The organism is Qipengyuania sp. S6317L1 (assembly GCF_023015615.1).
Classification (GTDB): Bacteria; Pseudomonadota; Alphaproteobacteria; order Sphingomonadales; family Sphingomonadaceae; genus Erythrobacter.
The window spans coordinates 855584-913254 of the sequence record NZ_JALKAJ010000002.1 but is presented as its reverse complement, the minus strand read 5'-3'; the positions used below and the strand labels follow the sequence as shown (position 1 = coordinate 913254).

At 58.3% G+C, this 57671-nt stretch carries 52 protein-coding genes (2 of these 52 running past the window's edge); 25 read left to right on the top strand and 27 right to left on the bottom strand.

The annotated features are described in order from the left end of the window. Positions 1–212: the 3' portion of a GNAT family N-acetyltransferase gene (locus MWU38_RS05695; protein ID WP_247270847.1), read on the top strand. It extends 928 nt beyond the left edge of the window; the window shows 212 of its 1140 coding nt (coding positions 929–1140); the start codon falls outside the window, past its left edge; the stop codon is at positions 210–212. Between the two features lie 11 nt (positions 213–223). On the opposite strand, the gene MWU38_RS05690 is transcribed toward MWU38_RS05695, so the two are convergent. Next, positions 224–550, bottom strand: coding sequence for a hypothetical protein (locus MWU38_RS05690; protein WP_247270846.1), 327 nt, complete (start codon positions 548–550; stop codon positions 224–226). A 311-nt stretch (positions 551–861) separates the two neighbouring features. Between MWU38_RS05690 and dksA the strand changes: the two genes are divergently transcribed. From dksA to MWU38_RS05670, 4 genes are all read left to right on the top strand, one after another. After that, complete coding sequence (gene dksA, locus MWU38_RS05685; RefSeq protein ID WP_247270845.1) at positions 862–1320, top strand: RNA polymerase-binding protein DksA; 459 nt, start codon at positions 862–864, stop codon at positions 1318–1320. A 169-nt stretch (positions 1321–1489) separates the two neighbouring features. Next, a complete protein-coding gene (locus tag MWU38_RS05680) occupies positions 1490–1897 on the top strand; it encodes a PilZ domain-containing protein (RefSeq protein WP_247270844.1) in 408 nt (135 codons plus the stop codon). A 129-nt stretch (positions 1898–2026) separates the two neighbouring features. Further along, a complete protein-coding gene (locus MWU38_RS05675; RefSeq protein ID WP_247270843.1) occupies positions 2027–3412 on the top strand; it encodes an ABC transporter substrate-binding protein in 1386 nt (461 codons plus the stop codon). A 114-nt stretch (positions 3413–3526) separates the two neighbouring features. Further along, on the top strand, positions 3527–3916 hold the full coding sequence (locus MWU38_RS05670; RefSeq protein WP_247271250.1) for a DUF4112 domain-containing protein: 390 nt from the start codon (positions 3527–3529) through the stop codon (positions 3914–3916). A 99-nt stretch (positions 3917–4015) separates the two neighbouring features. Here the strand turns inward: MWU38_RS05670 and MWU38_RS05665 are convergent, their stop codons facing one another. Continuing rightward, on the bottom strand, positions 4016–4624 hold the full coding sequence (locus MWU38_RS05665; protein ID WP_247270842.1) for an HNH endonuclease: 609 nt from the start codon (positions 4622–4624) through the stop codon (positions 4016–4018). Positions 4625–4759: 135 nt separating this feature from the next. Here MWU38_RS05665 and gluQRS point away from each other — a divergent pair, with 135 nt between their 5' ends. From gluQRS to MWU38_RS05645, 4 genes are all read left to right on the top strand, one after another. Then, positions 4760–5602, top strand: a complete 843-nt coding sequence (gene gluQRS, locus MWU38_RS05660) for a tRNA glutamyl-Q(34) synthetase GluQRS (RefSeq protein ID WP_247270841.1) — start codon at positions 4760–4762, stop codon at positions 5600–5602. 24 nt (positions 5603–5626) lie between these two features. Continuing rightward, entirely contained in the window at positions 5627–5869 is a 243-nt protein-coding gene (locus tag MWU38_RS05655) for an HIG1 domain-containing protein (protein WP_247270840.1), read from the top strand. A gap of 13 nt (positions 5870–5882) precedes the next feature. Beyond that, entirely contained in the window at positions 5883–6458 is a 576-nt protein-coding gene (locus MWU38_RS05650) for a cob(I)yrinic acid a,c-diamide adenosyltransferase (RefSeq protein ID WP_247270839.1), read from the top strand. A gap of 73 nt (positions 6459–6531) precedes the next feature. After that, positions 6532–7401, top strand: coding sequence for a 3-hydroxyacyl-CoA dehydrogenase NAD-binding domain-containing protein (locus tag MWU38_RS05645; RefSeq protein ID WP_247270838.1), 870 nt, complete (start codon positions 6532–6534; stop codon positions 7399–7401). A 6-nt stretch (positions 7402–7407) separates the two neighbouring features. Here the strand turns inward: MWU38_RS05645 and MWU38_RS05640 are convergent, their stop codons facing one another. Beyond that, positions 7408–7881 carry a hypothetical protein gene (locus tag MWU38_RS05640; protein ID WP_247270837.1) on the bottom strand — a complete coding sequence of 158 codons (474 nt, stop codon included), beginning with the start codon at positions 7879–7881 and terminating at the stop codon, positions 7408–7410. A gap of 60 nt (positions 7882–7941) precedes the next feature. Further along, a complete protein-coding gene (gene mutS, locus MWU38_RS05635; protein ID WP_247270836.1) occupies positions 7942–10578 on the bottom strand; it encodes a DNA mismatch repair protein MutS in 2637 nt (878 codons plus the stop codon). A gap of 217 nt (positions 10579–10795) precedes the next feature. Here mutS and MWU38_RS05630 point away from each other — a divergent pair, with 217 nt between their 5' ends. Continuing rightward, positions 10796–13057: an NADP-dependent malic enzyme gene (locus tag MWU38_RS05630; protein WP_247270835.1), complete on the top strand. Its 2262-nt coding sequence runs from the start codon at positions 10796–10798 to the stop codon at positions 13055–13057. Here the strand turns inward: MWU38_RS05630 and MWU38_RS05625 are convergent. From MWU38_RS05625 to MWU38_RS05615, 3 genes are all read right to left on the bottom strand, one after another. Beyond that, a complete protein-coding gene (locus tag MWU38_RS05625) occupies positions 13054–14286 on the bottom strand; it encodes a DUF917 domain-containing protein (RefSeq protein WP_247270834.1) in 1233 nt (410 codons plus the stop codon). The genes MWU38_RS05630 and MWU38_RS05625 overlap by 4 nt on opposite strands. 195 nt (positions 14287–14481) lie before the next feature. Further along, complete coding sequence (locus tag MWU38_RS05620; protein ID WP_247270833.1) at positions 14482–15339, bottom strand: DUF1353 domain-containing protein; 858 nt, start codon at positions 15337–15339, stop codon at positions 14482–14484. Positions 15340–15401: 62 nt separating this feature from the next. After that, positions 15402–16103: a tRNA (guanine(46)-N(7))-methyltransferase TrmB gene (locus tag MWU38_RS05615; protein WP_247270832.1), complete on the bottom strand. Its 702-nt coding sequence runs from the start codon at positions 16101–16103 to the stop codon at positions 15402–15404. A gap of 95 nt (positions 16104–16198) precedes the next feature. Here MWU38_RS05615 and MWU38_RS05610 point away from each other — a divergent pair, with 95 nt between their 5' ends. Then, the gene (locus MWU38_RS05610; RefSeq protein WP_247270831.1) at positions 16199–17410 is read left to right on the top strand and encodes a mechanosensitive ion channel domain-containing protein; all 1212 of its coding nucleotides are present in this window, start codon (positions 16199–16201) and stop codon (positions 17408–17410) included. Between the two features lie 92 nt (positions 17411–17502). On the opposite strand, the gene MWU38_RS05605 is transcribed toward MWU38_RS05610, so the two are convergent. After that, complete coding sequence (locus MWU38_RS05605) at positions 17503–18198, bottom strand: response regulator transcription factor CtrA (protein ID WP_247270830.1); 696 nt, start codon at positions 18196–18198, stop codon at positions 17503–17505. A gap of 433 nt (positions 18199–18631) precedes the next feature. Here MWU38_RS05605 and MWU38_RS05600 point away from each other — a divergent pair, with 433 nt between their 5' ends. Then, the gene (locus MWU38_RS05600; RefSeq protein WP_247270829.1) at positions 18632–19675 is read left to right on the top strand and encodes a nuclease-related domain-containing protein; all 1044 of its coding nucleotides are present in this window, start codon (positions 18632–18634) and stop codon (positions 19673–19675) included. Between the two features lie 16 nt (positions 19676–19691). Here MWU38_RS05600 and rpoN read toward each other — a convergent pair whose 3' ends face one another. Both rpoN and lptB read right to left on the bottom strand, forming a co-directional pair. After that, on the bottom strand, positions 19692–21209 hold the full coding sequence (gene rpoN, locus MWU38_RS05595) for an RNA polymerase factor sigma-54 (RefSeq protein WP_247270828.1): 1518 nt from the start codon (positions 21207–21209) through the stop codon (positions 19692–19694). Between the two features lie 12 nt (positions 21210–21221). Next, positions 21222–21950 (bottom strand): LPS export ABC transporter ATP-binding protein, encoded by a 729-nt coding sequence (lptB, locus tag MWU38_RS05590; protein WP_247271249.1) that lies wholly within the window; start codon positions 21948–21950, stop codon positions 21222–21224. Between the two features lie 315 nt (positions 21951–22265). On the opposite strand from lptB, the gene MWU38_RS05585 reads away from it, so the two are divergent. Continuing rightward, positions 22266–22643 (top strand): hypothetical protein, encoded by a 378-nt coding sequence (locus tag MWU38_RS05585; protein WP_247270827.1) that lies wholly within the window; start codon positions 22266–22268, stop codon positions 22641–22643. A gap of 50 nt (positions 22644–22693) precedes the next feature. Here MWU38_RS05585 and ppa read toward each other — a convergent pair whose 3' ends face one another. Continuing rightward, positions 22694–23221, bottom strand: a complete 528-nt coding sequence (gene ppa, locus MWU38_RS05580) for an inorganic diphosphatase (RefSeq protein WP_247270826.1) — start codon at positions 23219–23221, stop codon at positions 22694–22696. 141 nt (positions 23222–23362) lie between these two features. On the opposite strand from ppa, the gene hisS reads away from it, so the two are divergent. The 6 genes from hisS to metK all read left to right on the top strand — a co-directional run bounded on the left by hisS (position 23363) and on the right by metK (position 30462). Further along, complete coding sequence (hisS, locus tag MWU38_RS05575) at positions 23363–24613, top strand: histidine--tRNA ligase (protein WP_247270825.1); 1251 nt, start codon at positions 23363–23365, stop codon at positions 24611–24613. Continuing rightward, positions 24610–25677 (top strand): peptide chain release factor 1, encoded by a 1068-nt coding sequence (gene prfA, locus MWU38_RS05570; RefSeq protein WP_247270824.1) that lies wholly within the window; start codon positions 24610–24612, stop codon positions 25675–25677. Before hisS ends, prfA begins: the two co-directional genes overlap by 4 nt. Then, positions 25674–26498: a peptide chain release factor N(5)-glutamine methyltransferase gene (gene prmC, locus MWU38_RS05565; protein WP_247270823.1), complete on the top strand. Its 825-nt coding sequence runs from the start codon at positions 25674–25676 to the stop codon at positions 26496–26498. Before prfA ends, prmC begins: the two co-directional genes overlap by 4 nt. A gap of 254 nt (positions 26499–26752) precedes the next feature. Continuing rightward, positions 26753–27388 (top strand): DUF4167 domain-containing protein, encoded by a 636-nt coding sequence (locus MWU38_RS05560; RefSeq protein ID WP_247270822.1) that lies wholly within the window; start codon positions 26753–26755, stop codon positions 27386–27388. Between the two features lie 32 nt (positions 27389–27420). Next, a complete protein-coding gene (gene lnt, locus MWU38_RS05555; protein ID WP_247270821.1) occupies positions 27421–29109 on the top strand; it encodes an apolipoprotein N-acyltransferase in 1689 nt (562 codons plus the stop codon). A gap of 105 nt (positions 29110–29214) precedes the next feature. After that, the gene (gene metK / locus MWU38_RS05550; RefSeq protein WP_247270820.1) at positions 29215–30462 is read left to right on the top strand and encodes a methionine adenosyltransferase; all 1248 of its coding nucleotides are present in this window, start codon (positions 29215–29217) and stop codon (positions 30460–30462) included. 14 nt (positions 30463–30476) lie between these two features. Here metK and MWU38_RS05545 read toward each other — a convergent pair whose 3' ends face one another. Genes MWU38_RS05545 through MWU38_RS05530 form a run of 4 tightly spaced genes read right to left on the bottom strand, consistent with a single transcriptional unit; the run spans position 30477 to position 34279 of the window. Next, positions 30477–31643, bottom strand: a complete 1167-nt coding sequence (locus tag MWU38_RS05545) for a CaiB/BaiF CoA-transferase family protein (protein ID WP_247270819.1) — start codon at positions 31641–31643, stop codon at positions 30477–30479. A gap of 7 nt (positions 31644–31650) precedes the next feature. After that, complete coding sequence (locus MWU38_RS05540; protein WP_247270818.1) at positions 31651–32316, bottom strand: CoA transferase subunit B; 666 nt, start codon at positions 32314–32316, stop codon at positions 31651–31653. Beyond that, positions 32313–33539 (bottom strand): hypothetical protein, encoded by a 1227-nt coding sequence (locus MWU38_RS05535; RefSeq protein WP_247270817.1) that lies wholly within the window; start codon positions 33537–33539, stop codon positions 32313–32315. Before MWU38_RS05535 ends, MWU38_RS05540 begins: the two co-directional genes overlap by 4 nt. Before the next feature lie 17 nt (positions 33540–33556). Continuing rightward, positions 33557–34279 carry a CoA transferase subunit A gene (locus tag MWU38_RS05530; RefSeq protein WP_247270816.1) on the bottom strand — a complete coding sequence of 241 codons (723 nt, stop codon included), beginning with the start codon at positions 34277–34279 and terminating at the stop codon, positions 33557–33559. 586 nt (positions 34280–34865) lie between these two features. Between MWU38_RS05530 and MWU38_RS05525 the strand changes: the two genes are divergently transcribed. Beyond that, positions 34866–37178 (top strand): CDC48 family AAA ATPase, encoded by a 2313-nt coding sequence (locus tag MWU38_RS05525; protein WP_247270815.1) that lies wholly within the window; start codon positions 34866–34868, stop codon positions 37176–37178. 6 nt (positions 37179–37184) lie between these two features. Here the strand turns inward: MWU38_RS05525 and MWU38_RS05520 are convergent, their stop codons facing one another. Together MWU38_RS05520 and polA are read right to left on the bottom strand one after the other, a co-directional pair. Beyond that, a complete protein-coding gene (locus tag MWU38_RS05520) occupies positions 37185–37418 on the bottom strand; it encodes a hypothetical protein (protein ID WP_247270814.1) in 234 nt (77 codons plus the stop codon). Then, a complete protein-coding gene (gene polA, locus MWU38_RS05515; protein WP_247270813.1) occupies positions 37415–40270 on the bottom strand; it encodes a DNA polymerase I in 2856 nt (951 codons plus the stop codon). The genes MWU38_RS05520 and polA overlap by 4 nt, the downstream gene beginning before the upstream one ends. A gap of 289 nt (positions 40271–40559) precedes the next feature. On the opposite strand from polA, the gene MWU38_RS05510 reads away from it, so the two are divergent. Next, complete coding sequence (locus MWU38_RS05510; protein WP_247270812.1) at positions 40560–40847, top strand: hypothetical protein; 288 nt, start codon at positions 40560–40562, stop codon at positions 40845–40847. A gap of 92 nt (positions 40848–40939) precedes the next feature. On the opposite strand, the gene MWU38_RS05505 is transcribed toward MWU38_RS05510, so the two are convergent. Further along, on the bottom strand, positions 40940–41977 hold the full coding sequence (locus tag MWU38_RS05505; RefSeq protein ID WP_247270811.1) for a serine hydrolase: 1038 nt from the start codon (positions 41975–41977) through the stop codon (positions 40940–40942). 284 nt (positions 41978–42261) lie between these two features. Between MWU38_RS05505 and MWU38_RS05500 the strand changes: the two genes are divergently transcribed. Further along, positions 42262–44556 (top strand): DUF305 domain-containing protein, encoded by a 2295-nt coding sequence (locus MWU38_RS05500; RefSeq protein ID WP_247270810.1) that lies wholly within the window; start codon positions 42262–42264, stop codon positions 44554–44556. An 80-nt stretch (positions 44557–44636) separates the two neighbouring features. On the opposite strand, the gene MWU38_RS05495 is transcribed toward MWU38_RS05500, so the two are convergent. The 4 genes from MWU38_RS05495 to MWU38_RS05480 all read right to left on the bottom strand — a co-directional run bounded on the left by MWU38_RS05495 (position 44637) and on the right by MWU38_RS05480 (position 50167). After that, the gene (locus tag MWU38_RS05495; protein ID WP_247270809.1) at positions 44637–46475 is read right to left on the bottom strand and encodes a DUF885 domain-containing protein; all 1839 of its coding nucleotides are present in this window, start codon (positions 46473–46475) and stop codon (positions 44637–44639) included. 85 nt (positions 46476–46560) lie between these two features. Then, the gene (locus MWU38_RS05490) at positions 46561–47619 is read right to left on the bottom strand and encodes a BLUF domain-containing protein (protein WP_247270808.1); all 1059 of its coding nucleotides are present in this window, start codon (positions 47617–47619) and stop codon (positions 46561–46563) included. Positions 47620–48157: 538 nt separating this feature from the next. Next, the gene (groL, locus tag MWU38_RS05485) at positions 48158–49810 is read right to left on the bottom strand and encodes a chaperonin GroEL (RefSeq protein ID WP_247270807.1); all 1653 of its coding nucleotides are present in this window, start codon (positions 49808–49810) and stop codon (positions 48158–48160) included. 69 nt (positions 49811–49879) lie between these two features. After that, positions 49880–50167 (bottom strand): co-chaperone GroES, encoded by a 288-nt coding sequence (locus MWU38_RS05480; RefSeq protein WP_247270806.1) that lies wholly within the window; start codon positions 50165–50167, stop codon positions 49880–49882. Positions 50168–50421: 254 nt separating this feature from the next. Between MWU38_RS05480 and MWU38_RS05475 the strand changes: the two genes are divergently transcribed. Further along, positions 50422–51255: a mechanosensitive ion channel domain-containing protein gene (locus MWU38_RS05475; protein WP_247270805.1), complete on the top strand. Its 834-nt coding sequence runs from the start codon at positions 50422–50424 to the stop codon at positions 51253–51255. Positions 51256–51263: 8 nt separating this feature from the next. Here the strand turns inward: MWU38_RS05475 and MWU38_RS05470 are convergent, their stop codons facing one another. After that, positions 51264–52667, bottom strand: coding sequence for an MATE family efflux transporter (locus MWU38_RS05470; protein WP_247271248.1), 1404 nt, complete (start codon positions 52665–52667; stop codon positions 51264–51266). Between the two features lie 214 nt (positions 52668–52881). Here MWU38_RS05470 and MWU38_RS05465 point away from each other — a divergent pair, with 214 nt between their 5' ends. Together MWU38_RS05465 and MWU38_RS05460 are read left to right on the top strand one after the other, a co-directional pair. Continuing rightward, on the top strand, positions 52882–54132 hold the full coding sequence (locus tag MWU38_RS05465; RefSeq protein WP_247270804.1) for a hypothetical protein: 1251 nt from the start codon (positions 52882–52884) through the stop codon (positions 54130–54132). 87 nt (positions 54133–54219) lie between these two features. Beyond that, positions 54220–55581 (top strand): serpin family protein, encoded by a 1362-nt coding sequence (locus MWU38_RS05460; protein ID WP_247270803.1) that lies wholly within the window; start codon positions 54220–54222, stop codon positions 55579–55581. Positions 55582–55666: 85 nt separating this feature from the next. Here MWU38_RS05460 and rplL read toward each other — a convergent pair whose 3' ends face one another. The 4 genes from rplL to MWU38_RS05440 all read right to left on the bottom strand — a co-directional run. After that, positions 55667–56041, bottom strand: a complete 375-nt coding sequence (gene rplL / locus MWU38_RS05455; protein ID WP_247270802.1) for a 50S ribosomal protein L7/L12 — start codon at positions 56039–56041, stop codon at positions 55667–55669. Positions 56042–56110: 69 nt separating this feature from the next. Beyond that, complete coding sequence (gene rplJ, locus MWU38_RS05450; RefSeq protein WP_247270801.1) at positions 56111–56626, bottom strand: 50S ribosomal protein L10; 516 nt, start codon at positions 56624–56626, stop codon at positions 56111–56113. A gap of 291 nt (positions 56627–56917) precedes the next feature. Further along, positions 56918–57202, bottom strand: a complete 285-nt coding sequence (locus MWU38_RS05445; protein ID WP_247270800.1) for a hypothetical protein — start codon at positions 57200–57202, stop codon at positions 56918–56920. A 197-nt stretch (positions 57203–57399) separates the two neighbouring features. Continuing rightward, positions 57400–57671: the 3' portion of a helix-turn-helix domain-containing protein gene (locus MWU38_RS05440; RefSeq protein WP_247270799.1), read on the bottom strand. 82 nt of this gene lie beyond the right edge of the window; only the last 272 of its 354 coding nucleotides appear in the window; the start codon falls outside the window, past its right edge; its stop codon occupies positions 57400–57402.

Sequence of the window (57671 nt, the reverse complement as noted above, 5' to 3'; positions counted from 1 at the left end):
TTGAACAGGGCCTGCCGCGAGTGGAGGCGGGGGCACAGGGCGGGCACAAACTTGCCCGGGGTTATGAGCCGGTGCAGACATTTTCAGCACACTATCTGGTTGATCCGGGCTTCCGCGAAGCGGTTGCCGATTTTCTCGAACGCGAACGCCAAGGTGTTGCTGCGGATCAGGTCTTTCTCGACCGGCGGACACCCTTCAAGAAGGGTGAGTGAACATGCAATAATCAGGCTGCGCGACGTTCTTCGGACAACCAGCGACGTGCGCGGCGCTGTGCCTCGGCGATTTCGCGGGCCGTCATCTCATCTGAGACATCGGCACGGCAAAAGCTCGCGTCTTCGTGCCCTCTGGAAGCAGCAAGATTGAACCACTTGTGTGCTTCTACCAAGTCAGATTCAACGCCGTTCGAGCCTGTCGAATAGGCGACACCAAGATTGAATAAAGCCGCCACATCGCCTGCCATCGCATCAGCAAGATAACCAGCGATGGCCAGATCGATTTCTCCGCTCGTTACCGCGTTGGCATCAATCTCGTTAAGTGCTTTCCATTCCATTTCGTCATTCCCCGTTTTTAACGTCCCAACCCCCGGTTTGAACCATGGCGCCTAGACCTCAACGATCATGGTCAACAATTGGTTAACGCCGCGGGATTTTTGTTAACGGGTGTAAGGCAATGCGTGAGGCCAAAACCAAGGTTTCGGCGAATGCTCGTGTTTCTTACGCAGTGGCGGGGGAATCTGGCTTGCGGCGCAATGACGCCTTCCCTATAGCGCGCGCCTAGCAATGGGCTTGCCGGGCAGCTTTGCGAGTGGAAGCGCGAATTGCCTGGCCGTCTGCAACACGGGTTTTGGGATTAGAGGACCACATGTCAGCGGCGGCATCTGAAGAAATTGAAATCATCGAGAAAGCCAAGCAGATGCTTGGCGAAGATTACGTTCCTAGCGACGATGAAGAATATATGAGTGAGCGACAACAAGCTTACTTTGAAATGCTTTTGCTCGAATGGAAACGCTCAATCCATAGCGCGGCTGGCCAAACGCTTCAGTCGCTAGCCGATGGGCCTATCCGCGAAGCTGACCTTAATGATCGCGCGTCCAGCGAGACCGATTGGGGTATCGAATTGCGGACCCGTGATCGCCAACGCAAGCTGGTGTCCAAAATCGATTCTGCCCTTCGCCGTATCAAAGAGGGCGAATACGGATATTGCGAAGTGACCGGTGACCCGATCGGCCTTAGACGCCTCATCGCCCGTCCGGTGGCAACAATGACGGTCGAGGCTCAGACCGCCCACGAGCGCCGCGAAAAGATTTCGCGCGACGACTGATTAACCTTCATAACTGTTTCATTCTAGGACGTGACCCTCGATCGCTGACGCGATGGTTGCGAATTTTACGACCGGTTAACCGCGCCACTGTAACAGTCCTCGCTAACGCGGTTCCTGGTGTGTCAAGGGAGGAGGCGCCAGGTGTGATTGGCTTCGACAATTCGAAGCTTTGAAGACGATTGGAGATCTTGCGACAATGACCGGTGTCGAGACACGAAGTGTATCGCGTGACAGCCTTTTCCTCTTGGCAAACGTCCGTGTTGAACAAAAAGGCGAGCAAGCCCGCGTGCGCGTCCGCAACCTGTCTGATGGCGGGATGATGGGCGAAGGCGTGGTGCAAATCAGCCGCGGCAACCGTGTAGAAGTTGAACTCCGCAACATCGGCACCGTAATGGGCACAGTTGCCTGGGTTCAAGATCAACGCTTTGGCGTTGCTTTCGATGAAGAAATCAACTCGAACGCAGCGCGTGCACCGTCTGGCAGCAGCGAACAACACACACAATTTTCCGGTCATGTTTCCCACGCACACCGACCTCCGCCGCCTCCGGCAAATTCGGGCAAGTTGCGCAAAATTTAAGTCCGCGTCGAACTGGGCGTTTTTCCAAAGCGCAATCCTTGCTAGGCAGGAGCGGTGATACGCGCCCTTTTAGCCTCTACCATCGCATTTCTCACCGTCGCTTGCGGGCCCGCGGGCGATCAAGGGCCGGTGAACATCGCTGTCATCGGCGATCGCGAGGCGTTGGATGTTTCTGGCATCTGGCTCTCTCCAGGCGATCAGCATCTGCAAGCGGCCTCCAACGAGGGTCTGGTTGCGCTCGATTCCTCGGGTCAGGTCGTGCCTGCAATCGCCGAGCGCTGGATCGTGACCGACGATGGCCTCAGCTACATTTTCCGTCTGCGCAACTCCAATTGGACCAATGGCGAGGCGATCACCGCCAGCGACGTTCGAAGGATGCTGCAAACCCGCTTGCGCGAACTGGAGGGCACCTCGCTTGGCCTCGATCTGGCAAAGGTCGTCGAGGTGCGCGCGATGACGGGCCGGGTGATCGAAGTCAGGTTGTCCGGGCCGATGCCACAATTCTTGCGCCTTCTCGCGCAGCCCGAGCTTGGCTTCGCTTCTGGTAGAAGCGGTGCCGGACCCATGGTGGTCGAGCGCGACGATACCTCGTCGATTGTCGGATTGGCGATGCTTCCGCCAGAGAGCCGGGGGCTTCCGGCTCGCGAGGATTGGGAAGACTTGACCCGCCCTCTCGCCGTGCGAAGCCTGCCCGCTTCGGAAGCGATTGATGCGTTTGCGAACGGGTCGGTGGATCTTGTTCTGAACGGATCCATCACCGATTTTCCGATGATCGAACTTGGCCCCCTCTCCAGAGGCGCGGTGCAGGTCGATCCCGCTATTGGGCTGTTTGGACTGATTGTGCGCAGTGATAGCGGCGTGCTCGCTGATACTCGGCGGCGCGAAGCCTTATCCATGGCGATTGACCGCGAGGCGCTCATCCAACCGTTCGGGCTTGGCGGCTGGGTCTCGTCCACGTGGATCGTGCCGCCCGAATGGTTCTCCAGCGGCACGCTCGCTGCCAATCGCTGGCCTGAGCTCAGCCTTGAAGAACGCCGCGCGGTCGCTCGCCAACGAATTGCAGCGTGGGGCGGCGGTGAGGCGGTCATCCGTGTTGGCCTACCCGATGGGCCCGGGGGCGACCTTATGTTTGATGCGCTTTCCTCCAGCTGGCGCCAAATCGGTGTGACAACACAGCGTGTCGGGATCGGCGAAGGTGGTGACCTTGAATTACGCGACCGGCTGGCACGATATTCCTCACCGCGGTGGTTTTTGAACCAGTTGAATTGCACCATCGCACTGGGACTTTGCTCGGAAGAGGCGGACGCATTGGTGCGCGATTCCCTGGCACTGAAAGACCCCGAATCCAAAGAGCTCCTTTTGATCGAGGCGCACTCCATCCTGACCGATGCCGAGGTCTTTATCCCCTTGGGAGCGCCGGTGCGCTGGTCTCTCGTGCGCGGTTCAGTCGAAGGGTATCAGCCCAACCCCTGGGGCCTTCACCCCTTGTCCGCGCTCGCGGTAAGCCCCAATTAGAGGGGGAAGGAGTGCAAAATGAAAACCCCCGTTGATCGTTCTTCAATCTTGACGCCTGTTCAACCCGAGCAGAGCGATGGGAGCCGGCAAGGCGCAAACTTTCGTGCCGAAACGATGGGCTTTTCGCTCCCTACCGGCAGCGATCCGCAATCGGTCCGCGCCCGGGTGGAGGCGATGGAGGTGCTGCTCGAACGCTCATTCCGCATTCCCGGCGTCAACGTGCCTGTGGGGCTCGATGCGATCATCGGCCTCGTCCCGGTAGTAGGCGACATCATCACCACCGCGCTTGGCGCTTATATCGCATGGGAAGCTCGCAATCTGGGCCTTTCCAAGTTCCAGTTGACCCGTATGGGTGCCAATGTCGCGGTCGACGCTCTTCTGGGCCTCGTGCCGCTCGTCGGGGATGCGGCAGACTTCTTCTATCGCTCAAACACCAAGAACCTGCGCATCCTGAAAAAGCACCTCGACAAAAATCATCCCGAGACCCGTATCCTGGAAGGTTGATCGACGGTCAGCTTCGCTCTGGCCAAGTTTGCGATCAACACCGATCCTGAATCGCTTCAAGTTATAGCTACAGGGCGGCGCGTCGGCGTGGGCGTGGGCCTACGCTTCGAGCTCGATGTCCCAATAGAGCCAGTCGCGCCAGGTTTCGTGCAAATAGTTTGGCGGAAACATCTTGCCCTGCTGTTGCAATTGCCAGCTGGTCGGACGGATCGGGCGCTCTTGAACGGGCATGGCGGCCTGTTTCGGGGTGCGCCCGCCCTTTTGCATGTTGCACGAACCACACGCGGTGATGATGTTCTCCCACGTGGTCTTTCCGCCCAACCGGCGCGGGATCACGTGATCGAAGGTGAGGTTATCCTTCGACCCGCAGTACTGGCACTCGAACTTGTCGCGCAGAAAGACGTTAAAGCGGGTGAAAGCGGGAAACTCGCTCTGCTTTACATATTGCCTCAATGCGATGACGCTGGGGATTTTCATATCGAGGCTGGGCGAGTGAACTTCGCGATCGTAGCTTGCGACAATGTCCACCCGGTCGAGGAACACCGCCTTGATCGCGGTCTGCCACGGCCAAAGGCTCAATGGATAGTAGGACAGCGGTGTGTAATCGGCATTGAGAACGAGCGCAGGGCACGCTGAGAGGTGGCTGCCCGCGTCTTCTTCAGCGCTTCGATACCGCGCCGCTGTTTCGATCAGTTCGGCTTTGAACATGGGTTCACCTGTTCCTCTACTGATTGACACCAAACATGACCTAGCCGGGGTCAGAGTCAAATATGTTACATCAGGGGTATCCACAGGAACAAGCTGCGGATGGCCTGAGATAAAGTCGTGTGGCAAAGGTACGGCATGAACGCTCCCGTCGCTTCAAACCTGCCGGTTGTTACGCGCTTCGCGCCCAGCCCCAACGGGCCGTTGCATCTTGGTCATGCCTATTCTGCGATCGTTGGGCATGATCTGGCGACCAATGCTGGCGGACGTTTCTTGCTGCGAATAGAGGATATTGACGGTGCGCGGTCACGCGGTGAATTGGCCGATGAATATCGCCGCGATCTCGATTGGCTGGGCCTCGAATGGGAAGAGGTGCCAACTCAATCCACCCGGCTTTCGGCGTATCAGGCGGCTTTTGAGCGACTGAAAGCTGCAGGGCTCGTGTATCCGTGCCGATGCACCAGAGCCGATATCCAGGCCGCGGGCGCGAGGATGGGGCCAATGGGCCCGATCTATCCGGGCACGTGCAAGCGCGCGGACATGCGTGAGGACGAGCCTGTGCAATGGCGGCTCGATCTCGATGCGGCTGGCAAAACCGCCGGTCAGCTAGAGTGGCATGACGCATTCGCAGGAGAGCAGACTTGCGATCCGCATCTGCTTGGCGATGTCGTGATCTGGCGCCGCGATGAGCCTGCAAGCTACCATCTGGCGGCGACTGTGGACGATGCCGTTGACGGTGTGAGTATTGTGACGCGGGGGCGCGATCTGTTCGAGGCAACGCACATTCATCGCTTGCTCCAGGCGCTATTGGACTTGCCCACACCCGCCTATCATCACCATGCGCTCGTGCTTGATGAAGATGGGCAGAAACTCTCCAAACAGCGTGGTTCACCGGCGCTCGCGGCGAGGCGCGAGGCGGGCGAAGATGGTCGCGTGCTTGCCGAGCAACTAAGGATGCAAAAATTCGTGCTTGGAACTTGATGGCGTAAGGGCCATTTATTGACCATGAACTATTTCCTAACCGCCGTCCTGGTCATCCTTTGTGCACTTGTGGTGTTCTCACTCGTGCGCGGGATCGTAGCCTTCCTCAAAACAACCAAGATCGACCTTGAATCGGGCGAAGCGGAAACCGTGCCCGAAATGCAGGAACTGCAGAACAAGGCGATGTTTGCGCGGATCAAATATCAGGCCATGGCCATTGCCGTCATCGTTTTGATTGCCGTGATTGCAGGCGCCAGCGGCGATTAGAGAAGCCGCGCACATGGTCAAAATCAACAAGATATATACTCGCACCGGCGATGACGGAACGACAGGCCTTGTCGATGGCTCGCGCCTACCCAAACACGCGGCGCGCATGGAGGCCATTGGCCGTGTTGATGAGGCCAATTCAGCGATTGGTCTGGTTGTTTGCGCTCTCGCGGACGAAAGCCATAAGGCCCTCCTCACTCGCATACAGAATGATCTGTTCGACCTTGGAGCTGACATTGCGACCCCGTCTGAAGACGGCGATTTTACACCAAAAGAAATGGAACTGCGTATTGTCCAGAGCCAGCCTGAATGGCTCGAACATCAGATTGATGCGCTGAACGCTAATCTTGAACCGCTCGACAGCTTTGTCCTTCCCGGCGGCAGCGAGGCCGCCGCGCGTGTGCATGTGGCGCGTGCTTCAACGAGAGCCGCCGAGCGCGCGATGACGGAGCTTGCCGATGAAAGTGCGATCAATTGCCAAGCTCTCGCCTATATCAATCGCCTGTCTGACTTTCTATTCGTGATGGGCCGCGTCCTTAACGAAAATGGCGCCTCGGACGTGAAATGGGTTCCCGGCCAAAACCGGTGACGCGCTAACCGCTAGTCAATTGGCAATAGCTTCGCTAGGAGCCTTTGCTGCACTTGCGAAGGGACCTGCTACCATGCAAAAAATCGCCGTAATCGGAGCCGGACAAATGGGCACCGGCATCGCTCAAACTGTTGCCGCAAACGGTATGCAGGTGATGCTTTCAGACATCGATCTTGCCACCGCTGAAGGAGGCAAGGCCAAGGTCGACAAAGCTGTCGCCAAATTGGTCGGACGCGGCAAGATGGAAGCGGACGCCGCCGAAGCGTTGCTGTCCCGGATCACGCCCGTTGCAGATTACGCACCGATGGCTGAAGCCGATCTTATCATTGAGGCGGCGACCGAACGCGAAGAAATCAAGAACGCCATCTTCGAAGCCGCGGGCAAAGTGTTGGCCGATGGTGCGATATTCGCCTCCAACACCAGCTCTATTCCGATTACACGCATGGCGAACCATTCGCCTGATCCTGCGCGCTTTATTGGGCTTCACTTCTTCAATCCGGTGCCAGTCATGGGCCTTATCGAGGTCATTCCCGGCCTCGCAACGGCAAAAGACACCACCGACCGCGTGACCGAATTTGCGCAGGGCTTGGGCAAGGAAGTGGTGCTGAGCCAGGATGAACCGGGCTTTGTGGTCAATCGCATCCTTCTGCCGATGATCAACGAGGCGGTCTTTGTGCTTGGCCAATCGACCGCTGGCATCGAAGATATCGACAAGGGCTGTCGCCTTGGCCTCAACCACCCGATGGGGCCATTGCAACTGGCCGATTTTGTCGGGCTCGACACCTGCCTCGATATTATCAAAGTGCTCTACAAGACCACACGCGATAGCAAATATCGCCCCGCGCCTTTGCTGGTCAAATATGTCGAAGCAGGGTGGCTGGGCCGCAAGACCGGCCGTGGCTTTTACGACTACACCGGTGAGGCACCTGTTCCCACACGTTGAGTGCGGTTAGCCAGTGGTCTTGAGGCTGCCCCGGCTTTCGCCGCCCGGTGGCACGACCTCTGGTGCGCCCGGTGCCGTGCTAGACGTGATGGTCGGGCCGTTTGAACTGTCCTGCCGACGTCCACCAGCGTTTCTGGTGGGCGCATTGTCCATCGCGCCAAGGTCGGCGAAGGGGTCTGCGGCATCGTGAGCCGAAAAACCCGGTTTTTTGGCAGCGACCGATGGAGCAGGGGCAGCGCCCCATCCTGCGTCACCGCCAGCATCGCCCCATCCGCTTCCGCCTCCATCTGCAAAACCTGCGCCGGCAGGCGGTGCGGCTGGTGCAGCGGCTTCGGGTTCTGCGGCTTCGGCCAGCTCAGGAGCAGGCTGCGCGCCCGGCTTGAACTCGTTGAGCGCAAGGCTCGCGACAAGCGCGATAGCCACAACTCCCCCGGCGAAGCCGAGCGCGATCTTGGGGTTTCCAAAAAGCGAATTAGACATGAGGCGCGATATACCCTCGCGAGGGTTAAGGTTTGGTTTCGGACAACTCTTGACGCAGCGTCAGTCCAGTCCGTTTTTGAGGTCGTACAAAAGGTCGAGCGCCTCGCGCGGAGAGAGCGCATCGAGATCCGCTTCTTTAAGACGCCGTGCAAGCGCCTCTTCGCTGGTTTCAGCAGGCGCGCTCGCCGCCGCAGCGGCAAAGAGCGGTAATTCGCCGAGCCCGGCGGCAAGGCCACCAGTTTCATTGCGCGCCGCTTCGAGCTTTTCGAGCACTTGAGAGGCCCGTGCGATCACGCCTTGGGGAACGCCCGCCAACTTCGCCACCGCAAGCCCGTAAGAGCGGTCCGCAGGGCCTTCGGCAAGCTCGTGGAGGAGAACCAGATCGCCCTTCCATTCGCGGGCGCGCACGTGATGAAGCGAGAGTTGCTCGCAGGTTTCAGCAAGGCGGGAAAGCTCGTGATAGTGCGTTGCGAAGAGGCAGCGGCACTCGATCCTGGAATGCACCGCCTCGACCACGGCCCAAGCCAGCGCGAGCCCGTCGTAGGTTGATGTGCCGCGGCCTACTTCGTCAAGGATGACGAGGCTTTGCGATGTGGCCTGGGAAAGGATGGCAGCGGTTTCGACCATCTCCACCATGAACGTCGAGCGGCCACGGGCGAGATTGTCCGATGCTCCCACCCGGCTGAAAAGGCGGTCGACAAGGCCGATATGGGCCGAGGTTGCGGGAACAAAGCACCCGGCCTGCGCCATCAGGGCGATAAGAGCATTTTGGCGTAGGAAAGTCGATTTACCGCCCATGTTCGGTCCGCCGATGAGCCAGAGGCGATCATCGCCAGACAGTTTGCAATCGTTGGCGACGAAGCGTTCACCCGCCTTGGCAAGCGCGGCTTCGACGACGGGGTGTCGCCCGCCGACGATATTGAGAGCACCGCTTTCGGAAATCTCGGGCCGCGCCCAATCCCCTTCGCTCGCGCGTTCGGCATTCCCAGCAGAGACATCAATGCGGGCAAGCGCCGCAGCGGTCGCGGCAATCGCCTCACGAGCCTGTGCCACCACCCCGGTCAGCTCTCCGAAATGTGCCTCTTCCAAGGCCAGCGCCCGCCCGCCTGCTTCGGACACACGCGAGGCCTCTTCGTGAAGGGTCAGGGAATTGAACCGCACCGCGCCCTTCATCGTCTGGCGATGGGTGAAACCGCTGTCGGGTGCCATCAGGGTATCTGCATGACGGCTGGGCACTTCGATGAAATAACCAAGCACGCCGTTGTGCTTGATCTTGAGCGATGAAATACCGGTTTCCTCGCGGTAGCGTGCCTCCATCGCCGCAATCGCGCGCCGCGCATTGCCCGACATTTGGCGCAATTCGTCAAGACTGGCATCATAGCCTTCGGCGATAAATCCGCCGTTCGAGCGTTCGGTCGGAGGCGATGCAACGAGCGCGCGAGAAAGCTGGTCGATCAGGGCCCCGTGGCCGGTAAGTTCGGGGAGCAAAAGATCGAGTAGGGCAGGCCGGTCCGCTTCGCTCGATAGCCAGTCATGAAGCCTCGCGGCTTCGCCTAGCCCATCGCGCACCTGCCCAAGATCGCGCGGGGAGCCGCGACCAGCGACAATACGCCCTAGCGCCCGTCCAAAGTCAGGAAGCGCGCGCAGGCAATCGCGCAAGTTGGCGCGTTCAATCGGCCGACCCAGCCAGAATTGCACCAGAGCCAAGCGGTCTTCGATGGCCAGTTGATCGAGGAGCGGCGCGGACAAATCCTGCGCCAAAAGACGCGACCCGGCCCCACTTGAACAGCGATCAAGGGTTGCCACGAGGCTCCCTGCGCGCCCGCCACCGGACGTTTCGAGAATTTCGAGGCTGGTGCGGGTTGCCTCATCCATCGCCATACCCAGCGCGCCTGCCCGCGAAGACGGGGGCAAGAGAAACGGCAGTTCGCCCCGCCCAACGTGGGTAAGATAAGCGATAAGCCCGCCTGCTGCTGCGAGCATGGGCCGTGTGAACTCGCCAAAGCCATCAAGCGTGGACACGCCGTGTAGCGCTTTCAACCGCTCGGCTCCCTCGTCGCTTGCGAAAAGGCTGCGCGCCTGTGTCGCAGCGTCTTCCAGCGAATGCTCGAAATCTTCGGGCATCACCACTTCGCTCGGACCGAGGCGGGCTAGCGTGGCGCCAAGCAAGGACGGCTCGCATTCTTCGAGCACCATAGAACCGGTAGAGATATCGCAAGAGGCAAAGCCAAGCGTGCCCCGCACCTCGCACACTGCTACCAGCAGGTTCGCCCGGCGCGGCTCAAGCAGCGCCTCTTCGGTCAGCGTGCCCGCAGTCACGAACCGCACAATATCGCGCGCGACCAACACCTTGGATGAGGGTTTGCCCTCGCGTTTGGCTCGCGCTTTCGCTTCGTCCGGCGTCTCTACCTGCTCGGCAATCGCCACCCGCTGCCCGGCCTTGATCAACCTTGCGAGGTATCCTTCTGCCGAGTGCACCGGCACACCGCACATCGCGACAGGCTCCCCGCCGTGTTCACCGCGCGATGTGAGCGCAATGTCGAGAATATCGGCGGCGATTTTCGCATCGTCGAAAAACAGCTCGAAAAAATCGCCCATGCGATAGAACAGAAGCGAGCCTTCGGCCTCGCGCTTGAGCGCGAGATATTGCTCCATCATCGGAGTGGGTTTGCCAGAGGACTTGCTTGAGGCGGCCATTGGACAAGGCCTAACCAGCGCGCGCGCGATTCGGAAAGGGCGGGCGGCGCACTTATCCGCCCCAATGATCCGGGCCTGTGATCCGCCCGTCGATCAACTCGTATGCTACCAATGTGAGATTGGGCACTATTCAACCGTGTAGAGCCAAGCTAAGGCCGGGCCTCAGACGGTGCAATTGACAGACCAAGTTTACTGGCGAAATTTGAGGGGGCCAACCATGTCAGACGAACCCAAGGGCGGATTTACTGCCCGCGAAGCGCTCTTTTATCACGAGACAATCCGCCCAGGTAAGCTGGAGATCGTCGCGACCAAGCCGATGACCTCGCAGCGCGATCTGTCGCTTGCCTACTCGCCAGGCGTGGCTGTCCCGGTCGAGGCGATTGCAGCTGATCCATCGCTTGCCGCGCGCTACACCGCGAAAGCGAACCTTGTTGCAGTGATCTCGAACGGTTCGGCAATCCTTGGTCTTGGCAATCTGGGCGCGCTTGCATCGAAGCCTGTGATGGAAGGCAAGGCGGTCTTGTTCAAACGTTTTGCCGACGTGGACTCGATCGACATCGAACTTGCGACCGAAGACCCAGAGGCTTTCATCGAGGCGGTCGCCCTGATGGAGCCTAGCTTTGGCGGCATCAACCTTGAAGACATCAAGGCGCCAGAATGCTTCATCATCGAAGCTGCTCTGCGCGAGCGTATGAACATTCCGATCATGCACGATGATCAGCACGGGACCGCGATTATTACTGCGGCTGGCCTGCTCAACGCATGTTACCTCACCGACCGCAAGATCGAAGACGTCAAAGTCGTCGTCAACGGCGCGGGCGCGGCTGCGATTGCGTGCACCGCTCTCATCAAGGCGATGGGCGTAAAGCACGACAATGTCATCATGTGCGACCGCTCAGGTCCGATTACGCCGGGCCGCGACAATGTTGACCAGTGGAAGAGCGCGCACGCAGTGGCGACCGATGCGACTACGCTGGAAGAGGCGCTTAAAGGCGCGGACATTTTCCTCGGGCTCTCGGCTGCGGGCGCGCTCAAGCCTGAGTGGGTCACCGAGATGGCGGACAAGCCGATCATCTTTGCAATGGCGAACCCGACGCCTGAAATCATGCCCGATGAAGCGAAAGCCGTGCGCCCCGATGCGATTATTGCAACCGGGCGCAGCGATTTCCCTAACCAGGTCAACAACGTATTGGGTTTCCCCTTCATCTTCCGCGGCGCGCTCGACGTTCAGGCGACCACGATTAACGAAGAGATGAAGGTTGCAGCGGCCACCGCGATTGCCGAACTTGCGCGCCAGCAAGTGCCAGAAGAAGTCGCAAGCGCTTACGGTAAAAACCAGAAGTTCGGGACCGATTACATCATCCCTGCGCCCTTCGACCCGCGCCTTATAGAGGTTGTGTCCTCGGCAGTAGCCAAGGCTGCGATGGATTCAGGCGTGGCACAGGCCCGCATCGAGGATTTTGACGAGTACAAGCACGCGCTCAAATCGCGGCTTAACCCGACCACATCGGTCCTCACCGGCGTTTACAATGAGGCGAAAGCCAATCCCAAACGGATGGTCTTTGCCGAGGCCGAGGAAGAAGTGGTGCTGCGCGCTGCGATCCAGTTCCGCGACTTTGGTTATGGCACTCCGATCCTTGTGGGCCGCACCAAGGCGGTGCTCGACAAGCTCCACCAGTTGTCGGTTTCTGACCCGCAAAGCTTCGAGATCCAGAATTCGGCCGACAGCGAGCACGTGCCCGCGATGGTCGACTATCTCTATGATCGCCTTCAGCGCCGCGGTTATACCGAGCGCGATGTGCGCCGCATGGTTAACCAGGAGCGCAACGTCTTTGCCGCGCTTCTGGTCGCTCTTGGGCATGCGGACGGCATGATTTCAGGCCTTACTCGCACCTATGCGCAAACCATGCGCGAGGTGAACCTTGTGATCGATAAGAAGGCGGGCGCTTTGCCGTTTGGCATCCACATGATGATCGGCAAGAACCACACCACATTCCTTGCCGACACCACCATCAACGAACGTCCAAGCGCAAGCGAGCTTGCCTATATCGCGCGCGAAACCGCAGCCGTTGCCCGCCGCATGGGGCACGAACCGCGTGTCGCGTTCCTGTCTTATTCGACATTTGGCAATCCGTCGGGTCAATGGCTTGGCGATATTCGTAAAGCTGTGGCGCTTCTCGATGAAGAAGGCTGCGACTTTGAGTATGAGGGCGAGATGGCACCGGACGCAGCGCTCAATCCGGCAGTGATGAAGCTTTATCCCTTCAGCCGCCTGTCGGGTCCTGCAAATGTGTTGATCATGCCGGGACTGCAATCGGCCAATCTGTCCGCCAAACTCCTGCGCGAGCTTGGCTCCAACACGACAGTCGGCCCGATGCTGTTGGGCATGGAAAAGCCGGTCCAGATCGCGCCTATGACCGCGATTGCGCCCGATGTGCTGACCCTGGCCGTTCTCACCGCTGCGGGGATCGTGGTCTAGGCCTCGGCGAGGCGTTCCTCGATTGGAACGTAGTCAACGTCATAGCCGAAATAGCGCGGCGAAAAGACTTTCAGCCCCGCCTCGCTGCGCCAGAGCGGGTCGCTCCTGAAACCAAGGACCGCGACTTCTTGACCCTCGGTATAATCGGGGTTGCCGACGCCTTCAGCGCTTTTGATATCAATCACACTGATGAGGTCGGGACAGGTGGCGATGACAGTGCCATTGCGGCGGGCTAAAAGATGTTCGTTTTTGACAGACGTTTCAAAGCTTTGTCCGGCAAAGGTGCCATTTCCGGCAAGAGTTACTGTACCCTGCAAAAAGCCCGCTTCATCGCGCCATTCAGTATTTGAGACACGTCCGGTAAACAGCATATAGCCATCACCTGCTGCGCGGGCTGCCTCAATGGGATCTGAGCCGCTCGCTTTTGCCTCGCGCACAGCTTTGCCGATTGCCATTGCAAGGCTCAGGCTATCTTGCACCAATGTCCCGGCCTTTTTCGCTTGAGCACCTGAAATGGGGCTGTCAGCGACACCGCACTCTCGGCTGACGACGGCGATGCTGCGCAATATGTCTTCCGCCCGTGTTGGGTCGCCGAGTGTCTCCACCACCATTTCATCACCAAACGGCGTGGCTGTTCCAATCGGCGTGAGCGGTATGCCAGCGACTTTTACAGAGTGCTGATTGATTTCAGGTACAGCGCGCCCGACAGTGTCGGCATCGAGCGCAGGAACGCCAAGACGCGCGGCAATGGATAAACCTTCAGCAAGACTAAGCGGGCCAATCTCGCCCAAAATGACGCCCGCAAATTTCTGGCCGAGATGCCGCTCGAGCGTCTCGAAGGCGGCTTGGACTGGTGCCTCGACGCGGTTGTCGATTGCTTCAAGCCGCTGCTGCATTGCAGGGTCAGTGCTTGCGAGTGATGCCAGACCGTAAGGGCACGCGACCCGGTCTGTGTCGGCCAATGAAGAGACGGGAAGGGCCGTGAACTTATATCCGGCATTGAGATCGGCCGCGATTAGCTTACGCGCCTCGGTGAGACTGCCGCCTCCTCCTGTCCCAAGATAAGAACTTCCAACCAGAGCATCATCGAGATCGGTTTTGCTAAGAGTGCGCGCATCAGGATTGGAGCTGCGTCCTTCTTCAGCGATGCCTGCTGCATGTTCACTGCACGCGGCCAGCGCGCCGGCTGTGATAGCAAGCCCGCCCAAGAATTGTCTGCGCGATGTCATAATGTGCTCCAAGCCAATTTCGACAATCGTGCAGGCTGCCCGGTGAGAATGCAACGGCGCGTGTGTTCGCCCCTGGCGCTATTTCCGCCTAAATTGGAAGTACCACACTTCGTGTCCCAAGACGTTGCGCCCGATGTGCTGACGCTGGCGGTGCTGGCGAGCGCGGGGATTGTGGCTTAGCGAAGGCCAACATTTTTACATTTGTTGCAGCTGTATCGTGGCTTCGATCTCACCGAGGGTGGCGCTGTTGGAGAGTACGGCTGGGTCGTCAACCGGAAGCGCGGTCATTCGCTCATATTTTAGCAGTTCGTCTTGAGGTAGCAGCAACTGTTCTTGCGGGGTCAGAATACCTTGGGCTTTCACAACTTCACTGGCTTCGTTCAGGGCGACCTGCTGATCGAAAGTTGTCGGTGGTGTGTAAGATCTGATGTCAAAAGCGGCGGGCCCTGAGGCCTCCACGCTTTTTTGTACGTCATCTAGGATCGCGCGTTCCCAGGCCGCCTCTCTTGATCGCGCAATGGTCTGCGCCGCGCGAGTCTCGGGTGCGTCGATATCAGTCAGGGCCATTAGCCTTCGTCGAACTCGATTTGGCCAGCCCCAAAAGCCTGTCCAAATATACTCGTCATTCCAACGAGGCCCTGCGAGAAACACTGAGCTGTACTTCACTTCAGCGTCCATCGACGACACTCCGTTCGCCAACATCGCATACTTGAAGACCAGATGCGTTGCTTCCCAGGTCCTTGCCTTAGTGTCGCAATAACGATCGTGAATAATTGCCGCTTTGTTGTAGTCGCCGCTCCAGGGCCCGCCCGCGAAGCTCCACAAACTCTTGGGAATAGAAGCGCCGTTACTGACGTATCCAGCAGGTACAGTCCAAAGCATCCCATTGGGATCGCGGTAAGAAAAGCTCTCCATGAGACGCATATTCTGCCCGCCTGCAGGCAGAAGAAGCGGTCCAGCAGAAAAACTATTTCTACTCTGAGCCAGAATTGATGTTGGAGAAACAAATAAAGCGGCTGTTACAGCCGACTTGAGTAGATCTCTTCTTTTCATACTGCCCCTCTGTATTCAGCTGGTCTAAAGTAACGAGGGGGTGCGAAAAGTCCAGTACTCGCTCACTTTCGCCTAAACCGGAAATACCAAACCTCATGCCCGAACACATTGCGCGCCTTGGTTTCATAGCGGGTCTCACACCAACCAGAGGGACGGTTCTGCCAGGTTTTTGGCGCCTCGACGACCCATTCGAATTCATCGGTAAAGCGCTGCATCACCATTAGCGCGTGGCGCACATAGACCGGGTGATCGGTGCCGAAGCGAAATTCACCGCCGGGTTTCAGCTTGTCCGCGATCATTTGCACCGGCCCATCGTTCATCATCCGGCGTTTGGCGTGCTTGTTCTTGGGCCATGGGTCGGGGTGGAGCAGGTACACCATGAAAAGCGATGCGTCAGGAACCCTGCCAAGCACTTCGAGCGCGTCACCTGCGTGAAGGCGCACATTCGAAAGCTTGCCGTCATCCACATGGGTCAGCGCCTGCGCAACCCCGTTGATGAACGGCTCTGCGCCAATAAACCCATGATTGGGAAGGAGATCAGCCCGGTAGGCAAGATGCTCTCCCCCGCCAAAACCGATCTCGAAATGCATCTGGCAGTCTTCGCCAAACAGGCGTTCAGCAGTCACTGGCCCGTCTGCGGGCACAGCAATTTGCGGCAGGAGATTGTCCACCAGGCCCTGTTGCCTGGCACTCAGGGGCTTGCCAATGCTCCGGCCGTACAGCCTGCTTAAAGTGGTTGGATCACCTTCTTTATATGCGCTCATGCGAGGCTCGCTAGTCGGGGGAGGGGGGATTTGTCCAGCCATTAGAAGCCGCAACGCCTTGAGGCCTTGTGCGGTCTTCCTATATCGCTTTGCTTATGGAACAACTTTTGGCCCTTTTCGCCTCCCAACCCATTTGGGTGCAATCCATAATCGGAGCAGCCGCGCTTCTGATCGCCTCGCTGGCGGTCAACTTTATCCTCAAAGACGTAATCTTGCGGATCGTGGCTCCTTACCTCGATAAACAAAGCGATACGATCGATACCTCTGCCACCTGGTTTGCAACGGTGGCACCGCTCCTGGTGGTATCCAACGGGATTGGCCTTGTGCCGGGCCTGCCGGAATGGGCGGTGGAACTGATTTCCGATGTTAGTCAGTCGATCATAGTCCTCTCCATTGCCATGGGGATCGTCAAGGCGCTGACCTATTTGAACGAGGTGTACGAGCGCCGCCCGCAAGCCAAGAACCGGCCGATCAAGGGTTATTTGCAGGTCGTCAAGATACTGGTCTTGTGCGGGGCGGCGATCATATTGATTTCCATCCTGATCAACGAAAGCCCACTGCTTTTGTTGAGCGGTCTTGGCGCGATCACGGCGGTCCTTCTGCTGGTCTTCAAGGACACCATCCTCAGCCTCGTCGCCTCTGTCCAATTGAGCACCAACGACATGCTGCGCGTAGGCGATTGGATCACCATGACCAGCATGGGCGCCGATGGCACCGTGGTCGATATCTCGTTGCACACGGTGAAGGTGCAGAATTTCGACATGACCATCGTGTCGATTCCCACGCACCGTTTGGTCTCCGATAGCTACCAGAATTGGCGCGGCATGGCCGAAAGCGGTGGCCGGCGGATCAAGCGCGCTCTGAATATCGACCAGAATTCCGTGCGCTTCCTGAGTGATGACGAAGTCCTCGACCTCAAGAAATTCAAGATGCTCAAGAGCTATCTCGCGGACAAGCGAGAGGAAATCGCGGATTGGAACGCGAAGGAGCTGGGCGGCGAGGACGCACCCGTGAATGCTCGCCGGCTGACCAATCTGGGGACATTGCGCGCATATGTGGACGCCTATTTGCGCTGGCACCCGCGCATCAGCAATGACTTCACGCTGATGGTCCGCCAGCTTGCTCCTGGCCCGCAGGGCGTTTCGCTTGAGCTTTATTGCTTTACCGACACAACCGCTTGGGAAGTTTATGAAGGCATTCAGGCCGACATCTTCGATCATCTGATCGCGATCGTGCCCGAATTCGACCTGAGCCTGTTTCAGGAGCCTTCGGGGAGCGATTACGCAAAGCTTCTCGATCAGCGCTGATTAATCGAGCCTACCTTTGTAGGAAAGCAAAACGCCCGGCGACCTTATGGCTACCGGGCGTTTCGCGCTGAAGTTCGTGTTCGAGGAGCCGTTTACGCGGCTTCGGCGTCCTCTTGCGGATCGCGCAGCACATAGCCGCGGCCCCAGACTGTCTCGATGTAGTTTTCACCGCCGCAGGCATGGCTCAATTTCTTGCGCAGCTTGCAGATGAAAACGTCGATGATCTTAAGCTCAGGCTCGTCCATGCCGCCGTAAAGGTGGTTAAGGAACATTTCCTTGGTGAGGGTCGTGCCCTTGCGAAGCGAGAGAAGCTCGAGCATCGCATATTCTTTGCCGGTGAGGTGCACACGGGCGCTGTCGACTTCGACGGTTTTTGCGTCCAAGTTAACGGCAAGCTTGCCGGTGCGGATGATCGACTGGCTGTGGCCTTTCGAGCGGCGCACAACAGCGTGAATACGTGCCACCAACTCTTCGCGGTGGAAGGGCTTGGTCACATAATCGTCGGCGCCAAAGCCGAAGCTCCGGATCTTGCTGTCCATCTCGGCAATGCCGGAGAGGATAAGAACCGGCGTTTGCACCTTGGCAACGCGCAGTTTCTTCAAGACGTCGTAACCGTGCATATCAGGCAGGTTGAGGTCCAGCAGGATGATGTCGTAATCATACAGCTTGCCCAGATCGAGGCCTTCTTCGCCCAAATCAGTTGAATAGACATTGAAGCCTTCGGTCGTCAGCATAAGCTCGATGGCTTTTGCCGTTGTCGGCTCGTCTTCAATCAACAACACTCGCATTTCTGGTCCCCTAGTTGCCCCAACTCGTGGAGGGAGATTTGCTCGGTAACGTCTCGCTAAGAGATGTTGCCCTCTATTAACCACACAAGTTCTGAACGGAAAAGGTTAATTATGCGTAAACCGAGCAATTCCGGCGAGTCGCGTGGTTTCTACTTAGTGCCTCAATAGGGGTTTGACCGCGGCGTTTGAGACACTTGAGACACTGTCCAGGGGGCGAAAACCCGCTCAGGCAAAATGGGGTTAAGGCCAAAGCGCGCCAGCGTTAGGATTAACGAAGAAAGGGTTACCATCTGAAAGCTCGCATAGCCTTGGGGGTGGGTTGAAGGAAAACTTCCAGTGTTTGAATCTATCAGCAAATAATGATCGAGTGACGCGCAATACTAGCTCTTAACTCTTGCAGGCTACTTCGGAGGTCTGAAGAGGAGAGTGTATCTTGATTCTTAAGCAATCCGACGAACGTTCAGGCGATTTTCTTCAACTCACACGATTGGTGAATCGCTGTGACGAAGTACAAAAACGTCGCCTTGACAAAGAATATGCAAAGCTAAGCTCGGGCAAAAAAGGCGAGCAGGATGCGGCATATTTCATGAACCGTGAATTTGGCGAAACCAATAGGACGGGCCTCCTCCACGACCTTCGTATCGGGGTCAATGATGACTATGCGCAGATTGATCATCTCGTCATCCACCGTTTGCAGGGGCGTGTGTGGCTTTGCGAAACGAAGAATTATGGTGGGAGATTGCAATGCAATGAGCACGGTGAGTGGACCGTTTGGTATGGCAAGAAACCGCAGCCCGTTGCTTCACCAATAAGCCAAGCGCGCCGTCAAGCGATCGTCCTTCGCCGCTGGTTCGACCTCAATAATTATGGCTATCTCGAAGTTTTGCCGATGGTCTTACTCGCGCCAACTGCCAGCGTTGATCGGCGAAGTATGCCCAACGATGTGACGGTTGTGAAATCCGACCAGTTTGGTGAGTGGTTCCAGCGCCAAGGAGACGAGTTGGGTGCAATGACCGCTTTGAAAATGGCTGCGGGTGCATTTTGGGAAAAACGGGATGAGGCATGGTTGCGGGAGTTGGGCGACAAACTCTGCCGTGCGCATACGCCCATAGTTTTCGATTGGGAGAAACGTTTGGGATTGGAGCCGAAAAAGCCTTCCACACAAGAACAGCAGCGTGGCTCAAATGTTCGCGTGCTGCTTAAAGCGAAGCAGGAAGCGAGCCGATTAGAGCCTGATCTTTCAATTATCGCAACTCCGCACGGCGAAATCACATTTATCGCACTCGGTGAAACTGAGGTTGCCATTCGGAACCCTCCGGTAAAGCCTTTGATCGATGCGGTGCGCGGCACGGTGAAAGGGCGAGGTCGTTGGCAGCCACGCTTCAAAAACTGGATCGTCAAGATTGAGGAATTCGCTGAAGTCCGCCGAGAAATTGAGGACAGGTTAGAAGAAGCTAAGAGCGAACGCCGCGCCTAGGCTGGTAGATTTGGTCTCAAATCCCCGCCAACTTCTTCGCCCGCCTGCGCTCTGCACTCGACCCCACCCCAATCGCCTCGCGGTATTTGGCGACCGTGCGCCGGGCGAGGCCGAAGCCTTCTTCGTTTAGCAGGTCTGCGAGTTTCTGGTCGGAGAGCACCTTCTTGGGGTCCTCGGCATCGGTGAGCGCTTTGATGCGCGCCTTGATCGCTTCGGATGATGCGCCTTCGCCGTCTGAGGAGGAAACGCCGCTGGTGAAGAAGTATTTGAGCTCGAACGTGCCGCGCTCGCACCACAGATATTTGTTGCTCGTCACGCGGCTGACCGTGCTTTCGTGCATGTCAATCTGCTCGGCGACTTCGCGCAAAGTGAGCGGGCGCAGTTCGGATACGCCGCGGCGGAAGAAACCATCCTGCTGCTTCACGATTTCGGCGGCGGTCTTAAGGATCGTCTTCTGCCTCTGGTCGAGCGCGCGGATCAGCCAGTGTGCATCGGCCAGCTTCTCTTTCAGCCAACCTTGCGTTTCGGCATCCGCGCTTTTGCTATCACCGCCAAGTTCCACATAATAGTCGCGGTTGACGACAAGGCGCGGCAGCGTGTCTTCGTTCAATTGAATATCCCAGCCGCCATCGTCTTTGGAGGCGAGCAGCACATCGGGCACCACCGCCTCGCTGGTCGAGGAGGCGAAGGCGAGGCCGGGCTTGGGGTCGTACTGGCGAAGCTCGCGCAACATATCGGCGAAGTCTTCATCATCGACGCGGCACAGCCGCTTGAGCCGCGCTATCTCACCCTTACCCAAAAAGTCGAGATTGGCGAGCAAGGTCGCCATTGCGGGATCATAGCGGTCGGCCTCCTTTGCTTGCAGCGCGAGGCATTCGCCAAGATCGCGTGCGCCGACGCCGGTGGGGTCGCACATCTGGACCACCTCAAGCGCGTCCTCGGCACAATCCATATCGACGCCCAGATCATAGGCGACATCGCGCAAGGGCGTGGTGAGATAACCCGCATCATCCAGCAACCCGGCGATATGACGGGCGACAAATTCCTCTTGCGGGTTACATGAAAGCCCGCCGATTTGCGCATCGAGATGTTCTGCAAGGGTGAGCTCTGCAGCCTTGGTGGCCTCTAGCCCCGGCAGATCGTCGATCCCGCCGCCCGAACCGCTGGCCGACCCCCATTCGGCGTCGCCAGAAGATCCGGCGCGCCCCGCCATATCGGCATCGCCCGTGTCGCGGTCACGGTCGAGCGCGCTTGCATCAATATCGAGGGGGGCTTCGCTCTCGCCCTGGCCCTGCGCCATCAATTGATCGCTGGTGATTTCCTCGCGCGGAATGTCGTCCGCCTCGCCAGAGGGCCCGTCCTTGTCGGCCGAGACCGCGCCGCTTTCGAGCAAAGGATTGCTCTCCAGCGCATCGCCAATGAATGTCTCGATCTCAAGGTTTGAGGCCGCGAGCAGCTTGATCGCCTGCTGCAGCTGGGGTGTCATCACCAGCTGCTGTGATTGGCGTAAGTCGAGGCGGGGGCCTAATGCCATGGGGAGCGCAGATCAGAGCGTAAAGCTCTCCCCGAGGTAGAGCCGCTTCACGTTTTCATCCGCGACCAAGGCTTGCGGCGTGCCTGCAAACAGGACTTGTCCGCCATAGATGATGCAGGCGCGGTCCACGATATCGAGCGTCTCGCGCACATTGTGGTCGGTGATAAGAACGCCGATCCCGCGCCGTTTCAGATCCTTCACAAGATCGCGAATATCGCTGATTGAAAGGGGGTCGATCCCGGCAAAGGGTTCGTCCAGCAGCATGATCGAAGGTTTCGCCGCGAGCGCGCGGGCAATTTCGCAGCGGCGACGTTCGCCGCCCGAAAGCGCCATCGCCGGGCTTTCGCGAAGGCGTGTGAGGCCAAATTCGTCGAGAAGACGTTCGAGTTCCTGCGCCCTTGTCTCGGCATCTGGCTCGACCATCTCGAGGACGCAATTAATGTTCTGTTCGACCGTCATCCCGCGGAAAATGCTGGTCTCCTGCGGAAGATAGCCGAGCCCCAGGATCGCCCGCCTGTACATCGGCAGTTTGGTGACATCTTCGCCGTCCATCAGGATGCGGCCCGAATCGGGCTTCACCAATCCCATGATCGAATAAAAGCAGGTGGTCTTGCCCGCGCCGTTCGGCCCCAGCAGACCAAGAACCTCGCCCTTGGCAACGGTCAGCGAAATGTCGGTGAGAACCGCGCGCTTGTCATAGCTCTTTGCAATCGAAACGACTTCGAGCCCGCCGTCGGGCATGGGCGCATTGGCATCAATAATGCTCTCGTCCGAGGCGTCCGGCCCATGTGAGCTTTCATCAAATGTAGCTGTGTCACTCATATGATTCTCGCTTAGCATTGTCCTCGCCCATGCGAAAAGGGCCATGCGATATTTTGGCAAGATTTTTGCTAGGACGCCCTTCTTTTCGCATGGATGCTACGAAAAAACCCTTAAATTCGGCGCTTTGCGCGGCCATTTGCGAGCGAATATTTGGCTTTGGTTACTGCGCTTGCAAGACTCGGCACTCTTTGAGATACTGTTTCCAGAGAGAGAAAGCCGTTGGGGAGCGCGCAAATGAGAGAGCTGTCACAGCACCGCCACATCGCCGAAGATCAAACCGTCGAGGTCAAGGACTGGCGCAAACGCATGAGCGATCATGTCGCCTGGGCGCTTCTGGTCTATACCGGATTGCAGATTTTCATGACCGTCAAGGCGTTGAGCGCCGGGATGTCGTCGATCCTTCCCTATATGGCTCTCATCATTCTTGTCGCCGCGATTATCCCTGCCTGCCGCTGGTTTGAGCGGCGCTGGACCGTTATGTCGGACGAAGAGGCGACTGACCCTGCTTTTGCTGGCGCGTTTCGCCGCGACACCGTCATGCTTTGGGCAATCGCGATCGGCCTGCCGCTGGTGCTGACCGGCCTTTGTAAAGTGATCTTCGCGATCGTCTGAAACAACCGCGAAAGACCATCACCAATTTTGAAATTGCGCTTGCTGTCTGCTTACTTGGCAGCGCGTTCGATCGCCTCGAGCACGATCTGGCGCGCTTCGGCGGCATTGCCCCATTTACCGATCCGCACCCATTTCTCGGCCTCAAGGTCTTTGTAGTGGGTGAAGAAGTGCTCGATCTGCTGCATGATGATCGAAGGCAGATCTTTCGTTTCGCCTACATCTGAATAGTAGGGGAAGGTCGTGTCGACCGGCACACACACGAGCTTTTCATCGCCGCCGTGTTCATCTTCAAGATTGAGAACGCCGATCGGCCGCGATTTCACGACGCAGCCCGGAATGAAGGGAGAGCGCGCGATCACGAGCGCGTCCAGAGGGTCGCCGTCGGGTGACAAAGTGTGCGGCACAAATCCGTAATTGGCAGGATAGCGCATGGGCGTGTGGAGAATACGGTCCACGAAAAGCGCGCCACTGGCCTTGTCGAACTCGTACTTTACCGGTTCGCCGCCGGTCGGCACTTCGATGATGACATTGAGGTCTTCTGGAGGATTATCCCCGGTCGGGATCATGTCGATACGCATTGAGAGGTTCCTGATGATTGCTGCAGGCGATACGCCCGCTCTGTTCGCCAAGCGCCTCTAGCGACCTGCAAGGCATTGCGAAAGCCCTTCCTTAGTCGTAATCGCGCGGCACAGTTTGCACGTCTGAGACATACAAGAGTTATGAGCAAGAACACTCCCAAGGCCATTCGCGGCACGCAGGACATCTTTGGACCCGAGGCAGAGGCCTTCGCTTTCGTGGTCGAAACCTTCGAGCGGGTGCGCAAGCTCTATCGGTTCCGCCGCGCTGAAATGCCGGTGTTTGAAAAGACCGAGGTGTTCAGCCGCGCGATTGGCGAGACGACCGATGTGGTTTCGAAAGAAATGTATTCTTTCGAGGATCGCGGCGGAGATTCGCTGACGCTGCGCCCTGAGTTTACCGCCGGGATTGCGCGGGCCTATCTTACCAATGGCTGGCAGCAGCACGCGCCTATGAAGCTGGCGACGCACGGCGCCCTGTTCCGGTACGAACGCCCGCAAAAAGGGCGCTATCGCCAGTTCCACCAGATTGATGCCGAAATTTTGGGCGCGGGCGAGCCGCAGGCCGATGTTGAGCTGCTTGCAATGGCAGACCAGCTTTTGAAAGAGTTGGGAATTGAGGGTGTGACCCTGCATCTCAACACGCTTGGCGATGCGGCGAGCCGCGATGCGTGGCGCAGCGGTTTGATCGAGTATTTCGGCAAGGTGCGCGGCGAATTGTCCGAGGACAGCCAGGAGCGTCTTGAGAAGAACCCGCTGCGTATTCTCGACAGCAAAGACCCGCGCGACCGTGCATTTGTTGCCGATGCGCCCAAGATTGACGAGTATCTGTCCGATGACGCGCTGGCCTTCTTCGAAAGCGTGACTGGCGGCCTTGATGCAAGCGGAGTGAAATGGAAACGCGCAGAGAGCCTCGTGCGCGGTCTCGACTATTACAGGCACACTGCGTTCGAGTTTATCCCGGATGAAGGTTCGGCGGCAGCGGGCGCCCTGGGATCGCAATCGACCGTGCTTGGTGGCGGGCGTTATGATGGCTTGATGGAAAGCCTCGGCGGGCCCGCGACACCTGCGGTCGGCTGGGCGGCCGGGATTGAGCGGTTGGCGATGCTCGTCGGTGAACGGGATATCGACAAGCCAGACGTGGTCGTTGTGGTCGAAGACGATAAAATGACGGCTGCAGGACAAAAAGCGGTCAGCGCGATTCGATCTGTTGGCCTTTCCGCAGAATTCATAGCCAGTGGCGGCAAAAAGAAACGTTTCGACAAAGCGGTGAAAGTTGGCAGCCATGTAATTCTGGCTATGAGTGATGGTGAACGACGTCTTCGCTATCAGTCCGAAGGTGAGGACAAGGAACGTATTTCCTCGGCACTATGGTCTCTGGATCTTGACCTATGACCATCCCCAAAGAACGCCTTGATCAGATTGGCCACCGCTTCGCCGAACTCGAAGCGCGTATGGCGAGCGGAACGCTTGAAGGTGACGAATTTGTTCAGGCCAGCCGCGACTATGCTGAGCTTGAACCTGTCGCCAAGATCGCCGCCGAAGTGACGAGCCTGCGCGACGAAATCACCGGACTTGAGGAGATGCTTCAGGACCCTGAGATGAAGGATATGGCTCAAGAAGAGCTCGCCGCGATCAACGAAAAGTTGCCCGAAAAGGAACGCGCTCTCGCTATCGCTCTGCTCCCGCGCGACCGGGCCGACAGCAAGCCCGCCATGCTCGAAATCCGTGCTGGCACGGGCGGCGATGAGGCGGCGCTTTTCGCGGGCGACCTTTTCCGGATGTATGAGAAATTTGCGGGCGAGCAGGGCTGGAGGGTCGAACCCGTTTCCATGAGCGCTTCGGAAGTGGGCGGTTTCAAGGAAATCGTCGCCAACATCACAGGGCAAGGCGTGTTCGCCAAGCTCAAGTTCGAAAGCGGCGTTCACCGCGTGCAGCGCGTCCCCGTCACTGAAAGCGGCGGGCGTATTCATACCTCGGCTGCGACCGTGGCGGTGCTGCCAGAACCCGATGAGGTTGATGTGCAAATCGATCCGGGCGACCTCAAAATCGACACCTATCGCGCATCTGGCGCCGGCGGTCAGCACGTTAACACCACCGATTCAGCAATTCGTATCACCCACGAGCCAACCGGCCTTGTGGTGACCTGTCAGGACGGACGCAGCCAGCACAAGAACCGCGAAAAGGCGATGCAGGTGCTGCGCGCAAGGCTTTATGAAAAGACCCGCGATGAGGCCCAGGGCGCAGAGGCCGAAGCGCGCAAGGCCATGGTGGGGTCGGGTGACCGCTCCGAGCGCATTCGCACCTATAATTTCCCGCAAGGCCGCGTCACCGATCACCGCATCGGACTGACCTTGCACAAGCTTGAAGAAGTGCTCGCTGGCACTGGGCTCAATGAATTGGTGCAAGCGCTGATTTCTGAGGACGAGGCCAAACGGCTGGCCGCGCTCGCCGAGTGAGTGTCGCAGAGGCCATCCGCGCCGCCACTACGAAGCTCAAAGTGACCAGCGATACAGCGCGTCTCGATGCAGAGCTGCTGATGGCACATGCGCTTGGTGTGAGCCGCTCAGATATGCTCTTGCGGCATATGCCGGACACTGCTCCGGCCACATATAATGACCTCATCTCCCGTCGCGCGGCGCGAGAACCCGTGGCGCATATCACAGGGCACCAGGAATTTTACGGGCGCGAATTTGCCGTGACGTCCGATACGCTGATCCCGCGCGGAGATAGCGAGGTGCTGATTGATACTGCCCTTGAACATGCGGCCAAGGCGATGCGCGTCCTCGATCTCGGGACAGGGACGGGCGCTCTGCTGATCACCGTGCTGCTGGAACTCGAGGGTGCGAGCGGCCTTGCAACAGATCAATCACAAGAAGCTCTGAAGGTGGCCGAGGGGAATGCCCGGATGCTGGACCTTGATAAGACCCGCGCCCGGTTTGAGTATCGCGATTGGACCAAAGAGGGCTGGGCCGAGGGTTTGGGTCAATTCGATCTGGTCTTGTGCAATCCGCCCTATGTCGAAGACGCTGCCGCGCTCGACCCCGATGTGCGCGAATTCGAGCCTGCATCGGCGCTTTTTGCAGGACCAGACGGGCTCGACGACTATCGCATTCTGATCCCGCAATTGCGCGCACTAATGACCGTCGGCGCTATCGCGATCCTTGAAATCGGCCACACTCAGGCTGGGGTTGTTACCCGGATCGCGCAAGGCCACAGTTTCAATGTGCGCCTGCGCAAGGACCTTGCGGGCCGCCCCCGGTGCTTGATGCTTAGTTGACGAAAAAGTCATCAGGGCTTGGCAAAAGCAATAAGGCTCGCTAGCTATCGAGTCGGAACACCATTTCGCGCCCTGATGCGAAAGGCTGGTCCAAGCTCCAAATTCCTTGATGAACGACCCAAGCGGGGGCTCCCCATAGGTCAGGCAAAATAGGATTTGAGAAGGCCGCATGGGCGGCGCGTTAGACGAAAGGTCTGCTGACCACGGATGCAGGGTTTAGGCACGCATCCGGGTCGTAAACAGGAAGATTTTCCTTGAATAACAATCGTAATAATCGTCGCCGTGGTAACCGTGGTAACCGTGGCAACCAAGGTGGCAACAACCAGAACCGCATCGACAGCCGCGCGCGGGGCAATGCGCCCCAGCTGCTCGACAAGTATAAGAAGCTTGCTCAAGACGCGCAGCACAATGGCGACAGGGTTCAGGCGGAATATTATCTCCAGTTTGCCGATCACTATTTCCGCGTGATTGCCGACAACAAGGCGCGTCAAGATGAAGCTCGTTCAAAACGCAATGACGAGCGCGGCGGCAATAATGACGATACCGATGACGAGGATGGCGATAACCGCCGCCGGAATAATCGCCGCAGCCGCTCGCGCCGCGATGATCAAGATAACGATTCTGGCGACAACGCCTCAAACGATCAGGGCGAAGCCGGCAGCGAAGGCGAACAGGCAGGCGCTGATGAAGAAAACGCAAAGCCGAAACGCCGTGCCCGTAAGCCAAAGGCGGACAAGGGTGATGGCGATGAGGCGCCGAAAAAGCGGACCCGTCGCAAGAAGGCGGATGATACGGACGCAGACACAAGCGCTCAGCTCGATAGCTCTGTCCTGCCACCGGCGATCAGCGCTGCATCCGATGATGACAGCGACCTCGAAGCGGTCGGCTAGGCAGCTTTCCTGAGGCTGAGGGGATTGCGGGAATGAGCGAAGCGGCGCTGGACCCGTTTGAGGGCAGGCTGGCTTCGCTTTGGAGCCGTATCACTGCATTCGCTGCGAAATGGCCCGGGCTGACCTCGGCTTTTCTCGGGATGGTGGCCGCGCTTGGCTATCCCCCAGTTCACGGCTGGTGGGTTGCGCTTCCCGCGCTTGCGTTTTGGATTGCGCATTTGCGCAAGGCTAGCGGATGGCGCGGCGCTTTATGGATTGGTTGGACCTTTGGCTGGGCGCATCTGACGCTCGCCAACAATTGGATTGCCACCGCCTTTACCTATCAAGCGGAAATGCCCGAGATGCTGGGCTGGGTCGCGGTGCCGCTCTTGTGCATCTACCTCGCGGTTTATCCGGCGCTGGCTGCGTTGGTCGCGCATCTGCTGGCGCGGCGGAGTGGGGTGCTGGCGTTTGGTGCTGTGCTTTCGAGCGCATGGATTGTGACCGAGTGGCTGAGAAGCTGGGTGTTCACCGGCTATCCGTGGCCGCCCTTGGGGCTAATGCTTTTGGGCGGATGGGATTGGCCTGGTATCGCCATGTTATTGCCCATGCTGGGCACATATGCGCTCTCTGGTTTGGCTATAGTAATCGCTGGCTTACTGCTGAGCGCTTTTTGGTCTCGGCGATGGGGCCCTAGCGCACTGCTTGCCAGTTCTATCGTGATTGTAATGGCTTTCAGCCCGACCTCGTTTGAGCGAACATTTGTCGAGCGTAGCACTTTCCCGATCCCCGACCCTTCCAAATACACAGACATCAATTACACCCTCGTCCAACCGCTGATCTTGCAAGAAGAAATCAACGACGGCTCCAAATTCGAAGAGCAATTCCAACGCATCGCCCGCCTAACGACCAAGAATTCTGACCAGTCGCGCCTTGTCCTGTGGCCCGAAAGCGCGGTGCCGGATTATCTCGAGGACGGCTATCCCCAGCGCTACTACACAAGGATGACGGCAGGCGCGGACCCTGTATTTGCGCGCGAGCGGATCGGCACCGTAATTGGCCCTCAATCGACCTTGCTGACAGGCGTCGTAAACCTCAACATTGGCCTTGGCGAAGACGGCATCCCCCGCGCGCTTTCGGCCCGCAATTCGGTGCTCGCTATGAACGGTGAGGGGAAGATTACCCATCACTACGGCAAAGAGCATCTGGTGCCCTATGGCGAATATCTGCCGATGGAAGACATTCTTGGCGCTATTGGCCTGTCGCGGCTAACCTCTGGCACGATCCCCTATATCCCTGGCCCCGGCCCTCAGACACTCGACCTTGGTGAGCATGGCAAGGCAGGTATCCAAATCTGTTACGAGATCGTCTTCTCTGGCCAGGTGGTCGATGAGGACAACCGTCCCGATTATCTCTTCAACCCTTCGAACGATGGCTGGTTTGGCAGTTGGGGGCCGCCGCAGCATTTGGCACAGGCCCGTATGCGCGCTATTGAAGAGGGGCTCCCGGTCCTTCGCTCCACCACCACTGGGATCAGTGCGGTGATCGATGCCAATGGCAACGTGATTCAGCACATCGCAAGCGGCGAGGCGGACGCGATTCATGGCCAAATCCCCTCGGCGAAACCGCCAACGCTTTTCTCAAAATTGGGCAATGCGCTTCCCCTGATGTGGGCCGCACTGCTCGCAGCACTGGGGCTCGGCGTGCCGAGATTGCTTGCCTTGCGCAGCGCGCGCAGCTAGGGATTCAAGAAGATCACATAAAGACTTCCTTATATCTGCATAAGGGCGTTACGCATGTGTCTCCCATAGTCCCTTGGACCACCCGCTCTGGAAGGCCCTCACACAATGCGCAGCAATTATCTCTTCACCTCTGAAAGCGTTTCCGAAGGCCACCCCGACAAGGTTTCGGATCAGATTTCGGACGCCATTGTCGACCTCATGCTGTCCAAAGACCCCGAAGCGCGTGTTGCTTGCGAAACGATGACCACGACCCAGCGCGTGATCCTATCTGGCGAAATCCGCTGCAAGGCGATGTATGACAGCGAGAATGCGGCATGGGCGTTCAATGGCGGCTGGGCACCCGGCGCGAAGGACGAGATCGAACGCGCTGTTCGCTCAACCGTGCGCGATATCGGTTACGAGCAAGAGGGGTTTCACTGGAAGACACTGGCCTTTGAAAACCACCTCCACGGTCAATCGGCACATATCGCTCAAGGCGTGGATTCGGGTGCAGATGGCTCTGGCAAAGACGAAGGTGCAGGCGATCAAGGCATCATGTTCGGCTTTGCGTGCGATGAGACTCCCGACTTCATGCCGGCAACGCTCGATTACAGCCACAAGATTTTGGAGCGGCTTGCAAATGACCGGCACTCAGGCACTGCGCCTTTCCTTGAGCCTGACGCGAAGAGCCAGGTCACGCTGCGCTATGAGAACGGCAAGCCTGTAGCCTGCACCGCGATTGTCGTCAGCACTCAGCACGCCGAAGGTTATGACGAAGGCGAAAAAGAGGCCGAGCTTCATGCCTATGTCAAGGGCGTCGTTGCCGATATTTTGCCTGAGGGTTTCATCTCGAACGAGACGATCTGGCACATCAACCCGACGGGCAGCTTTGTTATCGGTGGACCTGATGGTGATGCAGGACTGACGGGGCGCAAGATTATCGTCGATACCTATGGCGGCGCGGCCCCTCACGGGGGCGGTGCGTTCAGCGGTAAGGATCCGACCAAGGTTGACCGCAGCGCAGCTTACATCACCCGTTACCTTGCAAAGAACGTCGTGGCCGCAGGGCTCGCCACGCGCTGCACCATTCAGATCGCTTATGCGATTGGCGTGTCGGAGCCATTGTCGCTGTATGTCGATACGCATGGGACCGCGGCACAGGGCGTTACTGATGCGAGGCTCGAAGACGCGATCCAATCCATCGACAAGCTTGGCGGGCTCACCCCGCGTTCGATCCGCACCCATTTGGGGTTGAACAAGCCGATCTACCGGATCAGCGCAGCCTATGGCCATTTTGGCCGCACAGCGGATGGTGACACATTCCCATGGGAACGCACCGATCTGGTCGACGATCTGAAAGCTGCGCTCGTTTAACCAACCCCGCGACCTCAGTTGCCAGCTTCGGGGGTGTGCTCACCCAGCATGGGGGACGGGTGGTCGAGCGCCAATTGCGCATCGGAAAAGGTGAAGGGAGAGCGCACGCCCGGCATCCCGCCGAGATCAACACGCATACCTCGCGCGATCACCTGTGGGTCGGCGAATACTTCGTCCAACTGGTTGATCGGGCCTGCGGGAATGCCGTGGCTGGCGCAAGCCTCAAGCAAAGCCTCCTTGGTCCAGGTGGCCGTCGCCTTTGCAATCTCGTCATCGAGTGCGGCTGCGTTCTCGACCCTTCCGCCATTGGTTCCAAACCGCGGGTCTTCGGCCAGATCCTCACGGCCCAGCATGGCAACAATTCGCGTAAACAGGCGGTCATTGGCTGGCGCAAGTATCACATGGCCGTCGCTCACCGGAAAGACGCCATAGGGCGCCACTTGCGCATGAGTGTTGCCCATACGCGGCGGGTTCTGCCCCGTGTTGAAGTGATAGGTTGCCTGGTTCGCCAAAAGCGCGACTGAACAATCGAGCAGGCTTATATCGACGTGCTGCCCGCGCCCGGTTCTGTGGCGCTGCAATAGCGCAGCTTGAATTCCGTTCGCGGCATAGACACCGGTGGAAAGGTCGCTGATCGAAATGCCCATTTTGACAGGCTCGCGCGCTGGCTCTCCAGTCAATGACATGAAGCCGCTCATCCCCTGAATCACGAAGTCATAGCCGGCCTCGTGGGCGCGGGGACCGGTCTGGCCAAAGCCTGTGATCGAACAATAAACGAGGCGTTCGTTCAATGCGCCAAGCGAGGTGTAATCGAGACCGAACTTGGCAAGGCCTCCGGTCTTGAAATTCTCGATCAGAACATCGGCGCCCTTGGCAAGTTCGCGCACCCGCTCAAGGTCGCTTGCATCCCCGAAGTCCGCGACGATCGAGCGCTTTCCGCGATTGGCCGCATGGTAGTATGCCGCCTCGCGCCGCGCCTTACCATCGGGTCCTTCACGCTCGACCCAGGGCGGGCCCCAGGCTCTGGTGCCGTCGCCCTCCGGGCTTTCAACCTTGATAACATCGGCACCTAGGTCAGCGAGGATTTGCCCTGCCCACGGGCCAGCAAGCACACGCGCAAGTTCGAGCACTTTCAGCCCGGCAAGAGGCGCATCGGGATTGCGGGGCGCTTTCAGCCACATAGGAGCATCAGGCCGTTTTGAGCGCCACTTCGTAGAATGCGCTGGTGCTGGCCGCAATATCCTCTTCGCTTACCCCTGGGGCCAGTTCGATGAGACGGAATGATTCTTCCTTCGAAGGCCTTTGAAAAACGCCAAGGTTGGTGATGATCATATCGACCACACCAGCACCTGTTAGCGGAAGGCTGCATTCGGGGATGAATTTGGGTGAGCCGTCTTTTGCGGTGTGGTCCATCACCACGATTATCTTTTTGACGCCTGCGACAAGATCCATCGCACCGCCCATGCCCTTGATCATTTTGCCCGGGATCATCCAGTTCGCAATGTCGCCGTTCTGGGCCACTTCCATCGCGCCCAGCACGGTGAGGTCGATATGACCCCCGCGGATCATGGAGAAGCTTGTCGCACTATCGAAATAGGCGCTGTGCGGCAGTTCACTGATTGTCTGTTTGCCTGCGTTGATGAGGTCGGGGTCGACTTCGTCTTCGTAAGGGAACGGACCGATTCCCAGCATACCGTTTTCGCTCTGAAGCGTGACCAGCATGCCTTCGGGGATGTGGTTCGCGACCAGTGTGGGGATGCCAATGCCAAGATTGACGTAATAGCCATCTTCGAGCTCTTGTGCGGCGCGCGCGGCCATTTGGTCTCTGGTCCAGCCCGTCGGTGCTTGTGTCATTGTTCACTTCCTGCAGAGATGAGGGGTTGCGGGATCAAGAACCAGCCATCGCCAATCAATGGTTCGAGGCTTTGCGCATCGGCGGGGTTCTTGAGGTAATCGTAAAGCTCGTCAAAATCAGAGCGGGTGTCGCCGGCAATCGCAATAAGGCAACTGATCTGCGATAGCTCTTCGCGCAGGGTCTGTTTGCGGTCATCTTCCCCCCGCAAGAGCAACACGCGGTCCTCATTGTTGAGGTCGAGGCCTGAATATCTCAGCGCGCGGGTGATCGCATCAATCTGGTCGATGGTGTTCGCCGAAATCCAGGCGACCGAGATGCCGTTCAATCGGAGCTGATTTAGCCCGCGCGCAAGGCCCGATGGGGGGCGCGAGGCGGTCTTTGAATCGAACAGGCCGCCTTCAGGATCGAGGTCAATCAGAACCGTGGGGGCAATGCCGTTGCATTCGGCGCGCTCGGGCGTGAGGGCGATCCGGTCCAGCAGCATTGCGCTTTCCGGTGTCTCATCAGCGCTGATCTGCCGCGAATTGGCGTAGGACAAAAGCTGGTTGATGCCCGTAAGGGCGTTGCGCGACTGGCCCGAAATCGACGCCGGAGGCTGGGTGGGTGGAATTGCTGCCGCCGCCTCTTCCAATGGTTCGCGCGCCGAAGGAATGGGCGCGGGCAGCGACGATGCGCTAGAGGCAAGCTCGGCAGGCGGCGTGTTTGCTTGCGGCGCCGAGCTGGAAAGCGCGGGCGAGGAAGGGCCGACAGGTGATGCAGCCAGATCGGTCTGGATCGGGTCTGGTAACTGCGTCACAGCCGATGGGCTCTCAGATGGAGCCGGACTTGAACGGACTATCGCAACCGTTGGCGGCGGGGTGGCGGATGTGATGGGCTGAGCCGGAGGGAGATTGGGGCCGGCCAAATCGGGCGCGCGGCCAAACCGTCCTTGATCTTCCGGCGTTTCGGGCAAAGCAGGCGCGCGCGCGGACGGGGCGGGGTCATTGGACGGTGCTGGAGCCAGATCGGCATCCATGGGCTCTTGAGTCGCAGCATTTGAGGCGACCTCGACCACCGGGTTCACGATTGGCGCGGCTTCAGGCCCTGCAACGCTTGAAGCGTCTTCGCGCGAAATCTGTCGCTCTCCGATAAGGCCGCCAGCCGCGATCGGGATGGCCGCGGCAACGCATCCTTGCAAGGTAATTGCCGCCCCTGCGAGCAATGCAAGGCGTGTGCTGTTCAATTTGCCCCTCATGCGTTTTATGCGTCCTCTCTTGTGCGAACCGTGCGGAACTCGATCTTTTTATCGTAAGGCGCGCCCAACACTATCCGGTTTACAAAGACACCGGGCAAATGGATCTCGTCGGCCTCCAATGCGCCCGAGGGCACGATTTCCTCGACTTCGGCCACGCACACCTTGCCGCATGTGGCGGCCGGTTGGTTGAAGTTGCGAGCGGTTTTGCGGAAAATGAGGTTGCCCGTCTCATCCGCTTTCCACGCCTTGATAACCGACAGGTCGGCGAAAATTCCGCGTTCAAGGATGTAAGTCGACATGACGCCATCCTGATCGGGAAATTCGGCGTGCTCCTTGCCCTTGGCCACTTCTGTGCCGACGCCTGTCTTGGTGTAGAAGCCGGGAATTCCCGCGCCGCCTGCGCGCATGCGTTCAGCGAGCGTGCCTTGAGGACAGAATTCAACCTCAAGCTCACCTGCGAGATACTGGCGCTCAAACTCTTTGTTTTCGCCAACGTAGGATGAGATCATCTTCTTGACCTGGCGGGTGCGCAAGAGCTTGCCGATCCCTTCATTGTCGATCCCGGCATTGTTGCTGGCAAAGGTAAGGCCAGTGACGCCACTTTCCTGAATTGCATCCAGGAGGCGTTCGGGAATGCCGCACAGACCAAAGCCGCCCGCAGCGATCAAAATGTCATTTTTCAGCACGCCATCAAGTGCGGCTGCAGCAGAAGGATAGATCTTTGACATAGAGGTAAGCCTGTCGGTTCGAGTGTTTGTCGAGTGTTGTGGCGCGTTGATCGGGACGCGCCCAATGCACTTATATGGTCTTGTGCTGCTGCTGGCTACTCGCTCGCGCAATTGCTGCCACCAACTTTGCCGTGTCCAAATTCCGCCATTCGGCAACTGAAATCCGCAAAATGCACATAAGATAGGCAAAAGATCATAAAATGGGCAGGCAAAAGTGCGTAAAATCACATCACTGTAACAGTTTCCTGTCCGGACGTTGCGCTTCATGCAACAAAGGATGAACCTTTCGCACTTGCACAAAAAGTGTTCCCAATGCAGTAAGTGGTCATGCCTTTCAGGCATCCTCTCCCAAACTTTCAAGCCCGGCCTTTGTGCCGGGCTTTTTTTCTGTTTGCTGCGATTTTCCGCTCGCATTTTACCGTCTCGCCGTCGAGGCTGTGCCTTGCACAATGATCGGTTTGAGGTCTGATCCTTTGGCGAACTGGCAAAGTGTGGTTTGCAATCAAGGGGAGCGCGTCCTAGCTAAATCAGAGCATTGCAATTCACCCGCGCACTCATCCGCGCACGTTGCTCAAGGACCCGCTTCATGGCTGACGCCGACACTGACACTGCTCAATCCCGCACGGCTGTGCGCTTGCAAGTTGCCCCAGCGCGGCAGGAAGAATCAGGCCAGGGGGTGGCCCGAATGCCGCGCTCGGCCTTTCAAAAGCTCGGAATTACCGAAGGCGACGTGGTCGAAATCACCGGCAAGCGGTCAACGGCGGCGATTGCGCTGCCCGCCTATCAGGAAGACGAAACGCTTGATGTGATCCGCTTGGATGGCTTGCAACGCGGCAATGCCGAAGCGGGTTCTGGTGAGCATGTGGATATCGTGGTTGGCAAGTCGCGCCCTGCAACGCGCGTTGTCTTTGCCCCGGCCCAGCGCGACATGCGGCTTCAGGGTCCTACCCAGGCTTTGAAGCGCAACTTTTTCAAAAAGCCGTTGGTGACAGGCGATCTTGTTGCAACCACCGGACAGCAGCCGGTGCAGAACATGCCATCGGACGTGCGCCAATTGCTGCGTGCGCCCGCCTATGCGCTCACACAGATCCGCTTGTGCGTTCATGCGACCAACCCAAAAGGTGTCGTCCATATTGACGAAAACACCGAAGTTGAGCTTCGCACCGAATTCGAAGAACCGCGCGATGCACGCGCTGTGGTCAATTATGACGATGTTGGCGGAATGGAAGAGACCATTCAGGCGCTGCGTGAAATGGTTGAATTGCCGCTGCGCTATCCTGAGCTTTTCACCCGTCTTGGCGTCGATCCGCCCAAAGGCGTCCTGCTCCATGGCCCTCCCGGCACAGGCAAAACGCGCCTTGCACAGGCGGTTGCCAGTGAAAGCGATGCAGAGTTTTTCATTATCAACGGGCCGGAGATCATGGGCTCGGGCTATGGCGAGAGCGAAAAGCGTCTGCGTGAAGTTTTCGAAGAAGCTTCGCGCGCATCGCCTGCGATCATTTTCATCGACGAGATCGATTCGATCGCACCCAAGCGCACGCAGGTGCCGGGCGAAGCGGAAAAGCGGCTTGTTGCGCAAATGCTCACCCTGATGGACGGGCTGGAATCGCGCGCGAATATCGTTGTGATCGCAGCGACCAATCGCCCCGATGCCATCGACGAAGCGCTTCGGCGTCCGGGCCGCTTTGACCGCGAAATTGTGGTGGGCGTTCCTGACCCGACCGGCCGCCGTGAGATTCTTGCGATCCACACCCGCGGGATGCCATTGGAAGATAAGGTCGATCTCTCGGAGCTCGCGCGCATGACGCACGGTTTTGTCGGCGCTGATCTTGCTGCTCTGGCGCGGGAAGCGGCGATTGATGCTGTCAGGCGGATCATGCCGCGCCTCGATCTTGATGCGCGCGAGATTCCTGCCGATGTGCTCGAAGACCTCTGCGTGACCCGCAATGATTTCCTGAACGCCCTCAAGCGCATCCAGCCTTCCGCCATGCGCGAAGTGATGGTGCAAATGCCCAACGTCAGCTGGGACGATATTGGCGGCGTGGGCGATGCGGTCGACAAGCTGAAAGAGGGGATCGAGATGCCCCTTAAAAACGCTGAAGGGTTCCGCCGTCTGGGCATCCGTCCGGCCAAGGGTTTTCTTCTCTATGGCCCTCCCGGCACTGGCAAGACCTTGCTGGCCAAGGCTGTTGCCAAGGAATCGGAAGCCAATTTTATCTCGCTCAAATCCTCCGATTTGCTCAGCAAATGGTACGGTGAGAGCGAGCAGCAAATTGCCAAGTTGTTTGCACGTGCAAGGGCGGTTGCGCCTTGCGTGCTGTTCATCGACGAGATCGACAGCCTCGTGCCCGCGCGCGGTTCAGGGCAGGGCGAGCCGCAAGTCACAGGCCGCGTGGTCAACACCGTGCTGGCCGAAATGGATGGTCTCGAAGAGTTGCAATCGGTCATCGTCATCGGTGCCACCAACCGCCCGACCTTAATGGACCCGGCACTCCTTCGCCCGGGCCGCTTTGACGAGCTTGTCTATGTCGGAACCCCCGATCTTGAGGGCCGCCGCCATATCCTTGGCATCCATACCGAGAACATGCCGCTTGCCAGCAATGTGGACCTTGGTGAGGTCGCGGCCAAAACCGACCGCTTTACCGGTGCGGACCTCGAAGATGTGGTGCGCCGCGCAGGGCTTGGCGCTTTGCGGCGTATGGGCGGCGAGGTTTCTGCGGTCGAGATGCAGGACTTTGAAGATGCTCTGGAAGACAGCCGTGCAACCGTCACTCCGCGAATGGAAGCGGAGTACCGGGCGATGCGCGGCGAGTTGAAGAAGCGCGCAGTGGAAGCCAATCCTATCGGCTTCCTTGCGCCGGAGCATCTGCAATCGACGCGTGGCGAGAAACACGGGTAAGCGTGGTCAAGTCCGCTTGGCGATGAGCCAGCATATGATTGCAAACACGGCCAATGAGACAGCCGCTGCACCGGCAACGGTCAGCGTCTGCTCATGCATGACCACGCCGGATGTTTCATCGAAATATCGACCCTCGGCATTGTAGGGCAAGGACCGCCGCACAAGCCATATGCTGGCGCTGGCGCAGGTTGCGAGGAACAGCAGGATAGAGGACGCCCGAAGGGCGGGGCCAAGCTTCAATGCGCCGCGTCCCAGCTTGCTCCTGTGCCAATGTCGATGGCCAGCGGGACGTCGAGAGAGACCGCAGGGAGCGCTGCCTCCGCCATCACACGCTCGATGATCGGCGAGGCTTCGGCCACATCTCCCTCGGGCAGCTCGAACACCAATTCATCGTGCACTTGCAGGAGCATCCGGACATCGCTCAGCCCTACATCGCGAAGGGCAGGCAGCATCCTTGCCATGGCGCGCTTGATAATGTCGGCGCTGGTCCCCTGAATAGGCGCATTGATTGCCGCGCGTTCTGATCCCTGACGCTCGGCCTGATTCTTGGACTTGATTCGGGGAAACCAGGTTTTGCGGCCAAAGAGCGTCTCGGAATAACCACGCTCGCCCACGCTGGTGAGCGTTTCAGAGATGTAGCGCTGGATGCCGGGGAAGCGTTGGAAATAGGTGTCGATCATGTCCTGCGCTTCGTCTGGTTCAACCTCAAGGCGGCCAGCGAGGCCCCAGCGCGAGATGCCATAGAGGATGGCGAAGTTGATCGTCTTGGCGCGGGCGCGAGTGTCTCTGGTGACTTCGCCAAACATCTCGGTCGCGGTGCGCGAGTGGATGTCTTCGCCATTTGCAAATGCCTCTTTCAGCGTTTCGACATCGGCCATATGCGCAGCCAGCCGCAGCTCGATCTGGCTGTAGTCGGCCGCAAGCAGCACATTGCCGTCTTCGGGCACGAACGCCTCGCGAATTTGCCGTCCAATCGGCGTGCGGATGGGGATGTTTTGCAGGTTCGGATCGGTTGAGGACAGCCGCCCGGTCTGCGCGCCCACAAGGCTGTAGCTTGTGTGCACACGGCCGGTATTCGGGTTGATTTGGGCCTGGAGCGCATCGGTGTAGGTCGATTTCAGTTTCGACAAATGCCGCCATTCGAGCACCTTCTTGGTGATCTTGGCGGCTTCGGGGTTGGCGCTCAGTTTTTCAAGGGTAGCCTGATCGGTCGAGTACTGCCCGCTCTTGCCTTTCTTGCCACCTTTAAAGCCCATTTTGTCGAACAGGATTTCGCCCAATTGCTTCGGGCTGCCGACTGAAAATTCTTCGCCGGCCGCCTCGTGGATCTCCTTTTCGAGGCTAGCGGTTTCTGTGGCGAATTCTTCGGACAGTTTGGCAAGCCGTGCGCGATCGACCTTGATGCCTTCGCGTTCCATCCCGGCGACCACCGGTATCAGAGGACGGTCAACGCGTTCGTAAATGCCCGTTCCGCCCTCTTCGGATAGGCGCGGCTTTAGCATGCGATAAATGCGCAAGGTAACGTCGGCGTCCTCGGCGGCATATTCGGTCGCACGGTCCAAGGGTACTTCGCCAAAGGGGATAGCCTTTTTGCCCGTCCCGCAAACCTCTTTAAACGAAAGCGGGGTGTGCCCAAGGTGGCGTTCGGAAAGCTCGTCCATGCCGTGCCCGCCTCCAATGCCCTCGCCTCGGCCAGCATCGAGGTCGAAGCTCATCACCATTGTGTCTTCGATGGGTGCAACGCTGATCCCGGAGCGTTCAAGAACGTTCAGATCGTACTTGCCGTTTTGGAAGACTTTGAGAACAGAGGTCTCTTCGAGCATGGGCTTGAGCGCTGCGAGCGCATCGCCCATCGGCACTTGCTCGGGTTTTTCGGCGAACATATCGTCGCCGCCCCCCTCACTCGTATAATGCGCGAGCGGGATGTAGCAGGCATCATTAGGGCCAAGCGCGAGGCTCACACCCACGAGATCGGCCTGCATCGCATCCAATGACGATGTCTCGGTATCGACCGCAACAAGCCGCGCGGCCGTGGCCCGGCGGACCCATTCTTCAAGCCGCTCCAGTGTCTGCACCGTTTCATAGGCGCTGCGGTCGACCTTTGGCATTTCGGGAAGCGGCTGACGGTTGCCTTCGGCTGTCCCCTTGTCGCCGCCCTTGTCCGCTTTGGCAGGGTTTAGGTTATTCGTGCGCTCTGGCGAGCCTGAGCCTGCTCCGAGTCGTTTGAGGAGCGAATTGAAGCCGTGCGTTTGAAGAAACTCGGCTAGTGGCTCTTCGGGAATTTTGGTGAGCGCCATGTCCTCGAGCGCCACGGGTAGGTCGCAATCTTCCTTGAGCGTAACCAGGACGCGCGACATTTCTGCATCCTCGCGACCCTCGATCAGGCGTTCTTTCAGCTTGGACTTTTTCATATCCGGCGCTTGGTCAAGCGCGGCCGTGAGCGAACCATGCTCAGCAATAAGCTTGGAAGCGGTCTTTGGCCCTACGCCGTAAATGCCGGGAATATTGTCGACGCTGTCCCCCATAAGCGCCAGCACATCGCCAACGAGATCGGGCTTCACACCGAATTTCTCCTCGACCTCATCAACATAGATGCGCTGCGACTTCATCGTGTCGAGCATGTCGATGCGCGCGCCGTTTTCCTCGCCCACCAATTGCATCAGATCCTTGTCGGAAGAAACGATGGTGACGTCCCAGCCCTGGCGCTGAGCCTCGCGGGCGTAGGAGGCGATCAGGTCGTCTGCCTCCAGCCCTTGCTCCTCGATGCACGGCAAGCTGAAGGCGCGCGTCGCATCGCGGATCAACGGGAATTGGGGGCGAAGATCCTCGGGCGGCTCTGGACGGTTGGCCTTGTATTCAGGGTAGATATCGTTGCGAAAGCTCTTCGAATCCTTGTCGAGGATCACCGCCATATGGGTCGGACCGTCGGCAGCATCCAGATCGTCGGCCAGCTTCCAGAGCATGGTGGTGTAGCCATAGACCGCACCCACGGGCGTCCCTTCCGGGTTCGTGAGCGGGGGCAAGCGGTGATAGGCGCGAAAAATATAGGCCGAACCATCGACGAGATAGAGATGCTTTTGCTTGTCTGACATAGGTCATCGCTAGCACCCTGTGCAGCTTCGCGTAAGAGCGCATCGACGCTTTAGCCCCACTCGCAATGCCGGTATTCTGGAGCGAATTTGCGCGTCTCTGGCCGCGTCCAATTGTGGCGGAAAAAAGGCGAAAATGGGGCGTGTTGCCACATTTTACTTGTTTTGCCACATTTGCGCCACTATTTAGGAGCCCGAGCCGAGTGGGGTCGAGAGACGGGATCACTTGGCTTCGGCGCTCACCCATCGCGGGAAAGTGCCTGATTTATTCGCTGAATAAGGAATTACTACTATGCGTAAGTTCGTTCTTGCCGCTGCTGTTGCAACTTCTGCTCTTGGCCTTGCTGCTTGCGGTGAAACCGCAGACGCAGTTGGCGAAACCGGTGACGCAATGGCTGCAGACGCAGCTTCGATCGCTGACGACGCAACTGCTGCAGCCGAAGAAGGCGCTGCTGCTGTTGAAGGCGCTGCTGACGAAGCTGGTGCTGAAATGGCTGAAGGCGCTGCTGACGTTGAAGCTGCTGCTGACGAAGCTGCTGCTAACGCAGAAGCAATGGTTGATGGTGAAGACGGCGAGTAATCGCCCGAACCGACCAGCGTTTTTGCTAGTCAATAAAGAGGCGGCACCCCAGTGGGGCGCCGCCTTTTTTGTGTTCGCGACGGGAAAAGGCGTTAACCGCCGCCAAGTCGCGGCGCGCTCACCCAATTGCGGTTATCGCGAGCCTTCGCATTGAACCCATCGTACAGCGCCCTTGCAATCGCCGCGATCCGCGCTTCTCGGTCACGCCGTGCGCCTTGCCCGGTCACGTAAATCGCAACCGCAACCGCCCGCCCATCGGGGCTTTCTATAATGCCCACGTCAGAAGAGGTGTTGTTGAGTGAGCCGGTCTTGTGGCTCACCTTTGCCTCACCCGGCATATTGGCAACAATGCGGCGTTTGCCCGTCACTGTGCGGCTCATCGCACCAAGCAGGATGCGGCGGCTTTCTTCGTTCAGATATTCGCCGCGGTAAAGCCCGCCCAACAGGCGCACCATCGCTTTGGGAGTGGCAGCGTCGCGTTCGTCTATCCAGTTGGCCGGATCATATTCGCCATCGTCGCGCACCAGCGTTGCGATGTCGCGGTCAATAGAAAAGTCAGTGATACCCTGACGCCGCATCCAGTCGTTGACTGCCGGTGGGCCGCCCACTGCTGCCAGCAAAGCGTCGGTCGCCGGGTTGCTCGAGCGGGTGATCATGATCTCGATAAGATCAATCGCCGCCATGTAATTGCCCTTGCGCACAGGCGCTGCAGGCGAGGAAAACTTCGCAGAGCGCACCGGGATGAGAAGCGGAAATTCTGATGTCAGCGAATATCGCCCTTGCTCGACCATTTCGAGATAGGTGGCGGCTACCGCGATCTTGCTGGTCGAGGCCATTGGGAAAAGTTGATCGCCCAAAACGGTGATCTGTTCGCCGGTTGCAAGGTCCCAGGCGGCAACGCCGATGCGCCCTTGGCTGCCATCGGCCAGCTGCGCAATGCGTTGTTCGAAACCGCTGGCGTAGATCGCCTCGAAGGTCGAGGGCTCGCGCGCCTGTGTGCCAAAGGCATCGTCAAAACTCGCCTGCAGTTGGTTTTCCTCTGCGAAGGCAGGAGCGGAAAAGACAGCAAGGAGCGCCGCGAAAGGCGCTGCTTTGCGAGCGAGCGAGGAGAGAAGGGGATGGAGAGCCATTAAGCGCAAATACTCCGAACAAGGTTAGCGTGGGCTTAAGCGCAAATTCTAGGGCTCTACACAGCGTCGCTGCAAGAAAATTGGCGCGCCCCTGCGCCGAAGTGTGCCGCGCACGCGACCGATTCGCCGATGATAAACTGCGCTTTGCACTAATTATAATGCGGCGGTCCCTTCGATTGTTCCCTTGTTGCGTATCGATGGCAAGTATCGGCTATGGCCTTGACTGGCACGTGCATTCGGGCAGGAATGGCGTCAATTCACAAAACATGAGGACATGAATGATCATGCAACGCAAACTAGCTTTGGGGTCTCGCAGCCTGATTACCGGCCTTCTTTTGACCGGCTCCAGCATCGCTATGGCGCAAAGCGCGCCCATCATCCTGCCCGGCGCGCCCGGACAGGCGAGCACCACGTTGAGCGCCGAAGAAGCGAGCGAGATTGCAAAGTCGAGTTACACCGATGCCGACGTTGCCTTCATGCAAGGCATGATTCTTCACCACCAGCAGGCCGTCGAGATGTCCGAACTGGTCGAAGAACGGACCAATAACGAAGAAGTTGTCACCATCGCTGGCAAGATCTTGTCGAGCCAGGCCGATGAGATCGAATTCATGAACGGCTGGCTGTCGGATCGCGGCGAGCACACTGTGATGGCCGGCATGGATCATTCGGGTATGGATCATTCGGGCCACGCACACCACGGTCACCACGCGATGGACCATTCGCAGATGGCTGGCATGGCGACACCTGAGCAGATGGCCGAGCTTGCCACGCTAGAGGGCGCGGCTTTTGACAAGATGTTCCTTACCCTGATGATTGCCCACCACGAGGGCGCGATCACAATGGTCGAGGATCTGCTTGAGCAACCGGGCAGTGCATCTGACCCTGTCCTGTTCCAGTTTGTCGGTGATATCGAAGCCGATCAGAGCAGTGAAATTGATCGCATGGATACTCTGCTTGCAGGGCTCTCAGCGGATCCGCGTTCAGGTCTCGCTGTTGGCTTTGCCGATGCGGGCGAAGCGATCATGAACCTTCGCAAGGTGGTGTCGCTGCCAAAGCCAGCGGGTTTCTTTAACCCGGACAACCCGGCCGATCTTCGTCCCGCTCTTCCCTCCGATGAAGACGAAGATGCACCGACACAGGCAGGCTCGGATGCAGAAGACGATGCCGAAGAGGCAGTGGCCGTGCCCGAAGAAGATGGCGAAAGCCTGACGCAATTTGCCGAGCGTTCGCCGCTGCTTGATTTTGCCAATACCGATATGGCGTTCTTCGACGACATCATGGTCGCTGGTAACTATCACGGTTTCAACATCTACAAGCTTGGCGAAGATGGTGCGCCGACTCTTATGTCTTCGGTCGTGTGTCCGGGGGGGCAGGGTGACGTATCGGTCGCAGGCAATTTGCTTATCATGAGTGTGGAACAGACGCGCGGCCGGGTCGATTGCGGCCTGCAAGGTGTCGAGGGTGAGGTCAGCGAAGAGCGTTTCCGCGGACTTCGCATTTTCGATATCTCCGACCTTTCTGCGGTCCGCCAAGTGGGTCAGGTGCAAACCTGTCGGGGCAGCCACACCCACTCGATCGTGAGCGCGGATGAAGAAAAGCTGATCGTTTACAACTCGGGCACCTCAGTGGTGCGCGAGACTGAAGAACTTGAACGCTGCGTTCCCAATCGCTCCGATACGCGCACCGCGCTGTTCAGCATTGATGTGATCGAAATTCCGGTCGCCAACCCGGCCGCGGCCCGCATTACCAGTTCCCCGCGCGTTTTTGCCGACAACGCGACAGGCGAAATCGCCGGTCTCTGGAATGGCGGCAAGTCGAGCGATGATGCGCAAGACACCCGAGAAACCAATCAGTGCCACGACATCACCGTGTTCCCGTCGCTGAAAATCGCGGCAGGCGCGTGCTCGGGTAACGGGATCATCATGGATATCTCCGATCCATACAATCCGGTGCGCACCGATAGTGCGTTCGACAAAGGGTTTGCCTATTGGCACTCGGCCACCTTCAACAATGACGGCACCAAGGTAATCTTTACCGACGAGTGGGGCGGTGGTGGCCGTCCGCGCTGTAAGGCATCGGACCCGATGACCTGGGGTGCGAACGCGATCTATGACATTGTCGATGGCAAGCTTGAATTCCGCAGCCATTACAAGATGCCCGGACCGCAAAGCGACACTGAAAACTGCGTTGCGCACAACGGCTCGATCATCCCTGTCCCAGGCCGGGATCTCTTCGTCCAGAGCTGGTATCAGGGCGGCATCAGCGTGATGGACTTCACCGACAGCGCGAACCCCCAGGAGATCGCCTTCTTTGATCGTGGGCCCATCGATGATGAGCAGCTTGTGGTCGGCGGTTACTGGTCATCTTACTGGTACAATGGCCGCATTTACGCGACCGAAATCACGCGCGGGCTCGATGTATTTGCGCTTGAGCCATCAGACTATCTGACTGCTGAAGAAATCGCCGCAGCCGAAGCTGCAAGCTATGCCAACACCCGCTTCAACCCGCAAACCCAAACGCAGGTGACGTGGGATGAGGACGCGATCGAGGCAGCCGCAAACAGTCGTAAAGGCGGCTAGGAACGAACCTGGTCTGAACGAAAAAGGGCGCGCGGGGTTAAAACCCTGCGCGCCCTTTTTGTATCGGCATTGCAACCCCGTCAGGCGTCTTTCACGCTTTGGATCCATTGGTCCACGCGGGTTTCAAGAATTGACAGCGGCACCGAGCCGCCACCCAGAATCGTATCGTGGAAGCCGCGAATGTCGAACTTGTCGCCAAGCTCTTCTTCCGCCTTCGCGCGCAGTTCCTGAATACGGATCATGCCGATCTTGTAGGATGTCGCTTGCCCCGGCAGCACGTAGTAACGCTGCACTTCGCTGCGGACCGCAGCTTCGGGATTGGGCGAATTTTCGAGCGCGTATTGCACTGCTTCTTCCTCGCTCCAGCCCTTTGCGTGAATGCCGGTGTCCACCACAAGACGGATTGCACGCCATATCTCGCTGGAGAGGCGGCCGAAGTCGGAATAGGGGTCCTGATACCCGCCCATCTCCTTGGCCAGAAGCTCGGTATAGAGCGCCCATCCTTCACCGTAGGCAGAGATAAACCCGCCTTGCGACTGGAACTTTGGCACGCCTTCCAATTCCTGAGCGATGGAAAGCTGCATGTGGTGGCCTGGATTGCCTTCGTGATAGGCGATCGATTCCAGCTCCGGGATGGGCATGGCGGTCATGTCGGACAGGTGGGCATAATAAATGCCCGGACGCGAACCATCGGGCGTGCCGGCCCGATAGTGCTGTGCAGCGCCGTCCTGTTCGCGGAATGGTTCAACCCGGCGCACTTCCAGCGGAGCCTTGGGAAGTGTGCCGAAAAACTCAGGCAGACGCTCGGTCAGCGCATCGATATGCGCCTTTGCCTGGGCGATGTATTGCCGGGCGCCCTCATCGTTGTCGGGGTAGAAGAACTGCGGGTCGGTCCGCGTGAATTCAAAGAATTCCTGAAGCGTTCCTTCGAAGCCAACCTCCTTCATGATTTCGCGCATTTCAGATTGAATACGCTCAACCTCATCGAGCCCGATCTGGTGAACCTCGTCGGCGGTGAGGTCGGTCGTGGTCATTTCCCTGAGCGATGCGGCATAAAACGCCTCACCATTGGGAAGGGCGGTGACCCCGACGGTTTCCTCGCTCGTATTGGGGCGATCTTCCTCGAACCATGCGACCGTGCGCGCATAAGCGGGCGCAAAGTTTTCCGTCAGCGCAACCCGAGCTTCTTCACGCAGTTCCTCGGCGCGTTCTTCGGTGATCTTGTCATCCTCTACCAAGGTGGTGAGATGGCGCTCGACGCCCTGCCACATAGCCGATGGCTCACCATCGTCGAAGGGAGCGCCTGAGGTGAGGTTGTTCGATTCCAGAATAACCGCATCATAGGCAAAGCGCGGTGCGCGGGTTCCCGCAGCCGCATTCGCCTGTGTACGGGCGAGCAATTGATCCATTGCCGTGCCGATCCCGCCGATACGCGCGATGAAGGCTTCCATATCGCTTTCATTCTCGACCGTGTGCTGGGTCAAGAGGAAGGTGGGAAGGCTCGATTGCGCAGACCCCATCTGGTGAAGGATATAGGCTTGCTCGCGAAACTCCCACGAACGTTCCGCCTGTTCGAGGCGATACATCCACATGTCGTAGGACAGCTTGGCTGCGTCGGTGAGCTCGTCATAATCAAAGCTCGCTTCCATCTGCGCGGTCGCATCACGCATCCACTCAAGCTGTGCAGCCTGCGCGTCTTCGCTGAAATCGTCGATCTTGTCGTAATCGGTCTTGCGACCAAGTCCGGTTTGCGTGATCGGCGAGAACGCGAGCTGTTCTTCGAATTTTTCGTCGAACCATGTGTTCAGGCATTCGGTTTGGGCGGTCTCGCCGCATTCAACCGTTTCAACAGGCGTCAGCGCATCGCAACCGGCGAGCGCGACCGAGGCGAGCAGCAAAGCTGCAAATTTCGTTCTCATGGGATTTCCCTTGTTTGTCACTGTGCCTGTTCATGGCGCACGAAGATACACAAGGGAAGAGGGAGACTAGTCGTGTGCGATCAAATCATTTGTCATCGGACATCCTGCGCGCATACGCCACCAGCTCTGTAATCCTGAGGCGGGTTCCTGCTAATGTCTGACGCGAAAGGTCTGCGCCCACGTGCTCTGCTGTGGCAGACGCTTCTGCGAACAACCGTCCCCCAACCGACACCACCAGAGATTGATCAGGCATAGTCATGCGCGAATGTTTCACGGTTTCGCGAAGGCGCGCAATGCGACCTTGCCTCGTGATCGCATCGGATAAGCCGATATCGACCGCATCGGGCTTTTGCGCATCAATCTGATTGGCGAGCGCTTCATCGCTGCTGGGATAGGCCATCTCCACCGACCAGCCTGCGTCGCTGAATTGATCGGCAAGAAGCGTGGTGCCCAGTATATGGGTTTCGCCCGGCGCCGCAGCCAACAGGATCGAGTATTTCTTGGAACGCAGCTGCTCGATGTCGTCACTATAACGCACCGCATGTCCGGCCATTTGCAAGATGCCCAGACCCAACGTGAGGTCGAATTCCGTGCAGTCATCGGCGAGCCAGGCATCCCCCATGGCGCGCGCGGCGGGCTCAATCAGTTGCCGGACGACTTCGTCTCCATGCCAGCCAGAGCTCGCAAGACGTGCAAAGAGTTCGCCGAGGCCCGCCTCGTTGGCATCAAACGCATCGCGCACAACGCGCTGAACATATTGGCCCAGCGGGTGACGGCGACGAAGCCTTTCCCATAAGGAACGCGGCGCGTGTTCGCGTTTGCGATAAAGCAGAAGGTCCCAATCCGAAAACAGCCGGGCATGGGCATAATGCTCGCTCAAAAGCTCGATGTTCTGATGACGCTCATCTTGCTGGATCGAGGCCCATACCGCAGAAAGCCCCAAGGGTGGTCCCTCCAGGGTTTGCAGGAAGCGGCCGTCTTCATAAAGCAGCATACCCGTGACGCCCACGCTTTGATTGCGCAGCCGTGCCTGGGCGACAAGCGCGTTCAACTCGCTGTCTGAAGGGGGTTCTGAGGCTAGGCTTTGGTAGGTAAGGCAGCCGAATAGATCGGCATGATCAGCGCCTTCTTGATGCCCCTGCATTGCTCCACCCTCCGTTAACGGACGAGGGAATGGCGTAGCATCGGCATGCAGGACCGCATTAAAGGGTCTGTGCGATGCCTAGTTATACTGCGCCATCTCTCTCCCGCAGATCCCATTTTTCGCGGAAAGTTCTCTTCTCTTCCCGTCTGTTCTTTTTCAGACACCTGACCCGCCAAATCCATGCAGCCGGCCATGTGTCCTTGCCAATGCGACGCAACCTCCAGCTGCGGATCATTGGCGCTCGTGCGGGGGGTGCTCGCGCACTGGAACCGCACTACCATGTCCGAAGCGGGTGTCGACGCGAGGGTCGGACGACTCTGCCTCGTCACAGTGAGTGTATGATCCATCAGACACTTGGTAGCGTCAAGTGCATTGTATGCATCAAAGATAGGGTATGCTGTCCGGCTCGGGTCCTAGATTAACCGTGGTAAATCAGAGGCTTGAACCTATCTGATCGCGCCCGCCATACAAAAGCCCCGCCGAACCAAAGTCCGACGGGGCCCTGTTAAAAGACTGTAAGGTTGGAGTGACGGTTGGCTTAGAAGCCCATGCCGCCGCCCATGCCGCCCATGCCGCCCATATCGGGCATTGCAGGAGCCGAACCCTTGTCTTCCGGAGCGTCGGTGATCGCCGCTTCGGTGGTGATGAGAAGGCCGGCAACCGATGCTGCGTCTTGAAGCGCGGTGCGAACAACCTTGGTCGGGTCGATCACGCCAGCTTCGACGAGGTTCTCATAGGTGTCGGTCGCCGCGTTGAAGCCCTGGTTCTCATTGTCTTCACGAAGCAGGTTGCCGGAAACAACCGCGCCGTCGTGTCCAGCGTTCTCAGCGATTTGACGGACAGGCGCCATGATTGCACGGCGAACGATGTCGATGCCGCGGGTCTGGTCGTCGTTGTCGCCTTTGAGGCCTTCAAGCGCCTTGGTTGCGTAAAGAAGCGCAGTACCGCCACCAGGGACGATGCCTTCTTCAACGGCTGCACGCGTTGCGTGAAGCGCGTCATCAACGCGGTCCTTGCGCTCTTTCACTTCGACTTCCGAAGCGCCGCCAACCTTGATCACGGCCACGCCGCCTGCGAGTTTCGCGAGACGCTCTTGCAGCTTCTCACGGTCATAGTCGCTGGTCGTGGCTTCGATTTGCGCACGGATTTCGCCCACGCGGGCTTTGATGTCGCCTTCTGAACCTGCGCCGTCGACAATGGTCGTGTTGTCCTTGTCGATGGTGACGCGCTTGGCTTCGCCGAGCATGTCGAGAGTGACTTTATCGAGGGTGATGCCGAGCTCTTCGCTGACCAGTTCGCCTTTGGTAAGGATCGAGATGTCTTGCAGCATTGCCTTGCGACGATCGCCAAAGCCAGGAGCCTTGACCGCAGCCACTTTCAGGCCGCCGCGCAGTTTGTTGACCACGAGTGTCGCGAGCGCTTCGCCTTCGATGTCTTCTGCGATGATGAGAAGCGGACGACCCGACTGCATCGCAGCTTCGAGCACTGGCAGCATGGCTTGAAGGCTGGAGAGCTTGCCTTCGTTGATGAGGATGTACGGGTTGTCGAGTTCAACCGTCATCTTGTCCGGATTGGTGATGAAGTATGGCGAAAGGTATCCACGGTCGAACTGCATACCTTCGACGACGTCGAGTTCAAATTCGAGGCCTTTGGCTTCTTCGACGGTGATTACACCTTCTTTGCCGACCTTCTCCATGGCTTCAGCGATCTTCTCGCCGACTTCTTTATCGCCATTGGCAGAGATGATGCCGACCTGTGCGATTTCAGCAGAGCCAGCAACGTCTTTCGAACGGCTCTTGAGGTTTTCGACGACCTTCGCAGTCGCAGTGTCGATACCGCGCTTCAGGTCCATCGGGTTCATGCCAGCAGCAACAGCGGTCATGCCTTCGCGAGCAATCGCTTGGCCAAGAACGGTTGCAGTGGTGGTGCCGTCACCAGCAAGGTCATTGGTCTTCGACGCAACTTCCTTGAGCATTTGTGCGCCCATGTTTTCGAACTTGTCGGCAAGCTCGATTTCCTTGGCAACCGATACACCGTCCTTGGTGATGCGTGGTGCGCCAAAGCTTTTGTCGATGACAACGTTACGGCCTTTCGGGCCGAGCGTGACTTTAACAGCGTTTGCGAGCGTATCTACACCGCGAAGAATGCCTTCGCGTGCTTCGCGGCCGAACTTTACGTCCTTTGCAGCCATGATAGTTTCTCCTGAGAAATCTTAGAAATTGGGGAAGCGTAAAACGAGCTTCGACTAAACCCTTTGGGTTCAGCCGATGATGCCCATGATGTCGCTTTCCTTCATGATGAGGAGGTCTTCACCGTCGATCTTGACTTCGGTGCCGCCCCATTTGCCGAACAGAACGCGGTCGCCTGCCTTTACGTCGAGAGCGACGCGGTTGCCTGCGTCATCGCGCACGCCTTCGCCAACGGAGACGACTTCGCCTTCGGATGGCTTTTCCTGCGCGCTGTCTGGGATAATGATGCCGCCTGCGGTCTTCGTGTCGGCTTCGATGCGACGGACCAGAACGCGGTCGTGAAGTGGACGAAATGCCATTGTAATGACCTTTCTTGTCTTGGGTTGATAAACGTCATTGGCACTCTCCTCCCGAGAGTGCCAGCGCGAGCGGAAATGGTTGTCGCCTCAGCAAGAGTCAACAGGTCCTGTGAGAAAAAATTACATCGATGAATTGTGCATCCCGGATGGAACCGTTGCGGTGCTTGAATTGTAGATAGGCTTAAGCCAACGAGCACCAAATGTGCGAGTGATCAAACGCCTGTGCGCAACAGCCTTCCAAATGAGACTTCTCTATGAACATCAACCCTGAAATCGCCACCCTAACCTATGCTGAGCAGGGCCTCATCTGGCTGCGCATGAACATCATGGACATTGCTGGCGGGATCGCTGTTCTGGTGATTGGTCTTACCATCGGCAGCCTGATATCACGCTGGGTGCTCAAGGGCCTGACCCACTCATCCAAGCTGGACATCTCAGTCGCGCGGATCATCGCGAAGACGGTCAAATACGCGATCTGGGCGATTGTCCTTTTGACAGTCCTGGCGCAATTCGGGGTCGAGACGACCAGCATTATTGCAGCCCTTGGTGGTGCAGCGCTTGCTATAGGTCTGGCGCTTCAGGGAACCCTTTCCAACGTCGCATCAGGCGTCATGATCATGACACAGCGCCCTTTCCGCGTGGGCGAGGCGATTATGGTCGGAGGTATCGCTGCCAAGGTTGAAGAGATCGGCCTGTTTACAACCAAGCTCAAGCAGTTCGACGGGCTGTTCGTGATGATGCCGAACAATGAAATCTGGAACCAGCCGATCACCAATTACACGCGCAATCCGCAGCGCCGTTTCGAGCTGATCGTGGGGATTGGCTATGACGACTCAATGAAAGAGGCGCGCCAGGCCCTGCTTGATCTGGCTGCTGCTGATGAGCGCGTTCTGGACGATCCGGAACCGGCTGCTTTCGTCGCATCGCTTGACGACAGTTCGGTTGGTATCGGCCTTCGCGTGTGGTGCAACACAGACGATTATCTCGCGCTCACATGGGACCTTACCGAAGCAGCGAAAGCGAAGTTCGACGAGAAGGGCATCAGCATCCCGTTCCCGCAACGGGTAGTGACGACGATGGCCGCTTAAGAGAGTGTTTAAAGCGGTTTTCTGACAAGTCCCAAGCGCTCGCGCGCCATCCAGCGCCACAAAAGGAAAACCGCAGCGCAAGCCAGCCCTGTTGCAAGTCCGATCCAAACACCCACGCCTTGAAGAGGGGTGAAAAAGCCAAGCCCGATGGAAAGCCCTATACCCGGCACCCAGTAGCTGAAAATCGCGATCCACATTGGCACGCGCGTATCCTGGAGCCCGCGCAATGCACCCGCTGCGACGGCTTGAACACCGTCCACCAATTGGAATGCGGCAGCCATCACGAGATATTGCAGTGCAAATCCGACGAGCGCCGCGTTCTTCGCGGCATAGGGATCCACGTAAATCGAAAGCAGGGTGTAAGGCGCGATCACCATCGCGCTGGCGGTGCAGGCCATAAATCCGGTTGAGATCGCAAGCGCCACCCACCCTGCGCGCATGACGCCCAACGGGTCTCGCGCGCCATAAAAATAGCCAACGCGGATGGTGACCGCCTGGCCAATGCCAAAGGGCACCTGAAAGGCGAGCGCTGCCAATTGCAGAGCGACCGTATGACCGGCCAGTTCGCTCGCGCCAAACCGCCCCATCAGGAACGCGGCCGCGCCGAAAATGCCGGCCTCGGCGGTAACGGTGAGGCCAATTGGGGTTCCAACCCTGACTATCTGCCAGAAGCGATCCCAATCGGGCGACCACAATCTGCCGAACACATGATAGCGATGAAGCTTTGGATCGAGCCTGATCGCAAGAATATAGGCACCAAGCACCACCAGTGAGGTGACGATTGTCGCAATGCCTGCACCCATCAGTCCCAGCTGCGGCGCGCCAAAATTACCGAAGATCAGCGTGTAATTGGCAAACGCATTCACAAAAATACCAAGGCCGGTGATCGCGGTTGCAAGGATGGGCCTGCCAAGGGCAGATACGAAATAACGCAGGGCCCCTGCCGCGAGCATCGGGATGAGAGAAAAGATAATGATGTAATTGTAGTCGCGTGCCATGGAAATGATGCCGGTTTGCTGACCGGTGGCGCGCATGATCGGTTCGAGCATCAGGCAAAGCCCCATCCCGACAAGGCCCGTCATGACCGCGAGCCAGAGCGCCATGCGCACCGATCGGCGAACGGGTCGAAGGGTTGGACCGCCCGAACCAACCGCTTCCGCAATAAGCGCTGCAACCGCCCCGATAAGCGAGGTCATCGCCCACAGCACCAGCCCGAACAAAGATACCGCGAGTGCCGAGGCAGCCAGCGGCTCATCTCCAAGCCTTGCGATGAAGATCACATCGACCGCATAGGTCAGCATCTGGAGCAGGTTCGCACCGGCAAGCGGCGCGGCGAGCGCGAATGTGGCGCGCAGCTCTTCTCCCCATGTGGGGGTCGCCCGGGGCGCTGGATTTCGCGGTCGCTCTTGCATCTTCGCCAACTCCGCCCGCCCAATAGCGAGCCGGTCCGGATAAGAGCCAGAAGAGCATTGGCAAAGCGAATTTCGACGCCGCCGGCCAAGCAACCGCGCGTGTGTTGTATTGCCGCACCGCCGAGTGCGGCGACACAAATGTCTTTATCTCAAATGTAAAACGCTCCATAATGGACGCGATCGGCAAGATTGAGGGAGCTCGGGGGTGAGCCGCATGCCTGAAAATGAAGGTGCGAACCTTGCGCACGAGGACAGCTTCAGCTGGCCTGTGCCTGCGCGCCTCATGACTTCACCGGCCACTGCGCAGCAAAGCGCCGCCTTCGCCGCTCGCCAGATTGCGCGACCCGCCCGCGCCCGGCTTTCCAACACCTCGCGCATGACATTTGGAACCGCTGCGGTCGCTGTGGCAGTCGCGGTTCCCAATCTCTCGCTTGGTGCAATGGTCGGGAGCTTTGGTGGCCCCTATTTCGGCGAGGCTGAACCACCATTGGAGCCTGTGGCGCAAACCACCCGGCATTTGCTTGCGACCGACATCTGGGCCCCGGCACAAGAGCCCGCAGGGCCAATTTATGCAGATGCGATCTCGGCAAAAGACCTGGCGGAGCCTTTCACCAGCCGCACTCGGTTGAGCGACTTCGAGCGCGAGTTGCCAATCGCGATCCTCGAAACCGGCTCTGAACAGTTTGATCTTGCCTTTGCGGGCATTGAAATGCCCACCGGATTGGTCGCGCCCCCGTCGCTAGGCCGCGCCGAGGGGCCTGCGCCGCTCTTCACGGTGAGAAGGGACACGATCCGCACCGCAAGCGTCGATATCGAGCAGATCACAGACATGGATCTCGTGATCAAAGCCACCCCGGAAAACGCAGGCGAGCAAGGGTCGACTTTGAATGCAAGTTCCAGCGCCGCGCGCACCGATGCGATTTCGAGCCGTTCGGTCGAAGCCGCTTTTGCAGGCGCGCTTGATGCCTCGAACGCGGTGCGCAATGCCCTGCCAATCGCGCGCAGTCCGGCCCCGGCTCAGCCCAACGTGCGCAATGTTCAAGGCGCCATTCCGGTGGCTGCGCCCCCGCCACAGCTTCGCGGAGCAGCGGCCGCTGAAACCCTCCTGATACCAAAGACAAAAATGGATGCGCGCGTAAACGGTGTTCTGACCGGCAGTGTCGATTTTCAGCAAGGTCAGGGGACTATAGCGATCCGCCTGCGCTCGGTCGCCGACGTCATGCGCGAGCAGTTCAGCAAGGCGGAATATGATGCGATCCTGGGCGGCCGTTCGATTGATAGCTTCGTACCGTTGGCTGAGCTCCAAGCGGCTGGCATTCCGATCAATTACAACCCTGCCTATGACGAGGTTGAGTTCGGTATCGACTATCAGGACGCGCCCAACGCGAAGAAAGTGCAAGTCGACCAGATTTCGGTCGCGCCGATTGGTCAGGACCTGACTGCTATCGAGCAGATCCCGCGTTAATCTCCCGTTGTTTTTGAAAGCCTATGCTTTCTCTCATCGCCTTGTTTTGAATGATAAAGTCACAAGGCACAAATGAGAGGGGAAGGTATGCGAGGGCGGAACAAGCGGGCAGTGACGGGGCTATTGCTTGGCGCATTCGTGCTTGCCGGTTGCGCCTCGCCTGAAGGTGTCAATTCTCTCCAGAGCGACAGCCAAGTGAGCATCGAACAGGTCGCGCGGGGCTCCAACGCCTTTGCGCTCGACCTTTATCGCGAGGTCGCAAAGCCGGGTGAAAACCTCTTCTTCTCGCCTGCCAGCATCTCGCTCGCCATGGGCTACGCCTATCGCGGCACTGACGGACAAACTGCAGAGCAGCTCCGCCAAGTCATGCATTTTCCAGGCGGTCCGGAAGCTTATCTTAAAGGGGCCGGCGCTCTTGACCGCACGATGCAGATATCGGGAGAGGGGCGCGAACTTCGCAGTGCGAATGCCTTCTGGGTGCGCGATGACTTTACCCTGGTGCCGGGGTTCAGAGCCGATCTGGCGCGCGAGGCATCGGGCGCATTCAACAGCGCGGACTTTGGTAACGATCCCGAAGGCGCGCGGCAGGAGATCAACAGCTGGGTTGCAGGTCAGACGAATGACCGCATCGAAGAGCTGATACCTGAAAATGTCCTAGATACCCTCACCGCGTCGGTGCTTGTGAACGCGATCTACTGGAAGGCGGATTGGCTTTATCCGTTTCCGGCCGGTGACACCCAAGAAGAACCGTTTTTCCTTGCTGATGGAACCGAGATCACGACCGATTTGATGAATGCCTTCGAAGATCTTCGCGGGATCAAGCGCGGTTCGGTCAAACTTGTGGAGCTGCCTTACAAGGGCGGCGAAGTGAGCATGGTCGCGATCCTTCCTGATAAGCCCGACGGGCTGGCTAGGCTTGAGAGCAGGCTCAGCGCATCACGGCTGGAGCGCTGGCTCGAAGCGCTGGATGAAGCGGAGCCATTCAATACGGTCCTGACCTTGCCCAAAATGAGCATGGACTGGAACGCGGATCTGAAATCGGTGGTTGAGGGCATGGGCGCGCCGCTGGCGTTTTCGAAGAACGCCAATTTCAACCGTCTGGCGACATTCCCGCAAGCGCAGCTGCCCGACTGGTGCGGGGTCAAGATCACCAATATCATCCATCAGGCCAATATCGACGTGGATGAGAAGGGTTCGGAAGCGGCTGCGGCGACGGCGGCCGTGATTGGCGCGGTTGTCATCTCATCAGGAAGGATAGGCCCTCCACCGCCGCCACCGTTTGAGTTTCGAGCCGATCACCCGTTCATGTTTCTGCTGCGCGATAATCGCACCGGCGCAATACTGTTCATGGGACGCATGATGGACCCGCGGCAGGAGGAAGGTGAGGGGCCGCAACCGTCCTTGGGGTCGCCAGAGGGTGTCGCTCCGCCCTGTCCTCCAAAGCTTTAGGCCAAAACAAAAAGGGCGGCGCCATTGCTGACACCGCCCCCTGATTGCGAGCGCTTCAAGACACTCACAAAACTTTGCGCAAGGCTTACTTGAGCTCGACGGTGCCGCCAGCTGCTTCGATCTTGCCTTTGATTTCTTCGGCTTCTGCCTTGTTGACGCCCTCTTTGAGAGGCTTCGGTGCGCCTTCGACGAGACCTTTGGCTTCGGTGAGGCCCAGACCAGTGATGGCGCGGACTTCTTTGATGACCTGGATCTTCTTGCCACCGTCGCCGGTGAGGATGACGTCGAATTCGTCTTTTTCTTCAGCAGCAGGTGCGTCGCCGCCAGCAGCAGGGCCAGCAACAGCAACAGCAGCAGCTGCAGAAACGCCCCACTCTTCTTCGAGTGCTTTGGCAAGTTCAGCTGCCTCAAGGACGGTCAGCTTCGAAAGTTCTTCAACAAGCTTGGCGATATCAGCCATGATGTTAACTCCAATAAAGTTCGGGACTTGATTGCGTCCCAATGATGTTTCGTATTCGCGAGAGACGTCTTAAGCGGCTTCTGAGGCGGCGTATGCGCCAAAGACACGGGCCAGCTTGTTGGCAGGGGCGGTTGCAACCTGAGCGATCTTCGTCGCAGGCGCATTGACCAGACCAACAATCGTGCCACGAAGCTCGTCGAGGCTTGGCATCGAGGCAAGTGCCTTGATCCCGGCTTCGTCGAGCACCTGACTGCCCATCGAGCCACCGACGATTTCCAGCTTGTCGTTCGACTTGGCAAAGTCGACCGCAGCCTTGGCAGCGGCCACAGGGTCTTCTGACCATGCGAGCGCCGTTGGACCGGAGAGGAATTCCTCAAGGCCCGTGTAATCGGTGTCTTTCAGGGCGAGCTTTGCAAGACGGTTCTTCGCAACCTTATAAGTCGCACCAACTTCACGCATCTTCCCGCGCAGATCGGTGGATTGATCCACCGTCAGGCCGAGGTTGCGGGTGACAACCACCACGCCAACTTCGTTGAAGACTTGCGTCAGCTCAGCGACCGCATCGGCTTTTTGCGAACGATCCATGCATTTGCTCCTTCACTATGGCCACGTGGGTTTAAGGCCCGCGCGACCGGCTCAAATCAACTCATGCCGTTCATCGACACGAGCTAAAGTCCATCAATGGGGAAGGAGGGGCGAGCCAAGCTCGCAAGCGGGTCGATGCCCGCGTAAACTCTTTTCCCCGTCTAGGCTGGAAATTAAGAGAGGCAAATTCCTCTCACCAACTGTCTCGGACGGATGAGCGGCAAAACCAAAAAGGCCCGCCGATCAGTGACGGGCCTTTAGGCGATTTGACGTTTGAGTCAACTCTTATGATTACATGCCGTCGGCTTTGTCTTCCATCGCTTCGGCTTGTGCTTCGAGCTCTTCTGCTTTGGCTTGCATGCCAGCTGCGCCCGCTTCGTCGCCTTGCTCTTCGGCTACATCTGCGGCCTCTTCGGCAAGATCAGCCTGAGCTTCGGTGAGCTCGGCTTCTTCGTCGATCACTTCAGCTTGCGCTTCGGTTACATCATCGACCTCTTCGCCCATTTCTTCAGCAGGCCCGTCGCAGGCAGCAAGGAGAAGTGACGGTGCGACCATCGCGAATGCAAATTTCTTCATAAGTTTGTCCCTCATTTTGAGGCGCATGTGATGAAATGGCGAGAGCGATCAGTCAACCTTCGTCTTTATGGTTCAAGTTTTCGATCAGAACGCGCCTTGATCGAAGCAGGCCGCCGGGAATCTGAAAGGCCGCCTTGCAATATGCGAGGACACCGCCGGACCGCGAAAATCAAAGGCGTGGGGTCAGACGCGCTCGTTTACCCTTTGCGCGGATAGATCGAGCCCCAGTCTCCCAGCGCCATGATCACAGGCCGGAGCGCTTCGCCTTTTGCGGTCAGGCTGTATTCGACCTTGGGCGGCACAACAGGATAGACCTTGCGGTTCACGATCCCGTCGGCTTCCAACTCGCGCAATTGTTTGGTCAGACTGCGCTGAGTGATCCCGCCAATATTCCTTGCAAGCTCGTTAAATCGCAGCGTCTCGTCAATGAGATGATAGACGATGAGCCCCTTCCACTTGCCCGAAATCT

Coding starts and splice junctions, on each gene's coding strand:
- MWU38_RS05530 (WP_247270816.1), bottom strand. CDS start 34,279: ATGTCAAAGATCTATCCTTCTGCTGCAGCCGCACTTGATGGCGTGCTG.
- MWU38_RS05465 (WP_247270804.1), top strand. CDS start 52,882: ATGCCTGAAAATGAAGGTGCGAACCTTGCGCACGAGGACAGCTTCAGC.
- mutS (WP_247270836.1), bottom strand. CDS start 10,578: ATGGCCGCCTCAAGCAAGTCCTCTGGCAAACCCACTCCGATGATGGAG.
- rpoN (WP_247270828.1), bottom strand. CDS start 21,209: ATGGCATTAGGCCCCCGCCTCGACTTACGCCAATCACAGCAGCTGGTG.
- MWU38_RS05510 (WP_247270812.1), top strand. CDS start 40,560: ATGCGTAAGTTCGTTCTTGCCGCTGCTGTTGCAACTTCTGCTCTTGGC.
- MWU38_RS05500 (WP_247270810.1), top strand. CDS start 42,262: ATGCAACGCAAACTAGCTTTGGGGTCTCGCAGCCTGATTACCGGCCTT.
- dksA (WP_247270845.1), top strand. CDS start 862: ATGTCAGCGGCGGCATCTGAAGAAATTGAAATCATCGAGAAAGCCAAG.
- MWU38_RS05475 (WP_247270805.1), top strand. CDS start 50,422: ATGAACATCAACCCTGAAATCGCCACCCTAACCTATGCTGAGCAGGGC.
- hisS (WP_247270825.1), top strand. CDS start 23,363: ATGAGCAAGAACACTCCCAAGGCCATTCGCGGCACGCAGGACATCTTT.
- MWU38_RS05690 (WP_247270846.1), bottom strand. CDS start 550: ATGGAATGGAAAGCACTTAACGAGATTGATGCCAACGCGGTAACGAGC.
- metK (WP_247270820.1), top strand. CDS start 29,215: ATGCGCAGCAATTATCTCTTCACCTCTGAAAGCGTTTCCGAAGGCCAC.
- MWU38_RS05540 (WP_247270818.1), bottom strand. CDS start 32,316: ATGACACAAGCACCGACGGGCTGGACCAGAGACCAAATGGCCGCGCGC.
- MWU38_RS05470 (WP_247271248.1), bottom strand. CDS start 52,667: ATGCAAGAGCGACCGCGAAATCCAGCGCCCCGGGCGACCCCCACATGG.
- MWU38_RS05585 (WP_247270827.1), top strand. CDS start 22,266: ATGAGAGAGCTGTCACAGCACCGCCACATCGCCGAAGATCAAACCGTC.
- polA (WP_247270813.1), bottom strand. CDS start 40,270: ATGTCAGACAAGCAAAAGCATCTCTATCTCGTCGATGGTTCGGCCTAT.
- MWU38_RS05665 (WP_247270842.1), bottom strand. CDS start 4,624: ATGTTCAAAGCCGAACTGATCGAAACAGCGGCGCGGTATCGAAGCGCT.
- gluQRS (WP_247270841.1), top strand. CDS start 4,760: ATGAACGCTCCCGTCGCTTCAAACCTGCCGGTTGTTACGCGCTTCGCG.
- MWU38_RS05625 (WP_247270834.1), bottom strand. CDS start 14,286: ATGACATCGCGCAGACAATTCTTGGGCGGGCTTGCTATCACAGCCGGC.
- ppa (WP_247270826.1), bottom strand. CDS start 23,221: ATGCGTATCGACATGATCCCGACCGGGGATAATCCTCCAGAAGACCTC.
- MWU38_RS05495 (WP_247270809.1), bottom strand. CDS start 46,475: ATGAGAACGAAATTTGCAGCTTTGCTGCTCGCCTCGGTCGCGCTCGCC.
- lptB (WP_247271249.1), bottom strand. CDS start 21,950: ATGCCCGACGGCGGGCTCGAAGTCGTTTCGATTGCAAAGAGCTATGAC.
- MWU38_RS05620 (WP_247270833.1), bottom strand. CDS start 15,339: ATGAAAAGAAGAGATCTACTCAAGTCGGCTGTAACAGCCGCTTTATTT.
- MWU38_RS05640 (WP_247270837.1), bottom strand. CDS start 7,881: ATGTCTAATTCGCTTTTTGGAAACCCCAAGATCGCGCTCGGCTTCGCC.
- MWU38_RS05655 (WP_247270840.1), top strand. CDS start 5,627: ATGAACTATTTCCTAACCGCCGTCCTGGTCATCCTTTGTGCACTTGTG.
- MWU38_RS05490 (WP_247270808.1), bottom strand. CDS start 47,619: ATGCAGGGGCATCAAGAAGGCGCTGATCATGCCGATCTATTCGGCTGC.
- groL (WP_247270807.1), bottom strand. CDS start 49,810: ATGGCTGCAAAGGACGTAAAGTTCGGCCGCGAAGCACGCGAAGGCATT.
- prfA (WP_247270824.1), top strand. CDS start 24,610: ATGACCATCCCCAAAGAACGCCTTGATCAGATTGGCCACCGCTTCGCC.
- MWU38_RS05445 (WP_247270800.1), bottom strand. CDS start 57,202: ATGAAGAAATTTGCATTCGCGATGGTCGCACCGTCACTTCTCCTTGCT.
- MWU38_RS05480 (WP_247270806.1), bottom strand. CDS start 50,167: ATGGCATTTCGTCCACTTCACGACCGCGTTCTGGTCCGTCGCATCGAA.
- MWU38_RS05545 (WP_247270819.1), bottom strand. CDS start 31,643: ATGTGGCTGAAAGCGCCCCGCAATCCCGATGCGCCTCTTGCCGGGCTG.
- MWU38_RS05645 (WP_247270838.1), top strand. CDS start 6,532: ATGCAAAAAATCGCCGTAATCGGAGCCGGACAAATGGGCACCGGCATC.
- MWU38_RS05505 (WP_247270811.1), bottom strand. CDS start 41,977: ATGGCTCTCCATCCCCTTCTCTCCTCGCTCGCTCGCAAAGCAGCGCCT.
- MWU38_RS05525 (WP_247270815.1), top strand. CDS start 34,866: ATGGCTGACGCCGACACTGACACTGCTCAATCCCGCACGGCTGTGCGC.
- MWU38_RS05630 (WP_247270835.1), top strand. CDS start 10,796: ATGTCAGACGAACCCAAGGGCGGATTTACTGCCCGCGAAGCGCTCTTT.
- MWU38_RS05615 (WP_247270832.1), bottom strand. CDS start 16,103: ATGAGCGCATATAAAGAAGGTGATCCAACCACTTTAAGCAGGCTGTAC.
- MWU38_RS05670 (WP_247271250.1), top strand. CDS start 3,527: ATGGGCTTTTCGCTCCCTACCGGCAGCGATCCGCAATCGGTCCGCGCC.
- MWU38_RS05605 (WP_247270830.1), bottom strand. CDS start 18,198: ATGCGAGTGTTGTTGATTGAAGACGAGCCGACAACGGCAAAAGCCATC.
- MWU38_RS05610 (WP_247270831.1), top strand. CDS start 16,199: ATGGAACAACTTTTGGCCCTTTTCGCCTCCCAACCCATTTGGGTGCAA.
- MWU38_RS05650 (WP_247270839.1), top strand. CDS start 5,883: ATGGTCAAAATCAACAAGATATATACTCGCACCGGCGATGACGGAACG.
- MWU38_RS05460 (WP_247270803.1), top strand. CDS start 54,220: ATGCGAGGGCGGAACAAGCGGGCAGTGACGGGGCTATTGCTTGGCGCA.
- lnt (WP_247270821.1), top strand. CDS start 27,421: ATGAGCGAAGCGGCGCTGGACCCGTTTGAGGGCAGGCTGGCTTCGCTT.
- rplJ (WP_247270801.1), bottom strand. CDS start 56,626: ATGGATCGTTCGCAAAAAGCCGATGCGGTCGCTGAGCTGACGCAAGTC.
- rplL (WP_247270802.1), bottom strand. CDS start 56,041: ATGGCTGATATCGCCAAGCTTGTTGAAGAACTTTCGAAGCTGACCGTC.